The organism is Streptacidiphilus sp. MAP5-3, assembly GCF_041262505.1.
Lineage (GTDB): Bacteria > Actinomycetota > Actinomycetes > Streptomycetales > Streptomycetaceae > Streptacidiphilus.
Genome location: NZ_JBGCCL010000015.1, coordinates 1 through 55,414, shown reverse-complemented (window position 1 = coordinate 55,414; position 55,414 = coordinate 1). Strand labels below are relative to the sequence as shown.

General features: G+C 71.3%; 55 protein-coding genes (1 of these 55 cut by a window edge). 24 read left to right on the top strand and 31 right to left on the bottom strand.

What is annotated here, in order from left to right; genetic code table 11:
• The 3 genes from ABH928_RS22185 to ABH928_RS22175 all read left to right on the top strand — a co-directional run.
• Positions 1-504 carry the 3' portion of an RNA polymerase subunit sigma-70 gene (locus ABH928_RS22185; protein ID WP_370069136.1) on the top strand. The gene continues 471 nt to the left of window position 1, outside the view, so the window shows 504 of its 975 coding nt (coding positions 472-975); its start codon lies off the left edge, out of view; its stop codon occupies positions 502-504.
• Between the two features lie 72 nt (positions 505-576).
• On the top strand, positions 577-1,176 hold the full coding sequence (locus ABH928_RS22180; protein ID WP_370069134.1) for a maleylpyruvate isomerase family mycothiol-dependent enzyme: 600 nt from the start codon (positions 577-579) through the stop codon (positions 1,174-1,176).
• Between the two features lie 160 nt (positions 1,177-1,336).
• A complete protein-coding gene (locus ABH928_RS22175) occupies positions 1,337-2,584 on the top strand; it encodes a flavin-containing monooxygenase (RefSeq protein WP_370069132.1) in 1,248 nt (415 codons plus the stop codon).
• Between the two features lie 86 nt (positions 2,585-2,670).
• Here ABH928_RS22175 and ABH928_RS22170 read toward each other — a convergent pair whose 3' ends face one another.
• From ABH928_RS22170 to ABH928_RS22155, 4 genes are all read right to left on the bottom strand, one after another.
• Positions 2,671-3,036 (bottom strand): hypothetical protein, encoded by a 366-nt coding sequence (locus ABH928_RS22170; RefSeq protein WP_370069130.1) that lies wholly within the window; start codon positions 3,034-3,036, stop codon positions 2,671-2,673.
• 223 nt (positions 3,037-3,259) lie between these two features.
• The gene (locus tag ABH928_RS22165) at positions 3,260-4,801 is read right to left on the bottom strand and encodes an APC family permease (RefSeq protein ID WP_370069128.1); all 1,542 of its coding nucleotides are present in this window, start codon (positions 4,799-4,801) and stop codon (positions 3,260-3,262) included.
• Positions 4,802-4,919: 118 nt separating this feature from the next.
• Positions 4,920-6,275, bottom strand: a complete 1,356-nt coding sequence (locus ABH928_RS22160; RefSeq protein ID WP_370069126.1) for an aspartate aminotransferase family protein — start codon at positions 6,273-6,275, stop codon at positions 4,920-4,922.
• Positions 6,276-6,310: 35 nt separating this feature from the next.
• Positions 6,311-7,810, bottom strand: coding sequence for an aldehyde dehydrogenase (locus tag ABH928_RS22155; protein ID WP_370069124.1), 1,500 nt, complete (start codon positions 7,808-7,810; stop codon positions 6,311-6,313).
• Between the two features lie 128 nt (positions 7,811-7,938).
• Between ABH928_RS22155 and ABH928_RS22150 the strand changes: the two genes are divergently transcribed.
• Complete coding sequence (locus ABH928_RS22150) at positions 7,939-8,544, top strand: TetR/AcrR family transcriptional regulator (protein ID WP_370069122.1); 606 nt, start codon at positions 7,939-7,941, stop codon at positions 8,542-8,544.
• Here the strand turns inward: ABH928_RS22150 and ABH928_RS22145 are convergent.
• The 3 genes from ABH928_RS22145 to ABH928_RS22135 are packed head-to-tail and all read right to left on the bottom strand — an operon-like array spanning position 8,522 to position 10,856.
• Positions 8,522-9,709 carry a M20 family metallopeptidase gene (locus ABH928_RS22145; RefSeq protein ID WP_370069120.1) on the bottom strand — a complete coding sequence of 396 codons (1,188 nt, stop codon included), beginning with the start codon at positions 9,707-9,709 and terminating at the stop codon, positions 8,522-8,524. The two genes, ABH928_RS22150 and ABH928_RS22145, sit on opposite strands and share 23 nt — an antisense overlap.
• Positions 9,709-10,386, bottom strand: a complete 678-nt coding sequence (locus ABH928_RS22140) for a DUF1028 domain-containing protein (protein WP_370069118.1) — start codon at positions 10,384-10,386, stop codon at positions 9,709-9,711. Before ABH928_RS22140 ends, ABH928_RS22145 begins: the two co-directional genes overlap by 1 nt.
• Positions 10,383-10,856 carry a RidA family protein gene (locus ABH928_RS22135; RefSeq protein WP_370069115.1) on the bottom strand — a complete coding sequence of 158 codons (474 nt, stop codon included), beginning with the start codon at positions 10,854-10,856 and terminating at the stop codon, positions 10,383-10,385. The genes ABH928_RS22140 and ABH928_RS22135 overlap by 4 nt, the downstream gene beginning before the upstream one ends.
• A gap of 160 nt (positions 10,857-11,016) precedes the next feature.
• Between ABH928_RS22135 and ABH928_RS22130 the strand changes: the two genes are divergently transcribed.
• Positions 11,017-11,928 (top strand): LysR family transcriptional regulator, encoded by a 912-nt coding sequence (locus ABH928_RS22130; protein WP_370069113.1) that lies wholly within the window; start codon positions 11,017-11,019, stop codon positions 11,926-11,928.
• Between the two features lie 42 nt (positions 11,929-11,970).
• Here ABH928_RS22130 and ABH928_RS22125 read toward each other — a convergent pair whose 3' ends face one another.
• Complete coding sequence (locus ABH928_RS22125) at positions 11,971-12,915, bottom strand: cupin domain-containing protein (protein WP_370069111.1); 945 nt, start codon at positions 12,913-12,915, stop codon at positions 11,971-11,973.
• Between the two features lie 112 nt (positions 12,916-13,027).
• Here ABH928_RS22125 and ABH928_RS22120 point away from each other — a divergent pair, with 112 nt between their 5' ends.
• Positions 13,028-13,879: an NmrA family NAD(P)-binding protein gene (locus ABH928_RS22120; protein WP_370069109.1), complete on the top strand. Its 852-nt coding sequence runs from the start codon at positions 13,028-13,030 to the stop codon at positions 13,877-13,879.
• Positions 13,880-13,962: 83 nt separating this feature from the next.
• On the opposite strand, the gene ABH928_RS22115 is transcribed toward ABH928_RS22120, so the two are convergent.
• Positions 13,963-14,613 carry an FMN-dependent NADH-azoreductase gene (locus ABH928_RS22115; RefSeq protein ID WP_370069107.1) on the bottom strand — a complete coding sequence of 217 codons (651 nt, stop codon included), beginning with the start codon at positions 14,611-14,613 and terminating at the stop codon, positions 13,963-13,965.
• Positions 14,614-14,732: 119 nt separating this feature from the next.
• Here ABH928_RS22115 and ABH928_RS22110 point away from each other — a divergent pair, with 119 nt between their 5' ends.
• The gene (locus tag ABH928_RS22110; protein ID WP_370069105.1) at positions 14,733-15,119 is read left to right on the top strand and encodes a winged helix-turn-helix transcriptional regulator; all 387 of its coding nucleotides are present in this window, start codon (positions 14,733-14,735) and stop codon (positions 15,117-15,119) included.
• On the opposite strand, the gene ABH928_RS22105 is transcribed toward ABH928_RS22110, so the two are convergent.
• Positions 15,116-15,883: a pirin family protein gene (locus tag ABH928_RS22105; RefSeq protein WP_370069103.1), complete on the bottom strand. Its 768-nt coding sequence runs from the start codon at positions 15,881-15,883 to the stop codon at positions 15,116-15,118. The genes ABH928_RS22110 and ABH928_RS22105 overlap by 4 nt on opposite strands.
• A 140-nt stretch (positions 15,884-16,023) precedes the next feature.
• Between ABH928_RS22105 and ABH928_RS22100 the strand changes: the two genes are divergently transcribed.
• From ABH928_RS22100 to ABH928_RS22090, 3 genes are all read left to right on the top strand, one after another.
• Positions 16,024-16,527 carry a MarR family winged helix-turn-helix transcriptional regulator gene (locus tag ABH928_RS22100; protein ID WP_370069100.1) on the top strand — a complete coding sequence of 168 codons (504 nt, stop codon included), beginning with the start codon at positions 16,024-16,026 and terminating at the stop codon, positions 16,525-16,527.
• 153 nt (positions 16,528-16,680) lie between these two features.
• Complete coding sequence (locus ABH928_RS22095; protein WP_370069098.1) at positions 16,681-17,100, top strand: nuclear transport factor 2 family protein; 420 nt, start codon at positions 16,681-16,683, stop codon at positions 17,098-17,100.
• A 104-nt stretch (positions 17,101-17,204) separates the two neighbouring features.
• Entirely contained in the window at positions 17,205-17,738 is a 534-nt protein-coding gene (locus ABH928_RS22090) for a YceI family protein (protein WP_370069096.1), read from the top strand.
• Positions 17,739-17,754: 16 nt separating this feature from the next.
• Here the strand turns inward: ABH928_RS22090 and bla are convergent, their stop codons facing one another.
• On the bottom strand, positions 17,755-18,672 hold the full coding sequence (bla, locus tag ABH928_RS22085) for a class A beta-lactamase (RefSeq protein WP_370069094.1): 918 nt from the start codon (positions 18,670-18,672) through the stop codon (positions 17,755-17,757).
• 283 nt (positions 18,673-18,955) lie between these two features.
• On the opposite strand from bla, the gene ABH928_RS22080 reads away from it, so the two are divergent.
• On the top strand, positions 18,956-19,714 hold the full coding sequence (locus ABH928_RS22080) for a hypothetical protein (protein WP_370069092.1): 759 nt from the start codon (positions 18,956-18,958) through the stop codon (positions 19,712-19,714).
• 28 nt (positions 19,715-19,742) lie between these two features.
• Here ABH928_RS22080 and merB read toward each other — a convergent pair whose 3' ends face one another.
• Together merB and ABH928_RS22070 are read right to left on the bottom strand one after the other, a co-directional pair.
• Positions 19,743-20,447 (bottom strand): organomercurial lyase, encoded by a 705-nt coding sequence (merB, locus tag ABH928_RS22075; RefSeq protein WP_370069090.1) that lies wholly within the window; start codon positions 20,445-20,447, stop codon positions 19,743-19,745.
• 112 nt (positions 20,448-20,559) lie between these two features.
• Complete coding sequence (locus ABH928_RS22070) at positions 20,560-21,198, bottom strand: helix-turn-helix domain-containing protein (protein WP_370069088.1); 639 nt, start codon at positions 21,196-21,198, stop codon at positions 20,560-20,562.
• Positions 21,199-21,333: 135 nt separating this feature from the next.
• On the opposite strand from ABH928_RS22070, the gene ABH928_RS22065 reads away from it, so the two are divergent.
• The 3 genes from ABH928_RS22065 to ABH928_RS22055 are packed head-to-tail and all read left to right on the top strand — an operon-like array spanning position 21,334 to position 24,382.
• The gene (locus ABH928_RS22065) at positions 21,334-22,458 is read left to right on the top strand and encodes an aryl-sulfate sulfotransferase (RefSeq protein ID WP_370069086.1); all 1,125 of its coding nucleotides are present in this window, start codon (positions 21,334-21,336) and stop codon (positions 22,456-22,458) included.
• A 41-nt stretch (positions 22,459-22,499) separates the two neighbouring features.
• Positions 22,500-23,918 (top strand): solute carrier family 23 protein, encoded by a 1,419-nt coding sequence (locus ABH928_RS22060; RefSeq protein ID WP_370069084.1) that lies wholly within the window; start codon positions 22,500-22,502, stop codon positions 23,916-23,918.
• Positions 23,915-24,382, top strand: coding sequence for a hypothetical protein (locus ABH928_RS22055; protein WP_370069083.1), 468 nt, complete (start codon positions 23,915-23,917; stop codon positions 24,380-24,382). The genes ABH928_RS22060 and ABH928_RS22055 overlap by 4 nt, the downstream gene beginning before the upstream one ends.
• A gap of 76 nt (positions 24,383-24,458) precedes the next feature.
• On the opposite strand, the gene ABH928_RS22050 is transcribed toward ABH928_RS22055, so the two are convergent.
• From ABH928_RS22050 to ABH928_RS22040, 3 genes are read right to left on the bottom strand one after another with little or no spacing between them, the layout of a single operon-like run.
• Positions 24,459-25,925: a sodium:solute symporter gene (locus ABH928_RS22050; protein WP_370069081.1), complete on the bottom strand. Its 1,467-nt coding sequence runs from the start codon at positions 25,923-25,925 to the stop codon at positions 24,459-24,461.
• Positions 25,922-26,176: a hypothetical protein gene (locus ABH928_RS22045; protein WP_370069079.1), complete on the bottom strand. Its 255-nt coding sequence runs from the start codon at positions 26,174-26,176 to the stop codon at positions 25,922-25,924. Before ABH928_RS22045 ends, ABH928_RS22050 begins: the two co-directional genes overlap by 4 nt.
• 28 nt (positions 26,177-26,204) lie before the next feature.
• A complete protein-coding gene (locus ABH928_RS22040) occupies positions 26,205-27,635 on the bottom strand; it encodes an amidase (RefSeq protein WP_370069349.1) in 1,431 nt (476 codons plus the stop codon).
• Positions 27,636-27,813: 178 nt separating this feature from the next.
• On the opposite strand from ABH928_RS22040, the gene ABH928_RS22035 reads away from it, so the two are divergent.
• Both ABH928_RS22035 and ABH928_RS22030 read left to right on the top strand, forming a co-directional pair.
• Positions 27,814-29,037, top strand: a complete 1,224-nt coding sequence (locus tag ABH928_RS22035) for a CaiB/BaiF CoA transferase family protein (RefSeq protein ID WP_370069077.1) — start codon at positions 27,814-27,816, stop codon at positions 29,035-29,037.
• On the top strand, positions 29,034-30,587 hold the full coding sequence (locus tag ABH928_RS22030) for a carboxyl transferase domain-containing protein (protein WP_370069075.1): 1,554 nt from the start codon (positions 29,034-29,036) through the stop codon (positions 30,585-30,587). The genes ABH928_RS22035 and ABH928_RS22030 overlap by 4 nt, the downstream gene beginning before the upstream one ends.
• On the opposite strand, the gene ABH928_RS22025 is transcribed toward ABH928_RS22030, so the two are convergent.
• Positions 30,489-31,496 (bottom strand): Lrp/AsnC family transcriptional regulator, encoded by a 1,008-nt coding sequence (locus ABH928_RS22025; protein ID WP_370069073.1) that lies wholly within the window; start codon positions 31,494-31,496, stop codon positions 30,489-30,491. The two genes, ABH928_RS22030 and ABH928_RS22025, sit on opposite strands and share 99 nt — an antisense overlap.
• 159 nt (positions 31,497-31,655) lie before the next feature.
• Between ABH928_RS22025 and ABH928_RS22020 the strand changes: the two genes are divergently transcribed.
• Together ABH928_RS22020 and ABH928_RS22015 are read left to right on the top strand one after the other, a co-directional pair.
• A complete protein-coding gene (locus ABH928_RS22020) occupies positions 31,656-32,831 on the top strand; it encodes an FAD-dependent oxidoreductase (RefSeq protein WP_370069071.1) in 1,176 nt (391 codons plus the stop codon).
• Between the two features lie 303 nt (positions 32,832-33,134).
• Entirely contained in the window at positions 33,135-35,825 is a 2,691-nt protein-coding gene (locus ABH928_RS22015) for a bifunctional YncE family protein/alkaline phosphatase family protein (protein ID WP_370069069.1), read from the top strand.
• Positions 35,826-35,902: 77 nt separating this feature from the next.
• Here ABH928_RS22015 and ABH928_RS22010 read toward each other — a convergent pair whose 3' ends face one another.
• The 11 genes from ABH928_RS22010 to ABH928_RS21960 all read right to left on the bottom strand — a co-directional run bounded on the left by ABH928_RS22010 (position 35,903) and on the right by ABH928_RS21960 (position 48,112).
• Positions 35,903-37,774: a carbohydrate-binding module family 20 domain-containing protein gene (locus tag ABH928_RS22010; protein ID WP_370069067.1), complete on the bottom strand. Its 1,872-nt coding sequence runs from the start codon at positions 37,772-37,774 to the stop codon at positions 35,903-35,905.
• Between the two features lie 226 nt (positions 37,775-38,000).
• Positions 38,001-38,807, bottom strand: a complete 807-nt coding sequence (locus ABH928_RS22005; protein ID WP_370069065.1) for a hypothetical protein — start codon at positions 38,805-38,807, stop codon at positions 38,001-38,003.
• A gap of 156 nt (positions 38,808-38,963) precedes the next feature.
• Positions 38,964-40,688: a carbohydrate binding domain-containing protein gene (locus ABH928_RS22000; RefSeq protein WP_370069063.1), complete on the bottom strand. Its 1,725-nt coding sequence runs from the start codon at positions 40,686-40,688 to the stop codon at positions 38,964-38,966.
• A gap of 222 nt (positions 40,689-40,910) precedes the next feature.
• Entirely contained in the window at positions 40,911-41,528 is a 618-nt protein-coding gene (locus tag ABH928_RS21995; RefSeq protein WP_370069061.1) for a dihydrofolate reductase family protein, read from the bottom strand.
• A gap of 161 nt (positions 41,529-41,689) precedes the next feature.
• A complete protein-coding gene (locus tag ABH928_RS21990; RefSeq protein ID WP_370069059.1) occupies positions 41,690-42,625 on the bottom strand; it encodes an alpha/beta fold hydrolase in 936 nt (311 codons plus the stop codon).
• Between the two features lie 137 nt (positions 42,626-42,762).
• A complete protein-coding gene (locus ABH928_RS21985) occupies positions 42,763-43,398 on the bottom strand; it encodes a hypothetical protein (RefSeq protein ID WP_370069057.1) in 636 nt (211 codons plus the stop codon).
• Between the two features lie 102 nt (positions 43,399-43,500).
• Entirely contained in the window at positions 43,501-44,133 is a 633-nt protein-coding gene (locus ABH928_RS21980) for a lipid II flippase MurJ (RefSeq protein WP_370069055.1), read from the bottom strand.
• Between the two features lie 185 nt (positions 44,134-44,318).
• Positions 44,319-45,344, bottom strand: a complete 1,026-nt coding sequence (glnII, locus tag ABH928_RS21975; RefSeq protein WP_370069053.1) for a glutamine synthetase GlnII — start codon at positions 45,342-45,344, stop codon at positions 44,319-44,321.
• Positions 45,345-45,564: 220 nt separating this feature from the next.
• Entirely contained in the window at positions 45,565-46,812 is a 1,248-nt protein-coding gene (locus tag ABH928_RS21970) for a beta-ketoacyl synthase (RefSeq protein ID WP_370069051.1), read from the bottom strand.
• A gap of 226 nt (positions 46,813-47,038) precedes the next feature.
• Complete coding sequence (locus ABH928_RS21965; RefSeq protein WP_370069049.1) at positions 47,039-47,674, bottom strand: YigZ family protein; 636 nt, start codon at positions 47,672-47,674, stop codon at positions 47,039-47,041.
• Positions 47,675-47,770: 96 nt separating this feature from the next.
• Positions 47,771-48,112, bottom strand: a complete 342-nt coding sequence (locus ABH928_RS21960) for an antibiotic biosynthesis monooxygenase (RefSeq protein WP_370069047.1) — start codon at positions 48,110-48,112, stop codon at positions 47,771-47,773.
• Between the two features lie 157 nt (positions 48,113-48,269).
• On the opposite strand from ABH928_RS21960, the gene ABH928_RS21955 reads away from it, so the two are divergent.
• Positions 48,270-49,457, top strand: a complete 1,188-nt coding sequence (locus ABH928_RS21955) for a DUF5685 family protein (RefSeq protein ID WP_370069045.1) — start codon at positions 48,270-48,272, stop codon at positions 49,455-49,457.
• A gap of 31 nt (positions 49,458-49,488) precedes the next feature.
• On the opposite strand, the gene ABH928_RS21950 is transcribed toward ABH928_RS21955, so the two are convergent.
• Together ABH928_RS21950 and cynR are read right to left on the bottom strand one after the other, a co-directional pair.
• Entirely contained in the window at positions 49,489-50,394 is a 906-nt protein-coding gene (locus ABH928_RS21950; protein WP_370069043.1) for an alpha/beta hydrolase, read from the bottom strand.
• Positions 50,395-50,532: 138 nt separating this feature from the next.
• Positions 50,533-51,471, bottom strand: coding sequence for a transcriptional regulator CynR (gene cynR / locus ABH928_RS21945; RefSeq protein ID WP_370069041.1), 939 nt, complete (start codon positions 51,469-51,471; stop codon positions 50,533-50,535).
• Between the two features lie 125 nt (positions 51,472-51,596).
• On the opposite strand from cynR, the gene ABH928_RS21940 reads away from it, so the two are divergent.
• From ABH928_RS21940 to ABH928_RS21920, 5 genes are all read left to right on the top strand, one after another.
• The gene (locus ABH928_RS21940; RefSeq protein ID WP_370069039.1) at positions 51,597-52,184 is read left to right on the top strand and encodes a carbonic anhydrase; all 588 of its coding nucleotides are present in this window, start codon (positions 51,597-51,599) and stop codon (positions 52,182-52,184) included.
• A gap of 77 nt (positions 52,185-52,261) precedes the next feature.
• A complete protein-coding gene (cynS, locus tag ABH928_RS21935; protein ID WP_370069037.1) occupies positions 52,262-52,732 on the top strand; it encodes a cyanase in 471 nt (156 codons plus the stop codon).
• Between the two features lie 91 nt (positions 52,733-52,823).
• On the top strand, positions 52,824-53,321 hold the full coding sequence (locus tag ABH928_RS21930; protein WP_370069035.1) for a nucleoside deaminase: 498 nt from the start codon (positions 52,824-52,826) through the stop codon (positions 53,319-53,321).
• A 135-nt stretch (positions 53,322-53,456) separates the two neighbouring features.
• Positions 53,457-53,780, top strand: a complete 324-nt coding sequence (locus tag ABH928_RS21925) for a DUF6412 domain-containing protein (protein WP_370069033.1) — start codon at positions 53,457-53,459, stop codon at positions 53,778-53,780.
• Between the two features lie 163 nt (positions 53,781-53,943).
• Positions 53,944-54,609, top strand: a complete 666-nt coding sequence (locus ABH928_RS21920) for a YidC/Oxa1 family membrane protein insertase (RefSeq protein WP_370069031.1) — start codon at positions 53,944-53,946, stop codon at positions 54,607-54,609.
• Between the two features lie 24 nt (positions 54,610-54,633).
• Here ABH928_RS21920 and ABH928_RS21915 read toward each other — a convergent pair whose 3' ends face one another.
• On the bottom strand, positions 54,634-55,254 hold the full coding sequence (locus ABH928_RS21915) for a TetR/AcrR family transcriptional regulator (protein WP_370069029.1): 621 nt from the start codon (positions 55,252-55,254) through the stop codon (positions 54,634-54,636).
• Between the last annotated feature and the right edge of the window lie 160 nt (positions 55,255-55,414).

The following is a 55,414-nucleotide window of genomic DNA, read 5'->3' as shown; positions in this document are numbered from 1 at the left end:
CAGGTCCTCGACACCTCGCTCGCCGCCGCCAACAGCGCCCTGCAACGGGCCCGCGCCACCCTGGAGAAGCACCGCCCGGACCCGACCGACGCGCCCGACCCCGACGACCCGGCGCAGCGGGACCTGCTGCGCGGCTACGTGGACGCGTTCGAGGCCCACGACGTGGAGCGGCTGGTCGGACTGCTCGCCGACGACGTGCGCTCCGGCATGCCGCCGTTCCTGTGGTGGCTCGACGGACCGCAGAGCATCGGCACGGCCATGACCTTCGGGGCCGACGCCTGCGCCGCGGACCGCCTGGTGCCGGGCGCGCCCGCGAACGGCTCCCTGACGCTCGGTCAGTACCGGCCGGACGCGGACGGTGTCCTGCGTCCCTTCGCGCTGCTGGTGCTGGAGCTGCGCGGCAACCGGGTGGCGGAGTGCGTCACCTTTCTCGCCTTCTTCGGCGCGGGCGAGCGGTTCGCGGAGTTCGGCCTGCCGCAGCTGCTGGAGACTCCCGTCGTGTGAAGCGATGAGTTCCGGCCTCCCGCGACGTAGGAGCAGTGACCGACACTTCTTCCGCAACGGGAACGAGAGATCATGAATCCGGACGTGAACCGCAGCGACACCGACCCTCGCGCCGAGACCTGTGCCGAACGTGAACGGCTGGCGGACCTGCTGGGAGGCCTCACCCACGAGCAGTGGGACGCCCCGTCGCTGTGCGCCGGCTGGCGCGTCCGCGAGGTCGTCGCGCACATCACCATGCCGTTCCGCGTCAGCACGCCGCGCTTCCTGGCGGGGCTCGCGGCGCACCGCTTCGACTTCAACCGCTACGCGGACGCGGCGGCCCGCCGCGACGGCGACCGGATGGGCGACGCGGACCTGCTGCGCGCCTTGCGCGACAACGTCCGCCATCCCTGGCAACCCCCGGGCGGCGGCCCGGCCGGGGCGCTCAGCCATGACGTGATCCACGGCCTCGACATCACCGAACCCCTCGGCCTGCCGTCCGCCCCGCCGGAGCGGATCGCGACCGTCCTGGCCCAGGCCAAGCCCCATGCCTTGGCCTACTTCGGCGTCGACCTCAGCGGCGTCACGCTTCGGGCCACGGACGCGGACATCGCTCTGGGCACCGGCGACCCCGTGGACCTGCCGGTCAAGGACGTCCTGCTGACCGTGACCGGCCGACGCCCGCTGCGCTGACGGTGTGCCCGCTCTCTTCATCTCCAAATCAGATGTCCTACAACGAAAACCTCTATTGGACAGAACTTCGAAGGGCGACCGAGGATTTCTCGTGCGGTAGCACGGTCGGTCGACGCGACTCCGGACCACCGGAAGGTCTGCCGCATGAGCGGAGGTTGAGATGCCGAGTGAAGAGACCGAAGTAGTCGTCGTCGGGGCCGGCCAGGCAGGCGTGGCGATGAGTGAGCACCTGGGGGCCCACGGCATCCCGCACCTCGTCCTGGAGCGGCACCGGATCGCCGAGCGGTGGCGCTCGGAGCGGTGGGACTCCCTGGTCGCGAACGGGCCTGCCTGGCACGACCGGTTCCCGGGGCTGGAGTTCCACGACGTCGCCCCCGACGCCTTCGCATCGAAGGAGCGGGTGGCGGACTACTTCGCCGCGTACGCCGAGAAGATCGGAGCCCCCGTCAGGTGCGGGGTCGAGGTGACCTCCGTGCGCAGGCACGCCGGGCGGCCCGGCTTCCGCGTCGAGACGTCGGAGGGCGCCATCGACGCCCGCTACGTCGTGGCCGCGACCGGGCCGTTCCAGCGGCCGGTGATCCCGCCGATCGTCCCGGACGGCGCGGTCCCGGTGCAGATCCACTCCAACGGCTACCGCAATCCGGAGCAACTGCCCGAGGGCGCCGTGCTGGTGGTCGGCGCCGGATCGTCCGGGGTCCAGATCGCCGACGAGCTGCGCCGGTCCGGCCGCCGCGTCCTCCTCTCGGTCGGCCCCCACGACCGTCCGCCGCGCGAGTACCGCGGCCGGGACTTCTGCTGGTGGCTCGGCGTCCTCGGACTCTGGGACGCGGAGACGCCGCCGCAGGGCGCCGAACACGTCACCATCGCGGTCAGCGGCGCCCGTGGCGGCCACACGGTGGACTTCCGTGCCCTGGCCGCCGACGGCATCGAGCTCGTCGGTCTGACCGCGTCCTACGACGACGGTGTGCTGCGCTTCGCGGCGGACCTGGGCAGCAACATCGCGCGGGGCGACGCCACGTACCTCGCGCTGCTGCGCGCGGCCGACGCATACGTCGAGCGCAACGGTCTCGACCTGCCGGAGGAGCCGCAGGCCCACGTGCTCGGGCCGGATCCGGACCGCGTGACCAACCCCCTGCCGGAGCTCGACCTGGCCGAGGCCGGGGTCACCTCGATCGTCTGGGCGACCGGCTACGCCACCGACTACAGCTGGTTGGAGGTCGACGCCTTCGACGAGAAGGGCCGCCCGGAGCAGCGGCGCGGCGTATCCGCCGAGCCCGGCGTCTACTTCCTGGGCCTGCCCTGGCTCTCCCGCCGCGGGTCGAGCTTCATCTGGGGCGTCTGGCACGACGCCCGTTACGTCGCCGACCACATCGCGACCCAGCGGGGTTATCTCGCGCAGGAGAGTTGACGCACACCCGCACGGGCGCGTGTGCCCGGCGAGCGGTAGAGCCGCTCGCCGGGCACACGGTGGTCAAGCCCCCGGAACCGAGGGGATCAGGGGCACTTGGGGATGGCGCCGTTGTGGAACGCGGCGGCCCCGTCGAGGTAGGGCCCGAAGACCCACCCCTCGATGTAGGTCTCTCCGGTCGGGTAGACCTCCGCGTCCGCGTGGTACCAGACGTCGCCGGAGCTGCCCACGTTGCCGCCGGCGGTCCAGCAGTTGACCTGGACCGCGTCACCCGCGTGCAGGTCGGGCGCGACCTTGCTGGAGCTCGCGTTGGGCGCGGAGTAGACGCCGACGTTGGAGTTCACGCCGATGAAGTCGTCTGCCTGGGCGGTTCCGCCCGCGAAACCGACGGCGGCAGCCGCTGCGAGGAGCACCGCGCCGGACGCGGCGGTCCGCTTGAACCATGTACCCATGTTTCCCCCTTGCTTGAGTGGACTTCGGAATTCCGACCGAGGGCCTTGGTGATCGGCCGAGCGCAGCTCTGCGCACCAGCCCGCCGGACGTAGATCCACGATCGACTGTCGGTACCCCCGCTGCCAGGCCTTTGCACGAGCGTGCAAAAGCTCTGAGACCGGCTCGCCGGCCAGGGGCCGAAGTCCGTACCAGCGCGCTGCATCAACGAGATGGCGATGTACATCAACTGACGTGACTCCGCGTCGGGAGCGCCGCGTCGTCGGCGGCCAGGGCCTGCGGGGCGCGGCGGTCCAGGCGGGCGGCGGTGACGCGACCGAGGACGCCGAGGGCGAGCAGGACGGCCACCGTGCCGAGCGTGAACGCCTCGAAGACCGTGCGGGAGACGCCCCAGGTGCCGGTGAAGTCGTAGCCGACGCCCAGCACCTTCTCCAACACCCCCGGAAAGAGGGCGATCCACGAGCCGAGCACGATCCAGGCGTAGACCAGGCTGAGGCTGATCCGGAAGCCCCAGGTACCGAAGGGCACCCGGTACGGGCGCTGCACCTCGGGGTGGTTCCTGCGCAGGGCGCCCAGGGCCGGGATGACGGCGAGGTAGGAGAGCAGCAGGGTGGTGACCGCGACCGTGAGGACGACCTTGAAGTCGGCCGCGGCCGTGCCCTGGACCAGCAGGGTCGCGGCGAGCATGAAGACGGTCGCGGTGACGCCGGAGACCAGGTTCATCCGCACGGGAGTGCCCAGGCGCGGGTGGAAAGCGCCGAGCCCCCGGCTGAAGAAGCCGCCGTCGGCCGCTGCCATCGCCTGCATCCGGTCGCTGACGATCATCCAGGCGCTGCCCTGGGTCATCAGCACGAAGACGAACAGGACGGCGACCACCGTCAACAGGGCATGCCCGGCGCTGCCGTAGCTGCCGAAGACGAGCGAGGCCGCGTCGAGGAAGCCGGCCACGCCGGTGATCTGCTTGGCGGGCACCACGGCGAGGATCGCGAAGACGGGCAGCAGGTAGCAGCAGGCGGCGACGCCGCCGGAGACGCCGATGGAGACGGGGACGTCGCGCTTGGGGTTGCGCATCTCCTCACCGGCGGCATTGGGGGCCTCGAAGCCGACGTAGGCGAAGAGCAGGATGGGCACCAGGGCGAGGAACCCGCCGGTGGTGGGCGCGAACCCGGTGCCTGACAGGCCGTCGAAACCGTGCTGGACGCCGTAGACCATCGCGGTCACGGTGACGGTCAGCATCACACCGACCTTGGCGATCGCGCCGACGGTGGTGATCCACTTGCCGCGCCTGAGCGAGACCACGGCGGTGAGGATGGAGATCCAGATGAAGACCAGCTTGAAGGCGTAGTCGGCCACGGTGCCGGTGCCGAGGTGGGTGACGTGCCCGTCCCAGGCCGCCGCGGCGGCGAAGACCAGCGAACCTCCCAGCCAGACCGGGTTGGTGACCCAGTAGAACAGCGTGGTCAGCGCGGCGGCGGTACGGCCGTAGGCGAGTCTGACCCACACGTACGGGCCGCCCTCCTGCGGGAACGCGGCACCGGTCTCAGCGAAGAGCAGGGCGTAGGGGACCAGGAAGAGCAGGCCGAGCAAGGCGGTCCAGGTGACGGCCTCACCACCGCCGGTGGCGATCTGCCCGATCACGTCGGCGGAGATCACGGCGGCGACGCCGAGCGCCATGATGTCGAAACGGCCGAGGCTGCGGTGCAGGTTCGGCACGGAGTCGGCTCTGTCGTCCGGAAGCTGGCCGTCCGGCACGGGAGTTGTGGGCACGAGGACTCCTCGGGGGTGTGGGGAGAGGGAGTTGTGCAGCACGGGGTGAGCGGGCCGGGCCGTTCCGGAGCGCACGGTGGGGGTGCTGAAACGGCCCGGCCCGACAGTTGACTCTTCGTCAGTTGCGCAGTTCGCCGTTCGGCTGGACGCGCTCCAGGACCTGGCGCATGGCGGCGACGGTCTCCTTGGCCTCTCCCTCGGTCATGATGAGCGCCGGGGAGAGGACCAGGCTGTGCGCGCAGTCGCGGACGATGACGCCGGTCTCGCGGCGGATCACGTCCGGCAGCAGTGGCTGGAGCATCGGCAGCGGCTCGCGGGTCTGCCGGTCGGCGACCAGCTCGACGGCGAGCATCATCCCGACGGAGCGGATCTCGCCGACCACCGGCAGGTCGCCCAACTGGGCTGTAAGCTCCCGGTGCAGGAAGCCGCCGATCTCGACGGCGCGGACGAGCAGGCCCTCGCGCTCGATGATGTCCAGGTTCGCGAGGGCGACGGCGGCGGCCACCGGGTGGCCGTTGTAGGTGTAGCCCATCGGGAAGCCGTGGTCGGCCAGCAGCTCCTCCGCAACGTGGTCGCCGACCAGCAGCGCGCCCAGCGGGATGTAGCCGGAGGTGATGCCCTTGGCGGTGACGATGATGTCCGGGCGGACGCCGAAGTGCAGCGCGGCGAACCACTTTCCCACTCGGCCGTAGGCGGTGACCACCTCGTCCAGGATCAGCAGGATGCCGTGACGGTCCAGCACTTCGCGCACCCGCGGCCAGTAGTCGGCCGGCGGAACGAGCATGCCGCCGACGCCCATGATCGGCTCACCGATCATCGCGGCGATGTTGCCGGGGCCGATCTCGGCGATCCGCTGCTCCAGCTCGGCGATCAGGAAGTCCGTCGGGTCCTGGCGCTCGAACAGCTCGCTGCGGTACGGCCACGGCGGGGTCAGGTGGGAGACGTGCGGCATCATCGGGGCGAAGCCCTCGTGGTAGACCGGGAAGCCGGTCGCCGAGCCGCCGCCGTAACCGATGCCGTGGTACGCCTTGTCGCGGGCCAGGATCCAGGTACGGGAGGACTCGCCGCGGCGGTGGTGGTAGTAGCGGGCCATCTTGATCGCGGCCTCGTTGCCCTCCGAGCCGCCGGAGGTGAAGTAGACGTGGTTCAGGCCCTCGGGCGCGATCGAGGTGAGCTTGGTGGCCAGCTCGATCGCCGGGTCGTTGGAGAACTCCCAGAAGCTGGTGAAGTACTCCAGCTTGGCCATCTGCTCGTAGGCGGCGCGGGCCACCTCCTCACGGCCGTGGCCGATCTGGGCGAGCCAGAGGCCGCCGGTCGCGTCGAGGTAGGAGCGGCCGTCCACGTCGGTGAGGCGGCAGCCGGAGCCCTCGGTCATCACGACGCGCTCGGTGACCGAGCCGGGCAGGTAGGGGTGGATGATCCGGGCCCGGTCGGCGTCGCGCAGCTGGTCCGGGGTCATCGGGGTGCGGCTCATGGCGGTGCTGCCTTTCTGTGGAAGCTGGGTGGTGCTCAGCCGAAGGAGATCCAGGTCGTCTTCAGGCCGGTGTACTTGTCGAAGGAGTGGAGCGAGAGGTCGCGTCCGAAGCCGGACTGCTTGAAGCCGCCGAACGGGGTCGCCGGACTCAGTGCGTCGACGGTGTTGACCGAGACGGTCCCGGCGTGGAGCGCCTCGGCGACGCGGTGGGCGCGCGCGAGGTCGCTGGTCCAGAGCGACGCGGCCAGCCCGTAGTCGGAGTCGTTGGCGATCCGCACGGCCTCCGCTTCGTCCCGGAACGGAAGGACCGTCAGCACCGGGCCGAACAGCTCCTCGCGGGCCAGCGGTGCCTCGGCCGGGAGGCCGGTGACGACGGTCGGGTCGACGAACGCGCCGATGCGGTCGGGGCGGGTACCGCCGTGGACCACCCGGCCGCCCTGGGCGCGGGCCGCGTCGACGGCCGCGAGCAGGCGCCGCGCCTGGGCCTCGTCGACCACCGGGCCGAGCCGGGTGGCCGGGTCGAGCGGATCGCCCGGCACGTAGGCGGCGGCGTGCTCGACGACGCGGGCGGTGAACGCCTCGGCGATGTCGGCGTGGACCAGCAGCCGGGTGTTGGCCGAGCAGACCTGGCCCGCGTTGAAGCAGAAGCCGAAGGCCGCGCGCTCGGCGGCGGCATCCAGGTCGGCGTCGGGGAAGACCAGGTTGGGGCTCTTGCCGCCCGCCTCCAGCCAGACCTGCTTGCCGTTGGACTGCGCGGCGTAGGAGAGGAAGAGCCGGCCGACGGCCGTCGAGCCGGTGAACGCCAGCACGTCCACGTCCGGATGCAGGCCGAGCGCGCGTCCGGCGGTCTCGCCGAGGCCGGGCACGACGTTGAGGACGCCCTCCGGGATACCCGCCTCGACCGCGAGCCGGGCCAGCAGCAGTACGGACTGCGGCGACTGCTCGGCGGGCTTGAGGACGACGCTGTTGCCTGCGGCGAGGGCCGGGGCCAGCTTCCAGGAGGCCAGGTCCAGCGGGAAGTTCCACGGCACGACCGCGCCGACCACGCCGAGCGGGACGCGGCGCACCAGCGCCAGATTGCCTGGCGCGGTGGGTGCGACCTCGTCGTAGAGCTTGTCGACGGCCTCGGCGTGCCAGGCGAAGCAGCCTGCCGCGCCGGGGACGTCGACAGCGAGCGCCTCGGCGACGGGCTTGCCCATGTCCAGCGAGTCGTACAGGGCCAGCTCGGGGCCGTGCTGCTCGATCAGTTCGGCGAGCCGCAGCAGCCGCCTCTTGCGCGCCTCGGGCGCCAGACCGGACCAGCGGCCGTCGGCGAAGGCAGCACGGGCCGAGCGGACGGCGGCGTCGACGTCCGCGGCGTCGCAGGCGGCGATCTCGGCGAGTGCCTTGCCCGTCGCCGGGTCGACATCGGTGAAGGTCGCGCCCGAGACCGCGTCGCGTTGCTCGCCGTCGACGAAGGCGCGGGTCTGCGGGGTGAGCGCGGCGGCTCGGCGCTGCCAGTCGGCGTGAGTAGGAGAGGGGGATGCGTCACTCATGGGAGGGGGTCCTCAGGTGTGCTCGCCAGTTCTTTGATGCGAGATTCAAACAATGGGCGAAGTCCGCGTCAATGATTACGGCGGATGATCGTTGAATTTTTTGATGCGAGTGTCAGAGAATGTCTGGCATGGCGCGACCGAAGAACCAGGAAGCCCGCCGCGGCGCACTGATCGATGCCGCCGGACGGGCCATCGCGGACCGGGGCATGGCCGGACTGCGGATCAAGGACATCGCCGCCGAGGCAGGCGTCTCGGCGGGGTCGGTCCTCTACTACTACCCGGAGCTCGACGACCTCGTCCTCGCCGTCCACCAGGACGCCGTGGAGACGTATCTGACGCAGCGACAGCAACACAGCGACAAGCCGGAGGGCCCGGTCGGGCGGATGCGCGCCGCGCTGGCCTCCGGGCTGCCGGAGGGACCCGACGACCCCGTGCACCGGCTGCTCTTCGAGCTGCACGGCGTCGCCGACCGCAGCGCCGCACACGCGGCGCTGATGGCTTCGCTGTTCGCCCGCGAGGTGGCCCTCTACTCGACGTTGCTGCAGGTCGGCGTGGCAGCGGGCGCCTTCGTGCTCGCCGCCGCGCCGGTGTCCGACCTGGCCCGCAACCTGGTCGCGATGGAGGACGGCTACGGGCTCCACATCGTCGCCCGCAACCCCGCCGTCGACCGCGCCACGGCGCTGACGCTGCTGACCGCCTACGCCCGGGCGATCACGGGTTGTCCCGACCTGTAGTCCCGTTCGCTACGCCCGCCGCGGCGAGATCGGCCGCCGTCAGCGCGAGCGCCTGCGCGCCCGCGAGCAGGGCCGCATCCGCGGCCGGGGTCGCGCAGGCGGCGGCGAACTCGCGCTGGTGGTTGACGGCCGGGAGCGAGTCGATGCCGATGTACGGGTGCAGCGCACGGACGACCCGGGAGACGTTGCCCATGTCGGTCGAGGCCCGGTTCATCCGCGCCGCCGGATCACCCGGCGCGGCGAAACGGCGGCCGAGCGACTCGGCGTTGCGGCGGTAGAGCGCGACCAGCTCCGCGTCGTTGCGGAACTCCGAGTAGGGCGGCGACTCCGGCTCGATCTCCAGCGCACAGCCGGACGCGAGCGCGCCGGCCCGGAAGCAGGCCTCGACCCGGCCCTGGACCTGCTCCAGCTCCGTAAGGCTTCCGGCCCGCACGTACCAACGCCCTTCCGTCCGTTCCGGGATGGCATTGGGTGCCTCACCCCCGCGCGTCACCAGCCCGTGCACCCGGGCGGTCTGCGGCAGTTGCTGACGCAGCAGCCCGATGCCGACCTGGGCGACAGTGAACGCGTCGGCGGCGTTGCGCCCCTGCTCCGGGTAGGCGGCGGCGTGCGCGGCCCGCCCGGTGTACTGGACGTTCAGGTGGGCCACGGCGAAGGGCTCGGCCTCGGCGACGTCGACGGGGCCGGGGTGGACCATCATCGCCACGTCGACGCCCGCGAACGCGCCGCGCTCCATCATCAGGATCTTGCCGCCACCGCCCTCCTCGGCGGGCGTGCCGAGGACGGTGACGGTCAGTCCGAGGTCGTCCGCGACCCGGGCGAGCCCGGCCGCCGCGCCCACCGCCGAGGCCGCGATGATGTTGTGTCCGCAGGCGTGCCCGAGACCGGGCAGTGCGTCGTACTCGGCGCAGAGCGCGACATGCAGCGGCCCGCTGCCGAGGGTGGCGGCGAAGGCGGTCGGCAGGTCGCAGACGCCGGGCGTGACGGTGTAGCCGAGGTCGTCGAGGAGCGAGGCGGTCCAGCGGGCCGCCTTCTCCTCCTCCCAGGCCGTCTCCGGGTTGGCGTGCAGCCGGTGGGAGAGGGCGGTCAGCTCGGGTTCCAGCGTTCCGACAGCGGCGCCGACGGCTGCGCGGACCGCCGGTCGGGCCAGCGCGCGGGCCGTCATCACAGGTCTCCGGGGACGCCGTAGCCGGGCGCCGACTCGGGTGCGAGGGCCCGCTGGACGTAGGCGTCCTGCTGCGGCTGCCACAGCCGCCACAGAGCGCCGAGTTCGGCGATCGGGTCGCCCTCGGTCCAGTCGACGCGTAGGTCGACCACCGGCCAGGGCACGGTGTCAGCGACCAGCAGCCCGGCCGAGTGCACCGGGCCCTCCTCGCCGCCGGCCGCGAGTCCGGCCGTCAGTGCGTCCAACAGCCGCTGGGCGAGCGGGAGTTCGGGCCGCGCGGCGAAGGCGTCGACCATGGCCCGCGTGACGCCGTCGGACGCCAGCATGTTGCCCGCGGCCACGCAGTCCGCACCGAGGGCCTGCGCACGGTTCCCGAGCGCGTGCTCGCCCGTGAAGGCAGCCGGGCTGCCGTCGGTGCCGACGGCGGTCAACTGGCGCCAGGCGACCAGGCTTTCGGTCTCGGCGGTGTGACGGACGGCGTCCTCGGCGCTGGAACCGGCCGCGATCAGGTCGAGCAGCCACGGGCCGAGCCGGGGGTCGGTGACGTTCTGCGTGCACACCGCCCCGACGCCCGCACGCACATGGGCGCAGCGGGAGGCGACGGCCGGGCTGGAGGAGGCGATCCCCACCCCGACCTGCCCGGTGCGGGCGCATCGGGCCGCGAGGGAGAAGGTCACAGCAGCTCACCCCGCTCGGCGGCCTTGGCGTGCCGGATCCCGGCGGCCTCGGCCCGGCGCGAGGCCGGGATGACGGCGGTGGCGTCGATCTCCACCAGCCACTCCGGGCGGGCCAGGGCGGCGACCACCAGGCCGGTGGAGACGTAGTGCACGCCCTTGAGCCAGCGGCCCATCACCTTGTAGACCGGCTCGCGGAAGCGGATGTCGGTCAGGTAGACGGTGATCTTGGTGATCTCGTCCAGCGCGCTGCCGGACTCCTCCAGCAACATGGCGATGTTGGCCATCGCCTTCTCCGCCTGCGCCTCGACGTCCCCGACGCCGACGTTCTCGCGGGTGTCCAGGTCCTGGCCGATCTGACCGCGCAGGTAGACCGTTCCCTCGACGACGACGGCCTGGGCCAGGTCGTTGGCGAGGCTCTGCTCGGGGTAGGTGGCGGCCGTGTTGAAGCGCCGCAGCCGGTGATGGACCATCAGTGACCGCTCCCGGGGCTGAGGTGGGGGTTTCGGCCGAAAGGGGCCGCAGCACCACTATGGAAGCGGCACTTCCTTTGGTAAAGCAGATCTTTTAGTGTTAGGTCATCTCCAATTCAGATGACCGAGCGGCCGGGAGGTCCGGAAAGTGGCAGCAGGCATGCCGGAACCGGCCCGGTTCACGCTGACGCAGTTGCGGTACTTCGTCGTGGCGGCCGAGGCGGGCAGCATGACCGCAGCCGCCGAGCGACTGCTGATCGCGCAGTCCGCCGTCTCCACCGCGGTCTCGAACCTGGAACACGAACTCGGCGTGCAGCTGTTCATCCGCCGCAAGGGCAAGGGCCTGGTGGCCACGGCCGCGGGCGAGCGCCTGCTGCTGCAGGCGCGGGAGCTGCTCACCCACGCGTCCGACGTGGCCGCCGAGGCGCGCGGCGGCGAGGGCGGGCTGACCGGGCCGGTGCGGCTGGGCTGCTTCGTCACCCTCTCCCCCTTCGTCCTCCCCGGCCTGCTGGCCGCGGCGGCGGAGCGCCATCCCCACCTGCGCGTCGAGGTCGTCGAAGGCGAGGCGGACGAGCTCGACCGGGCGCTGCGCACCGGACGGATCGACTTCGCGATCACCTACGACCTCGGCCTCGGGCTCGGCATCGTCCGCGAGACCGTCGCCTCGCTCCCGGCACACGCGCTCGTCGCTGCCGACCACCCGCTGGCCCGGCGCGGCAGCATCGACCTGGCGGAGCTGGCCCACGAGCCGTTCGTCCTGCTCGACCTGCCGCACAGCCGCGACTACTTCTGGTCGCTGGTCACCGCCACCGGCATCATCCCCGCGATCCGCCACCGCTCCCACAACTACGAGGCGGTCCGCTCCCTGGTCGCCCTGGGCCACGGCTTCTCCGTCCTGCACCAGCGCCCCGCGACCGACGACACCTACAGCGGCGCCCGCGTGTCCGTCCTCGCCCTGACCAACGAGCACCCGCCGCTCGACCTGGTCCTCGCCCGCATGGACGGCGTCCGCCAGACCGCCCGCGCCACCGCCGTCATGGACCTCGCCCACGAACTCCTGGCCCCGGCCTGACCGTTGGGGCCCGTCCTGGATGTGGAACCGGTTCTGCGCGCGTCAGTGGATCCGGTTGCCGCCCGGCTGGAGTTCCTGGGCGCGCACCGACTCCCGCTGCCGCCAGGCGCCGGGCGGTTCGCCGTGGTGGCGGCGGAAGGCGGCGGCAAAGGCGTAGGGCGAGCTGTAGCCGACGCTCCGGGCGATGCCCGCCATACCGAGCTCGCCGGTGCGGAGGTGCTCGCGGGCGAGGGCCATGCGCCAGTCGGTCAGGTACTGCATCGGGGTCTGGCCGAGCGCCTCGTGGAAGGTGCGGGCGAAGGCGGCCCGGGACAGGCCGCTGACCGCCGCGAGTTCGGGCACGGACCAGGGACGGCCGGCGTCCCCGTGCATGGCCTGGAGGGCGGGGCCGAGCCGGGGGTCGGCCGAAGCCCGGTACCAGCGCGGCGCGTTGGGGTTGCGGCGGAAGTCGTTACGCAGGGCGAGCACCAGCAGGACGTCGAGCAGCCGGTCGAGGACGGTGGCCTGGCCCGGTTCCGGGGTGGCGAGTTCGTACGAGAGCAGCGCGATCACCTCCCGCAGCGGATCGCCGACGGCCGCCTGCAGCGTCAGCACCTGGGGCAGCGCTTCGAGCAGCCCGTTGCCGATGTCGCCCGAGAAGCGGTAGGCGCCGCAGAGGAACACCGTCACCCCGGGGGCGTCCGACTCGGCGTCAGCGGCGTGCCGGGCGCGGAACTCCTCCGGTTCGAGGCAGTCGGCGCCCAGCTCGTGGCCGATCCGGTGGTCCGCGCCGCCACGGACGAGGGTCACCTCCCCGGGTACCAGCTCCACCGCGTGTCCCGGGTCGTCGGCGTCGAACCAGAGCCAGGCCCGGCCCCGGACGACGGTGTGCACGGAGAGCTGGATCGAGCCGGCCAGACGCAGCCCCCACGGGGGCTCGGCGACCGTCCGGGCGAACACCGCGCCGCCGGCGCGTGCCCGCGCAAGGTGATCACGCAGAAGGTCCATGCGACCAGTGTCGGCAGAACGATCGCCACCGGCAATCATCCGAGCGTTTGACGTAAAGAAGTAAGCGATTCACGCATTGATCCGCTCCTATGCGCTCTCTCACGATGGAGTCATGAACGGATCCTCACCGACCACCCTCGTCCTCGGCGGCACCGGGCGCACCGGCTCACTGCTGGCGGAGCGGCTCACCGAGCGGGGCCGGAACGCCCGCACCGCAGCGCGCAACGGCGCCGACGTTCGCTTCGACTGGGACGACCCGGCGACCCACGCCGACGCCCTGCGCGGTGTCGACAGCCTCTACCTCGTCACGCCCGTCCTACGGGTCGCCTACGCCGACCAGGTCGCGGCCTTTCTCGACCTCGCCGAGGCCGCCGGGGTGCGCCACGTCACCTACCTGGGCACCTACGGGGCCGACGACGTCCCGGCGCAGATCGACATCACGGCCGTCGAGGCCGACCTCGCCGCCCGATCGACCTTCACCCACTCCGTCGTGCGTCCCGCCTGGGTGATGCAGAACTTCAGTGACGCCCACCTGCCCGTCGTCGACGGCGCGATCACGGTCCCCACCGGCGACGGCTCCGAGGCGTTCGTCGACGCCGCCGACATCTCGGCCGTCGCGGCCGAGACGCTGCTCGCCCCCGAGCTCCACGCCGGGGCCCGGTACGCGCCCACCGGCCCGCGGGCGCTGACGGTCGGCGAGGTCACCGACATCATCACCGAGGTGACCGGACGGCCTGTCCGGCACCAGGACCTCGACGTCGAGACCTGGATCGGCGGCGCGGTCGCCGCCGGATTCGTGCCCGCCGAGTACGCGGTGATGCTCCGTTGGCTGACCGGCACCATCCGCACCGGCCACGGCTCCACGCCCAACGACGACGTCGCGCGGGTCACCGGCCAAAAGCCGACCACCTTCCGGGAGTTCGCGCAGCGCAACGCCCAGGTGTGGGCGACGACGGATCGCTAGCGCGCCCGCTGTCCCTGCGAACGAAGAGATGCGCGGCTGCCGGGCAGCCGCGCATCTCTCAGCGATCTCGAGCGAGGACGACGTCAGGCGGCGACCAGCACGGCCAGCTCCTTGGCCTTGTCCGCGGCCTCGGCCAGGGCCTGCTCGCGCGACGCCTCGGCCAGCGGGATCAGCTCGGACATGGCCGGGTTGACCTTGGCCAGCGTCAGCTCGGGGATGATCACGTGCACGTCCAGCTGCATCAGCGCGCCGAGCACGCCCTGCAGGAAGGGCGCGGCGAAGTCCAGGCCCTCACGCGGGGTGCCGGAGCCGTAGGCGCCGCCTCGGGAGGCGACCACGACGACCTTCTTGCCGGCGACCGAGGAGTTCTCGCCGGCCGTGCGGCCCATGATGATCACCTGGTCCAGCCAGGCCTTCAGCGTGGACGGGATGCTCAGGTTGTACATCGGGGCGCCGATCAGGACCACGTCGGCGGCCTCCAGCTCGGCGGCCAGCTCGTTGCGCAGGGCCATCGCGGCGCGCTGGGCGTCGTCGTGGGTGGACGGGTCGGCGAAGGCGGCCCCGATGCCGACCGCGTCCAGGTGCGGCAGCGGCTCGGCGGCGAGGTCGCGGTAGACGACCGTGCCCTCCGGGTGCTGGGCGAGCCAGTTCTCCTGGAACGCCTGGGTCACCTCGCGGGAGGCGGAGCCGCCGGCCGGCAGAGCTGCGGAGTCGATGTGAAGCAGGGTGGCCATGGCCGTTCTCCTCGTCCGAAGACATTCAAAGTAAGTGAGTTGCAAACCCTTAGGGGCTTGTCTTCTCGCACTAGCTTACTTTTTCTCAGCAGCTTGGCAAGCGGCGGTAAGCTGGTGCCATGGCGGAGACAGCAGCGGCGACGGCAGCCGCCCAGGGGGAAGAGGCGTGCCTCAGCGCGGACGCCGCGGTCGAGCGCGTCTTCAAGCTGCTCGGCAAGCGCTGGACCGGGATCGTCATCGCCTCGCTGATGGACGGCCCCGTCCACTTCTCGCACCTGCGGCGCACGGTGCCCGGCATCAGCGAGCGCATGCTCTCCGACCGGCTCACCGAGCTCCAGGCGGCCGGGCTGGTCATCCGCGAGGTCCACGAGGGCCCGCCGCTCCGCGTCGCCTACCACCTCACCGCCCCCGGCCGCGCGCTGCGCCCCGCAATGGAGGAGCTGCGCCGCTGGGCCGAGACCCACCTCCCCGCCGACGGGGGCCCCTGCGGCGGCGGATGCGGTTAGAGCACCGCTGTCGCGTGCATCTCCCAGACGAGAATCTCGGACGGCTCGACCGCGACGACGCGCTGCCCGCCGGTGGCGGTGAATCGTGCCGCGTCGCTCTGGCCGAGGAGGCCCACTCCTTCGACCTCGACCGCGCCGGACGTGACGAAGAGGTGCAGGAACGGTGCCTCGGGCAGCGTGACCTGCTGCCCCGGGCGCAGTCGCGCCACGTGCAGGGCGGCGTGCCGGTTGCGGATCCGAATCGCGGTGGCGTCCCGATGCCGGTCCATGCCCGAGGCCACCGTGACCAGTGAGCCGCTCAGCAGCTCGGCGTCGATCTCCAACTGCTCGTAGCCCGGCGTGACGCCGGCCTCGTCGGGCAGCACCCACATCTGGACGAAGTGCACCGTGGCGGTGGGGAGTTCGCCGGTCAGTCGGCAGCTGTCGTTCTTCTCCGAGTGCAGGATGCCGGTGCCGGCGCTCATCCGCTGGGCCAGACCGGGGTAGATCACGCCCGAGTGGCCGCCGGAGTCCTGGTGGACGAGCGACCCCTGGAGCACCCAGGTGACGATCTCCATGTCCTGGTGGGGGTGTGTCTCGAAGCCCGCGCCTGGCTGCACCAGGTCCTCGTTGTTGACCAGCAGCAGGCCGTGGTGGCTGTTGGCCGGATCCGGCCGACCAGTGCCGAACGAGAACGAGTGCTTGGAGTCGAGCCAGGACAGCCGGCTCGACTGCCGTGCGTCGGCGCGGCGCACCTCGATCGCTGGTATCAGTAGTCCGGGCATGGGCGCCTCGCCTTGCTAGATATTCAACATTCAACTTCAGACTATGCCGCCATGACATGAATGTTCAAGTGACAGCATGCGGAATCGATGCCTTCCCATCGCCCATGTCGTACGCAGCATGCGGCTGATACGCTGCCAGGATGAGCATTCAGGACGAGGCGCCGACCACCCAGTCAGACGAGCATGCGGCCCCGTGGCTCAGCTCCGGCGAGCTGGACTCCTGGATGGCGGTGGTCCGCCTGATGACCCGCCTCCCCTGGGCCATCGACACCCAGCTGCAGCGCGACGCCGATCTGAGCATGGTCGAGTACATGGCGCTCGCCATGCTCTCCGAGGCCCCGGAGTGGACCCTGCGCATGAGTGCGCTCGCCGAGCACACCAGCACCTCGCTGTCGCGGCTCTCGCACATGGTCAAGCGGCTGGAGAGCCGTGGCTACGTGCGCCGCGAGCCGGATCCGACCGACGGCCGGTTCACCAACGCGATCCTGCTGCCCGCCGGCATGGCGAAGCTCGAATCCGCCGCCCCGGCGCACGTGGCCTACGTCCGCCATCTCGTCGTGGACAACCTCTCCGGCGAACGCCTGCGCCGCCTCGGCCAGGACGCCGAGCGCATCCTGCAGCGCATCGACTCGCCGGCGCGGTGACCTGACGCGTCAAGCCATCGTCGATCAACTTGCTTGAAAATTCTGCAGTGCATCTCCTTGCGTTCTGGGATGACTTGAATGTTAAAGTTAATCCGTACGCGGAAGCCACCCGGCGACCACTCATCCGGCCGTCGACGGACCAGGAGAGTCGAGATGTCCCACGACAACGAGAAGATCATCCGCGCCGCATACCAGGCCGCCGAGGAGCAGGACGTCGCGGGCTGGATCGGGTCGTTCACCGAGGACGGCACCTTCACCGACATGTCCCTCCCGCTCACCTACAAGGGCCCGGACGAGCTGGGCAAGACCGTCGAGGTCTACGCCGAGGCCTTCCCGGACATGCACCGCTCGCTGGAGCGGTTCTACGTCACGGGCGACATCGTGGTCGTGCAGCTGCGCCTGCAGGGCACCCAGAACGGCCCGCTCCAGCTGCCCACCGGCACCGTCCCGCCGACCGGCAGGCGCATGGACGCCCCGTGCTGCGACGTGTTCGAGCTGGTCGACGGCAAGATCAAGCGCTTCGACTGCTACCCCTCCGGCACGGTCATCGCCGCCCAGCTCGGCCTCGCCTGAGCCATCCGGGGAATGCGACCCCGCTCCGACACGCTGCAACTTGAGCCTTCAATTCGGCGGGGCTAGGGTTTTAGTTGAAGGCTCAAGTCAAAGAGGAGGTCATCATGACCACCGCAACGCCGAAGCCGGGACGCTACGCCATCGACGTCCCCCGCTCAGAGATCACCTTCACCACCAAGCACCTTTTCGGGCTGGGCACGGTCCGTGGCAGCTTCCGGCTGCGCGGCGGCACCGTCTCCCTGGCAGAGCCGCTCACCGAGACCCGGGTGGACGCCGTCGCCGACGCGGCCAGCTTCGACACCGGCAACAAGAACCGGGACCGCCAGGTCCTGTCCAAGGCGCTGCTGCACACCGAGGTCTACCCCGACATCGTCTTCGCCTCGACCGGGGCCGAGCTGGACGGGTCCGGCGTCTGGACCCTCCAGGGACACCTGACCGCCCACGGCGTCCGCGCGCCCGTCACCTTCACCGTGGCCAAGGCCGAGGTCGACGGCGAGGAGATCACCGTCGAGGCGACCGGAACCGTCGACCGCTACGCCCACGGCGTCACCAAGCTCAAGGGCATGGCTGGACGCCACCTCGTACTGGTCGCCACCGTCCGCGCCCGCCGCACCGACGAAAGCACCGCCCAGTCCTGACAGTGAGCGGTGAATATCAGGCGAACGCGGTCGCCAGCAGCGCGGCCGTCTCGGCGAGCAGCGGCTCGTCGGTCGGCGCGGTGGCGTCGTGTTTGGTGGACAGGACGGCCATGACGATCGGGCGCCGGGCGGGCGGCCACACGATGGCGACGTCGTTGGTGGTGCCGTAGCTGCCGCTGCCGGTCTTGTCCGCGACGGTCCAGCCGGTGGGCAGTCCCGCCCGAAGACGCTTGCCACCGGTCGTGTTCGCCAGCAGCCAGTCGGTCAGGCGCTCCCGGTCCGCCCGGTCGAGGGCGTCGCCGAGGGTGAGCCGGGCGAAGGTCCGGCCCAGGGCGCGCGGGCTGGAGGTGTCGGTCACCCGGCCCGGCTCCGCCGAGTTCAGCTCGGGCTCCCAGCGGTCGAGCCGGGTGACCTCGTCGCCCAGGGAGCGGCAGTAACGGGTGATCGCAGTCGGGCCACCGAGCAGGCGCAGCAGCAGATTCGCCGCCGTGTTGTCGCTGTAGTCGAGCGCGGCGGCGCACAACTGACTGACCGTCATCCCGTCGGCCAGGTTCTCCGGCAGGCCGGTGATCGGCGCGTAGCCCGAGCGCGTGACGTCCGCCTGCGTGTAGTGGATCCGCTCGGCGAGGAACGTACCGTCACGGTCGAGGTCCCGGAGCACCGCCGCGACCTCGACCGCCTTGTACGTCGAGCACATCGGGAACAGCTCGTCGGCCCGGTGGAGCACCGCCCGGCCGGTGTGCAGGTCGCGTGCGAAGACGCCAAGCCGGGCGGAGTGCGCCCGTTCGAGCGCGCGGAACCGCCCAGCGATCCCCGCCTGGGCGGCGTCGTCCGCGTCCTGGGCGAAGGCCGGCCCCGCGCCGGGAAGAGCCACGGTGAGCGCCGTCAGGGCAGCACCGGCAAGAAGGCCGCGTCGGCTCGGGTGCAACTCCATGAATGTCTTCCTCCACCTGTGCGTACGCGACATATCCCCAGTTACTGACGCAACACGCTGCAGGCCAGTTCCTTGACGTGACGGCGACGGAGCTGACGGTCCATCAACTCAGACGGGTGCCCGCCATGCCGCCATCCGGTGCAGCTTGCGCGCCGTCATGGCGCGTTGACGGCTGAGCCACCGGGTCGTCTGTCACGGTGAATCACCCCGATCGGGGGCAACGACGCAGCTCACCGACCGACGTACTGGTTCGCCCGCAGGGGCGGGACATCACGGAGTCCTCATGCAGCAGAGTCCGCACCTCGACCGTCAAGCCCGCCTGGCCCGGAAGGTCCTCGGGCTGGCGCTCGCCCTCGGCGCCGTGGTGGGCGCCGGCGCCCCGGCCATGGCCGCGCAGAGCAGTGCAGAGAGCAGTGCGCAGAGCGGTACGCAGAGTGGCGCGCACGCGGTTCCGGCGCGGCCGGACGGCATCGGCCCGCGTACCTGGAGCCAGGTGCCCGGCTCCGCCCGGCAGATCGTCCTGGTTCAGGGCGCGGGCTGGAACTCCTCGCACAACACCGTGTCGCTCTGGCAGTTCAGCAACGGCAGCTGGCAACGCGTGGCCCAGTGGAGCGGCCACAACGGCGAGCGCGGCTGGACCTCGGACCACTATGCGGGCGACATGCACACCCCCACCGGCGTCTACACCCTGCACAACGCCGGCGGCCGACTCCCCAACCCCGGGACCCGGCTCAGCTACCAGTACTCCCGCGGCCTCTACGCCCTCGGCGGCCACTCCGCCAACGGGGCCTCCCGGTCCCGCCTCTTCGACTACGTCGTCGCCATCGACTACAACCGGGTGGTCGGCGCCCCGCCGACCGACCAGCGCCGCCCGATGGGCTACTACCGCGGCGGCGGCATCTGGTTCCATGTCAGCGACGGGAACTACACCGCGGGCTGCGTCTCCAATCCGGAGAACGACATGCGGCTCACCGAGCGCTGGCTCGACCCCGCCGCCCATCCGGTGATCGTCATGGGACCGTCGTCCCTGGACGCGCAGTGACGATCGGGGCCGCCGTTGCCGTTCCGGCTCAGTCGGGCAGGCCCCAGAACGGGCCGTGCAGTCCCACCTCGGCGAAGTAGGCCGCGGCGGAGGCGGGATCGCGGCGCTGGTAACCCCGGTCCATCCGGCCCGCGTACCAGTGGCGGGCAAGACGCCACAGGGTGGGCAGGTCCATCACGTAGCCGCGTGGCCGGCCGGTGCGCTCCAGCCAGGCGTCGACGCAGTCGGCCGAGCAGAACAGGCGCTGGTGCGCGCAGGTGTGCACGACGTCGTCCCAGACGCGGTCCGCCGGGGTGAGGAAGTGGGCCATCTGCGCCCCCGGCGGCGGGGCCTGACGACCGACCACCCACGCGTGCGGGGTGTCGCACGCCGGGCAGCGGGTGGCGACGAGGACGTCCGGCTCGTCCTGCAGCAGGTGGGGAACGGCGAAGGAGTCCCAGGCGCAGCCGCCCCACCACAGGGTGCTTCGACCCATGACCGAGAAGCCGAGCGGGATCGACGCGAACGGATGCGCCATGACGATCCGGTCCGGATCCTCCGCGTCCAACACCACGTCGCGATGCCCGTGCAGGGCCTGCAGCACGCGCCGGACGACGGCCTGCGGCAGGCCGGTCCCGGCGGCGAGGTCCGCCGGGGACGGCGCGTCCCCGGTGCGGGCGAAGTGGGCGTAGACGGCCAGGCGGACCTGCTCGGTGTCCGCCGCGTGCAGCGGTGCGCCGGTGGCGTCGTTCACGGCGGCACTCCCTTGCGCTGCTACGGGCTTGCTGTGCTGCGGGCTTGCACCGCTCCAGGCTTGCTCTGCTGTGGGCTTGCGGTGCTACGGGACGGGGTCCGGACCGGCCGGGTCAGCGAGCGGGTGGCGGTCCTCCGGCGGCGTGGTCGGAGACCGCGACCACCAGCACGCGGGTGTCGGGACTGAGGCTGCGCCAGCGGTGGCGGACGCCGCCGGAGAGGTAGAGAGTGTCGCCGCGGCGGAGGTGGTGGATCCGGCCTTCGGCCTCGACCTCCGCCGCGCCGTCGGCGACGTACATCAACTCGTCGCCCAGGTGCAGGAATTCGCGGTCGGCCTGCTGGTCGCCGGTGAACTCCAGGGCGTGCAGCTGACGGCGTCCACGGACCAGCGGGCGGACTCCCGCGTCCGGGGACAGACCCGCGTCGGCCCCGGCCAGGACGACGTCGACCGGGCGGTCGGCGGCATCGGCGGTGGCGAGCAGGTCGACCGCGGTGGTCTCCAGCCCGTCGGCGATCCGTTGCAGCGAGCGCATGCTGGGGCGGGCCCGGTCGTTCTCGATCTGGCTGAGGAAGGGGACGGACAGGCCGGTCCGCCGCGCCACCTCGGCGAGGGTCAGGTCGAGGGCGCGGCGTCGGCGGCGGACCGCGCCGCCGAGGCGCTGCTCGGCGCGCTCGCCGTCACCGCCACCGGTCGTCCCCGCCTCTGCGTCCGCGCCCGTGCCCATGCCCGCGCCCGAGGCCGATTCACCCATGATCGCCACACCTCCCTGCGGCCACCTTACGCACCCGCACGGCACGTTTCGTACGGCTGCAACACAGCCGACACACCACGCTCCTATCGTCGAAGCACTTTGACGTCATCAAACAAACTTTGATGGGAGCGTTTCGTGGCACGAGTCGACCAGAACCAACGACGCCGTCGCGGCACCGGGCTGATCGCCCTCGATCCGGACGCCGCCTTCCCCGGCTTCACCCTCTTCGCCCCGTTGACCGGCGGTGGCGAGGTGCACCTGGTGGACCTGCACGGGCGGCCCGCGCACCGCTGGCGGTTCCCGTACCGGCCGGGGCGGCACGCCCGGATCGTGCGCGGCGGCGAGCTCGCCTACAACGGCGTGCTGCCCGGCGTGGCGGCACTCTTCCCGATGTCGCACAAGTACCGGGGCGGGGTGATGCTCCGCGCCGCACCGGACGGCGAAGTGCTGTGGGAGCACCGGGACCCGCGCCAGCACCACGACGCCCACCACCTCGACGACGGCGGAGTCCTCTACACCGGTGTCGAACCCCTGCGGGGCGCGGAGGCGTCGACGGTCCTCGGCGGGGTGTCCGGCTCGGAGGCCGACAGTGCGACGGTGTGGGCCGACACCATCACCGAGGTCGGACCGGACGGGTCGATGCGCTGGAGCTGGCGTGCCGCCGAGCATCTGGACCGTGCCGCGTTCCCGCTCCACCCGGACTACGCCCGTGAGCACTGGCCGCTGATCAACAGCGTCACCCCGCTCGCCGACGGCAACGTGCTGGCCAGCCTGCGCAGCGTCTCCGCGGTGGTGGTGATCAGCCGCAGCACCGGCGAGATCCTGTGGCGGACCCCGCCCGGCACGGTCTCCCAGCAGCACTGCCCGACCGAGCTGGACGGTGGCCGCCTGCTCGTCTTCGACAACGGCGTCTTCCGACCCGGCCACGACGTGCCGTACTCGCGGGTCGTCGAGATCGACCGGACCGACGGCAGTGTCGCCTGGGAGTACCACGACCCGGCCAAGGAGGCGTTCTTCGCGCCCTTCATGGGTGCGGCCCAACGGCTGCCGGGCGGCAACACCCTCGTCACCGACTCGCCCGCGGGGCGCCTCTTCGAGGTGACGGCGGACGGCTACCTGTGCTGGGAGTACGTGGTGCCCCACTTCGGCGCATACGCCGAGACGGAGGTCCGGTCGCTGTTCCCCGCCGAGCCCAACGCCGTCTTCCGCGCCTACCGCTACGCCCCCGAGGAGATCCCGTGGCTGAACACGCGCCCGTGACGGCCCCAGACATGAGAGCCGCGGACATGAGAGCCCCGGACATGGGAGCCGCGGACGCGCGGCAGCCGCTCCGACGTCTGGTCCCGCTCGCGTGCCAGCACGTCCTCGCCATGGCGGCCACGCCGGTCTCCGCCGTCTTCCTCGTAGGGACCTCGCTCCGGCTGACGCCTGGTCAGACCGCGTCCCTGCTGGCCACGGTGCTGGTGCTGTCGGGAGCGGGCTCGGTACTGCAGTCGCTCGGAGTGTGGTCCTTCGGGGCCCGCCTGCCCTTCGTCATGCTGCCGGGCGGGGCCGCCACCGCGCTCTTCCTGCAGATCGCCCATGTCCACGGACCAGCCGTTGCGTCCGGCTCCGTCCTACTCGCGGCGGCGCTGCTGCTCGCGGTCACCCCCGTGTACGGACGGGTGGTCAGGCTCTTTCCACCGCTGGTCATGGGGGTGACCGTGCTGCTGGTTGGGGTGTCGATGGTCCGGGTCACCACGCAGCTGCTCGTGGGCGCGAGCGGCAGCGCTTCGTCTCACACCCTGGCCGCCGCAGGGCTGACCGTCGCGCTCACCCTCCTCGCCCACCTGCTGCTGCGGGGTGCCTGGCGCCAGTCGGCGGTGCTGGTCGGCATGCTCGGCGGCACCGTCCTGGTGGTCGTCACCGGACTCGGCTCGTTCACCCCGGCAGCCGGGCCCGCGTTCTCGCTGCCGCACCTGCTGCCCTACGGCACACCGGAGTTCGACCTCCCGGCGGCGCTGCCCCTGTTGCTGTTCAGCCTCACCTCGCTGGCCGAAGCCACCGGCCAGACCGCCCTCAACAGCGAGAAACCCGATCTCGGCCGGGACGTCCCGCGTCTGGCGCGCGCCGACGCGCTGGTGTCGCTGCTCGGCGGATTCCTGGGCGCGCCACCGATGGTGACCAGCTCGGAGAATGTCGGCCTGACCCGGCTGACCGGCGTCCGCAGCCGCTCCGTGACGGCGACGGCCGGTGTCCTGCTGGTCGCAGCCGGCCTGTTCTCCCCGCTGTCACGGCTGGTCGCCGGGCTGCCGACGGCGGTCGTCGCGGGTTCGGCGCTGGTGGTCTACGCGATGATCACGGCGATGGGCGTGGAGATGCTCGGCCAGGCGCTGAGCCGGATACGGCCGGGCGGCAGCTCCCCCGACGCGCTGGTCGTCGGCCTGGCCCTGACGGTAGGTCTGCTGCCGGTGGTCGCACCCGACCTGTACGCCGACCTCCCCGACTGGGCCCGGACGGTCCTCGGCAGCGGCGTGGTGGCCGGGACCCTGACGGCCGTCCTGCTGCACGCGGTGAGCTCGCTTCGCTCCCTGACGCGCCGAGGGGAGGCGCCAATCGGGAAATTTCGTGCACGAGCCTTGCTGTCTCTTGTCGTGGATGCGTCAATGGGCGCGATCCGGAAGCCGACTGACTTCGTTCCGGAGGCTTCCTCGCGCACCACGGAAGGAGACTCTTCATGAAGCACGCAAGACTCGGCGCCGGCACGGCACTTGCCGTCTCGGTCCTCCTCGGTGCGGGCGTGGCTCAGGCGCCCCTGGCCGGCGCGGTCTCGCCCGACTCCGCCACCGTCGCGTTCGACTGCGGCTCCTACGGCTCGGGCACGGCCACGCTGACGGCCTCCCAGAACGGCACCGCCGCGACGATCACGCTGTCGACCTCGGCCATCACGGCCCCGCTCGACATCGGCGCCGACTCCGTCAGCTCCAACCTCACCATGACCAACACCGACGGCAGCACGGTGTCCTTCACCGGCGACGCCAACCCCGACATCCCGGCCGGCAGCGCCGTCTCGACGGGCCCGCTGACCGGGACGGTGGCGGCTGGTGACAACCTGTCCGCCACCTCGCTCACGGTCACCGTGTTCGGGATCACGGCCACCTGCACGGCGACCTCCGCGCAGACGCCCGGTCCGTTCTCGTTCTGACCACCCGCGCCATCGCGGGCGCGAAACCGGCCGACCGGACGTCAAAGCCCGGTCGGCCGCCACGCGTTCAGCGGATTCAGCCCAGTTCGGACGCAGGGACGGCGGCCTCGGGCGCAGCGGTCTCCGCCCGCGCCCCGGTGCTGTCGCGGCGCGTGCCGAGCACCAGGGTCGCGATGCCCGTGACGGCCAGGTTCGGGGCCAACGAGACCAGACCGGGGTCCCAGGTGCCGATGTCCACGCTGCCGAAGGTCAGCCAGGTGAGGCAGGCGACGCCGGTGACGATGCCCAGCAGCGCCGGGGTCGCGCCGAGGCGGTTGCGCCGGGCCAGCGCGGCCACCGTGGCGGGGGCGAGCTGGGCCAGGCCGCCGTAGGTGAGCAGCAGCAGGTTGGTGAGCAGGTCGGGCCGGGTGAGGCCGAGCACCAGAGCCGCTCCGGAGGCTGCGACGACGGTGAGGTGATTGGCCGTCAGACGGGCCCGCTCGCTCCGGGCAGGGACGAGATTGTGCGAGACCAGGGTGGAGATGCCCATGACGATCGCCGCCGAGGGCACCATCGCCGCGCCCGCCGCCGCCACGGCGATCAGGCCCACGACCCAGCCGGGCAGGCTGTGTGCGGCCATGGTCAGCAGCACCGACTTGCTCGACGTGCCGGGTGCCAGCGCCAGCACTCCGGCCAGGCCGACGATGACCGGGATGCCCAGGGCCACCTGGTAGAGCGGCAGCCAGATGTAGTTGCTGCGCAGCGCCTTGCCACTGCGGGCGGACAGGACCGGCGGCCACAGGTGCGGCATGGTGTTGAGGCCCGAGCCGAGCGCGCTGATCAGCATCGACGTGGTGAACCAGGTCGCGTCGTAGCCCGGCGGGTGCAGGGTGAGCAGTTGCGGGTGCGTGTGCTGGAGGGTGTGGAAGAGGTGGCCGAGGCTTCCGCTGACGGAGATCGGCACCGCGACCAGCAGCACCAGCAGGGCGAGCACCATCAACGCGTCCTTGAGGTACGCGACCCGGGCGATGCCGCGGATGCCGGACCAGAGCACGAAGCCGACCGTCAGCACGGTGGCCAGCACCATGCTCAGGTTCGCGCCCGCGTGGCTGCCCGTGGCCAGTTGGACGATCAACCCCAGGCCGGTGATCTGCAGTTGCAGGTACGGCAACAGGAACACCGCGCCGACGACGGCGACGACCTTGCCGAGCAGCGGGCTGCCGAAGCGGTGGGCGAAGAAGTCGGCCTGGGTGAGGTAGCCGTGGTCGCGGCCCAGACGCCAGGTGCGCGGGCCGATCCAGTACATCGTCACCAGACTGATCGCCAGATAGCCGATGGCATAGGTGGCGGAGACACCTCCGCCGAAGGCGAGACCGGCCAGACCCAGGAAGCTGAAGGTGGTGAAGAACTCGCCCGCCTGCAGGAACCAGGAGGTGGCGGCGGAGAAGTTGCGGTGCCCGACGGTCCACTCCCCCAGCTGCTTGCTGGGACGCCGACGCCCTGAGATGCCGAGGGCGGCGATCGCCACCATGCCCAGGACGGTGATGACCATGCTCGTGTTCATCTCGCGGCCTCCTCGGCCCGGGTGGCGGTCTTCGGGTCGGCGTCGTCGGCGTGCTCGGCGTCGTCGGCGTGGTCGGCCGAGCGTTCGACCGCGTAGAGCGCGACGGTCGTGCCGACCGTCCAGAGCACGGCCCAGACCAGGACGGACGGCAGACCGAACCACAGATGTGGGCCGTTGACGAAGGGCAGGAAGGGCGCTGCGAAGAATCCGAGGACCGGAACGCAGGCCCAGACGACGTGCTTCGGCTTCATGGAGTTCCTGTCGGTCGCAGGGTGGGGGTCAGGGTGAGGTCGGCGTGCCGAAGGTCGGACGCCGCAGGTGGTGCCGGGTGGCGGACTCGAAGGCGTGGCCCGCGCGCAGCACCGCCAGGTCGGCGCGGGGCGGACCGACGATCTGCAGGCCGACGGGCAGCCCCTCGGCGGAGAACCCGGCGGGCACGGAGAGCGCGGGCGTGCCGAGGACGCTGATCAGGTAGGCCGAGCGCATCCAGTCCAGATAGGTGTGCTGCGGACGCCCGGCGACGACGGCCGGGTACTCCCACTCCACCGGGAACGGCAGCACCTGACTGACCGGGGCGAGCAGCAGGTCGTAACGCTGGAAGAAGGCGGTCGCCTCCAGGTGCAGCCGGGTACGGTCAGCCGTCGCACGAGCGATGTCGGTGCCGGTCAGGCCCCGGCCCTCCTCGATGTTCCAGACCACGCTGGGCTTGAGCGCGTCGCGGTGACGGTCCAGCAGATCGCCGAGAGCGAGGTCGAACTCGTGGGCGCGCAGCGTCCGGAAGACGCCGTGGGCGGCACGCAGGTCCGGGCAGGCGGGTTCGACGCGCACGCCGAGCTCCTCGAAGACCTTCAGCTGCGCCTCGAGGACGGCGAGTACCTCCGGCTCGACGTCGACGGTGCCGCCGAGGTCGGGCGCCCAGGCGATCCGCAGACCGGACACGTCAACCTCCCCCAGCGTTCGGAAAGCCTCCCCCGGCGTCTCCAGGCTGGTCGGACAGCGCGGATCGGGCCCGGCCATGACCGAGAGCAGCAAGGCGACGTCGGCGACGGTTCTCGCTATCGGGCCCGGCACGGCGAGCGTCTCCCACACGTGCGCCGACGGGTACGCCGGTACCCGCCCCGGCGTCGGACGGAAGCCGACGACGTTGCAGAAGGACGCGGGGTTGCGCAGCGAGCCGCCCATGTCACTGCCGTCCGCGAGCGGCTGCAGCCCGGCGGCGAGCGCGGCAGCCGCACCGCCGCTGCTGCCGCCCGCGGAGCGGGTGGGGTCGTAGGGGTTGCGGGTGGCGCCGAAGACGGTGTTGAAGGTGTGCGAGCCGGCCGCCAACTCCGGCACGTTCGTCTTGCCGATCCGGATCGCGCCGACCGCCCCGATCCGCTCCACCAGCAGCTCGTCCTCGTCGGGGACGTGGTCGGCGAAGAGCGGCGAGCCGTGGGTCGTCCGCATCCCGCGGGTGAGGTGGGTGTCCTTGAACGCGATCGGCAACCCGTGCAGCGGACCGACCGGAAGCCCGCGGGCGAGCCGGTCGTCGGCGGCGCGGGCGGCGGTGAGCGCGCCCTCCGGGTCGAGCGTGACGATCGCGTTGATCCGGGGGTTGACCTGGTCGATGCGGTCGAGATGGGCCTGGACCACCTCCCGGCTGGAGAGCTCGCGACGCCGGATCAGGGCGGCGAGTGCGGTCGCGTCGGCGTAGTGGAGGGGCTCATTCATGGGGTCCTCGGTGCGGCGGGTGACGTGGGTCACGGTTGTTCCTCGGGTCGCCCATCCTGTGGGCCGAGACGAATCTCGTCAATAGATTGCTCAAAATGACGTTTCTAGTCATTCTTATGAGCGATCCCCTGCTTCTGGCCAAGAGGACCCCCATGCCGCACCACACCTGGAGCAATCCATGACGCAGAAACCACGCCCGCGGGGCCCGCTCGCCGGACGGCTCGTGCTCGACCTGTCCCGTGCCCTGGCCGGGCCGCACGCTGCGATGATGCTCGGCGACCTCGGCGCCCGCGTGATCAAGATCGAGGCCCCGGGCCGGGGCGACGACACCCGCGGCTGGGGTCCCCCCTTCGTCGGCCCCGAGCACGCCCGGGAGTCGACGTACTTCCTCTCCTGCAACCGCAACAAGGAGTCGGTGACCGCCGACCTCAAGTCCGAGGCCGGGCGGGATCTGATCACCCGTCTGGTACGGCGCGCCGACGTGCTGGTGGAGAACTTCCGGCCCGGCGTGCTGGACCGGCTCGGCTTCCCGGTCGAGCGGCTGCACGAGCTCAACCCGGCCCTGGTGGTGCTCTCGATCAGCGGCTTCGGCCACGACGGACCCGAGGGCGGCCGGGCCGGTTACGACCAGATCGCCCAGGGCGAGGCCGGGTTGATGAGCCTCACCGGAGAGCCGGGTGCGCCCGCCAAGGTCGGCACCCCCATCGCCGACCTGCTGGCCGGGATCTTCGGCGCGACGGCGGTGCTGGCCGCGCTGCTGGAACGCGAGTCCACCGGACGCGGCCGGGTCGTGCGGACCTCACTGCTCTCCTCCCTGGTCGGGATCCACAGCTTCCAGGGCACGCGCTGGACCGTGGCGGGCGAGGTCCCGCGCGCGACCGGCAACCAGCACCCGTCGATCGCGCCCTACGGGCTCTTCCACTGCGCGGACGGCGAGATCCAGCTGGCGGCGGCCAGCGAGTCGCTCTGGCGCGCGGTCGCGCAGGTCACCGGCCTGGACCCGGACGACGACCGGTTCGCCACCAACGCCGATCGGGTGACGCACCGTCAGGAACTCGCCGCGCTGCTGGAGGGCGCCTTCGCGACCGACAGCGCCGCCCACTGGCTCGAACGGCTCGACGCGGCCGGGATACCCGCCGGGCGGGTGCGCAGCATCGACGAGGTCTACCGGTGGGAGCAGACCCGACAGCAGGGACTGGTGATCGACGTCGAGCACAGCACGCTCGGTACGATCAGCCTGCCCGGTACGCCGTGGTCCTTCGACGAGGAGGCCGCCGACACTGCGGTCCACCAGGCGCCGCCCACCCTCGGCGAGCACGACGCCTCCGTCCGCGCCTGGCTCGCGGCCACGGAGGCGACGGAGGTCGCCGCACTCGCGTCGACCCCGGGGAGCTCGAAGTGACGACCGCCCGCACCACGCCCGCGTCGTTGCAGTTCGCGCACCAGCTTCTCGACGAGGGCAGCTGGACGTGCTGGGACACCCCACCACGCGGCAACCCGGTCCACGGCCCCTACGCCGACGACCTCACCCGCGCCCGCGAGCGCAGTGGCGGTGCGGACGAAGCCGTTCTCACCGGCGAGGGCCGCATCCACGGCCGACGGATCGCCGTGATCGTCGGCGAGTTCGGCTTCCTCGCCGGGTCCGTCGGCGTCGCCGCGGCCGACCGGCTCCTGCTCGCCGTCCACCGCGCCACCGCCGAGGGCCTGCCCCTGCTCGCCTGCCCCGCCACCGGCGGCACCCGCATGCAGGAGGGCACCCCCGCCTTCGTCGGCATGGTCCCCATCGTCGCCGCCCTCGCCGCCCACAAGGCCGCAGGGCTCGCCTATCTCGTCCATCTCCGCCACCCGACCACCGGCGGCGTGCTCGCGTCCTGGGGCTCCCTCGGCCACACCACGACCGCAGAGCCGCACGCCCTCGTCGGCTTCCTCGGCCCCCGCGTCTATCAGGCCCTCTACGGCCGCGAGTTCCCGGGCGGCGTCCAGACCGCCGAGAACCTCGACCACCACGGCATCGTCGACGCCGTCCTCACCACCGACCAACTCCGCGCGCGGACCGGGGACATCCTGCGCATCCTCACCCCGGGCGCGGCCGAGACGCGCGCCGACAAGCCCGCCGCCGCACCCGAGGCACACCTCAGTCAACCCACCGACGACGTCTGGCAGTCCGTCACCCTCACCCGGGCCCCCGACCGCCCCGGCCTTGCCGACCTCCTCGCCACCGCCGACTCCCTCGTCCCCCTCCACGGCACCGGCGCGGGCGAACGCGACGACGCCCTCACTCTCGCGCTGGCCCGCTTCGACGCCACCCCCTGCGTCGTCATCGGCCACGACCGCGCGGCGGCCCGCACACAGGGCACCGACATCACCCCCGCCGGACTGCGCACCGCCCGGCGTGGCATGCAGCTCGCCGCAGAGCTCGGCCTGCCCGTGGTCACCGTGATCGACACCGCAGGCGCCCAGCTCGGCCCGGCCCAGGAAGAAGCGGCGCTCGCCGGCGAGATCGCCCGCTGTCTCCAGCAGCTGATCACGCTGCCGGCCCCCACCCTCAGTCTCCTTCTCGGGCAGGGAACCGGAGGCGCGGCCCTCGCCCTGCTCCCGGCCGACCGCGTCCTCGCCACGCAGCACGCCTGGCTCGCACCCCTGCCCCCCGAAGGTGCTTCCGCCATCCTGCACCGCACCACTGACAGAGCCGCCGACCTCGCCCGCGCCCAGCACATCGGTGCCCACGACCTCCTCCGGGCGGGCACCGTCGACCGGATCATCGCCGAGCCCGACACGCCGTCAGCCCTGATCCGCGCCGTCAGCGCCGCCGTGAGCGGCGAACTCGCCGAACTCGCCGCGCTCAGCGCCCGATCAAGCCCGGTTGCCGGCTCGGTGGCCGACCCCGTGCGCCGCGCGGAGCAGCGGGGTCGCCGCAGCGCTGCGCTTGTACGCCTCGACGACCAGGTGTGACTGGATCGCCTCGACGCGGTGGACCCAGGGCGAGGCGGTGAGGAACTCCTGCAGGGCCTGCTTGGACGGCTGCGTGACGTCCACCAGCAGTTGGTGCTCGCCCATCACGGTCGCGCAGTAGCGGACCAGCGGCGACTCGACGAGCATCGCGCCGACCGCCTCGACCTGGTCCGGTCTGGTCCGGATCCACAGCATCGCCTCGACCGGCAGGCCGAGCAGGGCCGGCTCGACGGAGGCCCGCACGCTCACCAGCCCGCGCCGGGTGAAGGTCTCCAGGCGGCGTCGGACCGTGGCCTCGGACATCCCCGTGACAGCCGCCAACTCCTCGTGGGTACGGCGGCCGTCCTCGGCCAGGGCCTGGAGGAGTCGCCACTCGTCCGGGCCGACCTCGACGTCCGGCGGGTCGACGCGGTCCGGGATCTGACTGCCGCCGTCCAGCTCGGCCTCCTCTGCCGGGGTCAGCACGGCGGGACGCCACTCGTGCACGGTCCGGAAGTAGCGCAGCACCGGCGAGACGTGCTGGGAGACCACGCCGGGGAGTGCCGGGATCCGGTCCAGCATCAGGTTGCCGAGCCGGCCGGGCGGGCACTGTACCTCGGCGACGCAGTCGACCGGTCCGGCCAGGGCGTAGCTGAAGATCGTGTCGTCCCAGTCCGCGGTGGCGACGGCGACATCCCGGACCGCTCCCGGGCGGCAGTTCAGCCGCACGATGGCCGTCTCGCCCTGGGTGATCAGCCCGGTCACCACGACCTGGCCGCTGTCGAGCAGCCGCAGTCCGCGCCGGGCGACCGTCCGTTCGCCCTCGCCGAGCACGGCGGCGATCCGCCGCCACGAGGCCCGTCCGTCGACCTGCAGCGCGGCGACGATGCGCCGGTCCAGCGCATCCAGGCCCTCTTCCGTCGCTGTCACCCTCACACACTAACCAGTGGCCGCTCCCCGGTCGCGCCCCCGGCCGTACCCCGGCCGCGGCCGGACGACGGTGCACCCGTGGACGAACCGTCTAGACTCGCCCGTCAGGGACCGTCAGGGACCGTCAGGGACCGTCAAGCCGGTGAAACGGGGGCACAGTTGAGCGGGATCATCGTGATCGGCGGGGGCATCGCGGGTTCGGCGGCGGCGTTGGCGCTGCACAAAGCCGGGTTCGAGGTGACGGTCCACGAGGCGCACCCGGTGAGCGGCGCGGACATCGGGGCGTTCCTGACCCTGGCGAGCAACGGCATGCGGGCGCTGGCCCAGTTCGACGCGGCCGAGGCGGTTGCCGCCGAGGGTTTCGAGCTGACCTGGATGAACGTGCTGGACGCGGAGGGCGCCGAGCTCGCCTCGGTGCCGCTGGGGGACGTGGAGCACCCGCTGACCCGGTTCCGCTGCCTGCGCCGCGCCGAGCTGGCCGCCGCACTGCAGCGCGAGCTGTCGCGGCGCGGGATCGCGATCCGCCACGGCGCGCGGCTCGTCGGCGTCGACGACACGGACGACGGCGTCACCGCACGGTTCACGGACGGCACGTCGGCGCAAGGCGAGCTGCTGGTCGCCGCGGACGGGCTCCGCTCCGTCGTCCGCTCGTCACTGACGCCCGACACGCAGCCGGACTACGCGGGGCAGGCGGTCTTCTACGGCTACACGACCGAGGCCCGGCCCCCGCACGCCGACGGACGGATCACCATGGTCCGGGGCAGCGGCACCGCGTTCGGCTACGCGGTGTCACCCGCCGGGGAGACGTACTGGTTCGCTCGTGTTCCCGGACCGGCGCTGACGGCGGAGGAGATCGGGGGCACGAAGCCCGCCGAGTGGCGCGAGCGCCTGCTGCCTCTGCTGCGCCCGGACCGGACGCCCACCGCCGACATCGTGGCCGCCACCACCGAGAGCCTGATGGCGACCAACGCCATGCACCTCACTCCCGGCCTGCCCTGGCGCGGCCGGCGCACGGTCCTCATCGGCGACGCCGCGCACGCGGCCTCGCCCGCGACCGGCCAGGGCGCGTCGATGGCGCTGGAGGACGCCGTGGTGCTGGCGAAGGCGCTGCGGGACAGTGCCTCAGCCGATGCCGCGCTGGACGCCTACGAGGCGCACCGCAGGCCGCGCGCCGAGCAGAACGTGACGAACAGCGCCCGGCTGACCGCCTCCCGCACCACCGCCGTGTCGCCGGACACCACCCGCCGCCAGGGTCCCTCGACGCGGGTGGACGAGGACGTGCAGCGCACCCTGGACTGGAACACCACGCTCCCGGCGGCCCCGTCCGAGAACTGACGTTCCGTCAACAGCCCAACCGCGGACCGGACGAACAGTCGGCGAACCTGACGCCACGCCAGTTCGCCGCCCCGTCATGTCCAATCCATTCAGACCCCCGGGCCGCCGAGCGGCTCCTGGGCAGAACCTCGTGCTCACCGGCATGGTGATGACCCCTCACCATCGGCTCCCCATACGTCCCATACCTTCGTGCCCGATCCTCCTGGTGTTCTGATCCTCTTCTCATGGGCCGTACACAGTCACGGGTTGGCCACCGGTGTCGCCAAGGGTGGTGGCCACTTCCCGTGCACGAGGAGCGAGTTCATGCGGACACGCACGATGGGCAGGCGAGCGGTGGTCCTGACGTCCACTGCGGCGGCGCTCGCGCTGGGCGTCGGGGTGACCTTCGCCGAGGGCGGCTTCGGCACCACCTCGCTGGGCAACAAGAAGGTCGGCCTCCAGGCCGACGGGTCCTACCTGACGCAGACCAACCAGTTCGTCACCCCGGTGGGCGACGTCATCAAGGAGACCGGCCGCCCTTTCGGCCTGGCCCTCAACCCGGACGGCAGGACCGCCGCGGCGCTCAACACCGGCGGCGCGACGACGGGCGTCGTGACGGTCTTCGACCTGGTCCACCACACCGTGCTGCAGCAGGTCGGCAACGGTGACATCTCCGACGGCGGCATCCTCTACTCCCCCGACGGGAAGTACCTCTGGGCCGCGCAGTCGGCCAACCTGTTGCGGTTCAGCGTCGCGGTGGACGGGACCCTCTCCGCGCCCGTCACGGTCGCCCTGCCCGGCGTCTCCGGCCGCCAGGCCGTCCCGGCCGGGCTCGCCTGGGCGCCCGACGGCAGCCTGCTGGTCACCCTCAGCGCGAACAACACGCTCGCCGTGGTCGACCCGGTCACCAACACGGTGGTCAAGCAGATCGCCGTCGGCAACGTGCCCAACACCGTGGTGGTCGTCGGCGGCAAGGCCTACGTGTCCAACCAGGGCGGCCGTCCCGCCAAGCCCGGCGACCGCACCGACGACTCCTACGGCACCCCCGTCGTCACCAACGACGACAACGCCGTCCCGACCTCCGGCACGGTCTCCGAGGTCGACCTCACCGCCGGGAAGCAGGTGCGGACCTTCGACGTCGGTCTGGAGCCGAGCGCGCTGCTGGCCGTCGGCGGCAACGTCCTGGTCGCCAACACGGACGACGACAGCGTTACCACCATCGACACCGCCAAGCAGCGGCTCGGCCGCACCTTCAGCGCCAACCCGGCACCCGGCGCGCCCTACGGCGCTCAGCCCAACGGCCTGGCGATGCTGGACAGTTCGCATCTCGCGGTCAGCCTGGGCCGGGACAACGCGGTCGCCGTCTACTCCTACCAGGGGGCCTACGCGCAGCCGAGCTTCGAGGGCCTGATCCCGACCGGCTCCTTCCCCACCGGTATCGCCAAGGACACGCAGCTGAACCGGCTGGTCGTGGCGAGCGAGCAGGGCGTGGGCTCGGTCGGGCCGAACGGCACCATCAACGAGGGCACCGGCACCAACTCCGCCACGTCCCACCTGGGTTACAACTTCATCGGCACCGTGCAGACCGTTGCCGAGCCGAACGCCCGTCAGATGGCCCAGTACACCGAGCAGGTGTTCAAGAACAACCAGTGGAACGGCCTGCAACAGCGCAACCAGACCGGTAACGGCGCGGCCAAGCCGGTCGCGGTCCCGCTGCGGGTCGGCGACCCGTCGACGATCAAGCACGTCTTCTTCATCGTCAAGGAGAACCGCACCTACGACCAGGTGCTCGGCGACGATCCGCGCGGCAACGGCGACCCGAGCCTGGCGCAGTTCGGCAAGCAGGTCACGCCGAACATCCACTCGATCGTCAGCCAGTTCCCGCTGATCGACAACCTCTACTCCGACGGCACCAACTCCGCCGAGGGCCACCACTGGCTGGACCAGGCGTTCGTCAACAACTACCTGCAGCAGATGTACGGGAACTACGCCCGCTCCTACCAGACCGGCGACCCGCTCAGCGACGTGAAGTCCGGCTGGATCTGGGACAACGCCCAGAGCCACGGCAAGTCGGTGGTCAACTGGGGCGAGCAGATCGGCAGTTACGTCGACGCGCAGGGCAACGGGACACAGGCCGGCAGCTGGACCAAGTGGCTCCACGACGCCGAGGTGATGCAGGGCCAGGCGTCGGGTCCGCTCAACTACCCGCTGGGCAGCTACACCGCGAAGACGGACATCCCCTCGCTGGCGAAGATCACCAAGCCGGACTTCCCCAACTTCGACCTCAACATCCCCGACCAGTACCGGGCCGACCTGTTCCAGAGCGACTTCGCCCAGTACGTCAAGAGCGGCAACCTGCCCGCGCTCAACATGATGTGGCTGATGAACGACCACACCGAGGGCACCAACCCGGGCGGGATCACGCCGCAGGCGCACGTCGCCGACAACGACCTGGCACTCGGCCGGATCGTCGACACCATCTCGCACAGCCCGTACTGGAAGGACTCCGCGATCTTCGTGATCGAGGACGACTCGCAGAACGGCGTCGACCACGTCGACGGTCACCGCAACATCGCCATGGTCATCAGCCCGTACGCGAAGCGCGGCGCGGTGGTCGACTCGTACTACAGCCAGCTGAACTTCATGCGGACCATCGAGCAGATCCTCGGCCTGCCGCCGATGAACCAGGAGGACCTGGCCGCGGAGCCGATGTACGACGTCTTCACCGACGAGCCGGACTTCACGCCGTACAGCTTCGTGCCGAACAACATCCCGCTGACGCAGACCAACCCGCAGCCCGCACAGGCACCCAACGCGGCGGCGAAGGCGTGGGCGCAGTGGTCGGCCAAGCAGGACTACGCGCACGAGGACATGATCAACATGCAGCAGGAGAACCGGGACATCTGGTACGCCTCCAACGGCTTCGCCAAGGCCTATCCGGGTGACTCCACGGTGCTGCTGCCGAACCAGGTCCCGGGCGCCGACATCGCGCCGACCGGCGACAGCGACGGCTGACCACACCGGAGCAAGTGCCCGAGGGCCGACCCACGCTGCCTGGTGGGTCGGCCCTCGGAGTTCTCAGAACTGACGTGTCACCAGCTGTCGTTCAGGGTCCCGCTGCCCGAACCACCCGTCGTGAAGGAGTGGTTGTTGCCCGGCTCCCACGTGATCGAGCCGTCGGGATTCTTGATGATGTACTTGTACTGGACGGAGGTGTTGGCGGGCAGGCTGACCGTGCCGCTCCACACCGGGTAGCCCGACGAGGAGAGCGGGATCGCCTGCGAGGTGTCCCAGCTGCCCAGCGCCGGGATCGAGCCGACCAGGAAGACGTTCTGGCCGTACGTCGTGGTCTCGTTGACGTTGAAGCTCTCACCGACCGTACCGGAGGCGGCCGTCGGCAGGTAGAGCGCGACCGCGTCGTCCGCCGGGACCGTGACGGTGGCGGTCCCGTTGGCGGCGACCGCGACGGTCGAGCCCGTGCACGCGCCGGTCGAGGGCGTCAGGTCGCCGTGGACGACGTCGCAGTAGTTGCCCGCCGGAAGGCCGGTGGCGACGGTGATGGTCTTGGCCGCCGACTCGTTGTTGATCGCGATCCAGCCGCGGTCGCCCCGGCTGAAGGCGATCAGGTTGGTGCCGTCGTCGTACCAGTTGGCGACCGGCTGCCCGGCGACCGCGTTGTGCCAGCCGACCATGTTGGCGACGCCCTGGTTGCGGTCGGTGCAGAACCAGCCGTTGGAGCAGTCGGTGTCCGTGACGTAGCCGTTGGCGTCGGCGGGCGGCGAGTCGTCGCTGTTGGTCCAGTCGAAGCTGGCGTAGACCTGCGGGACGTCGTAGCCCCAGGCCAGTTCGAAGAGGTTGGCCAGGATGTAGCTCGCACCGGACTTGTAGTTGAGCGTGCTGCCGTTGCGCTCGGTGTCGTGGTTGGTCACCATCGAGGTCGACGCGCTCGGCGGCTCAAGGCCCCAACTCTGGCCGAACGTCTTGAGGTTGGCTATGTCGCCGGTGAACTGCGTCTTGAGGTCCTGGGCGTAGGTGAACTCGATGACGCTGCCGTTGGACTCGAAGGCGGCCGGCTGCAGCGAGCTGTTGGTGCTGCCCGGGATCACCTCCTGGTAGACGTAAGGGCGCTGGCTGGTCCAGGTGGTGTTGTTCACCTGGGCCAGGATCGCGGCCATGTCGGCCTGGTTGATGTGCTTGGCGGCGTCCATCCGGAAGCCGTCCACGCCGTCGGCGACCAGGCTGTTGAGGTACCCCGCCTCGGTCTGCCGGACGTGGGTTGTCTCGGTGGCCAGGTCCTCCAGGTTGGACAGGTCGCACTCCTGGACCTGGGTCTGGTTGTTCCAGTCCTGGATCGACAGGTCCGAGTTGGGGCAGTTGCCCGGGTAGGCGTGGAAGTCCGCGGAGGTGTAGCCGGGCTGGGAGTAGCTCTCCGTCGACGAGTTGAAGGTGTCGCCGCCGTAGGAGTCGGTGCTGGTGTTGTTGTTCCCGGCCATGTGGTTGAGCACGGCGTCCGCGTAGACCTTGACGCCCGCGTTGTGGCAGGTGGTCACCATGGCAGCGAACTGCGCGGCGTCGCCCATCCGGCTGTTGAGGTCGTAGCCGATCGGCTGGTAGACCTCCCACCACGGGTGGGTGCCGGAGAGCCGGATCGAGTCCTGGGGCGGGGCGACCTCGACCGCGCCGTAGCCCTTCGGGCCGAGCTCGGTGGTGCACTCGTTGGCGACGGAGTTCCAGTTCCACTCGAAGAGGTTCGCGATGACGTCGCCGCCGTCGGGCCCGGTCGCCGCCCGCGCGGGCTCCGCCTGCGTGGTCAGCGGCACCACCGCGGCGGCGGCGACCAGCACGCCGACGGCGATCCAGCGGGCCGTGCTCCGGGCGGCGTGCCCGTTCGCCTTCCCGTTTGCGTGCTTCGACGTGCTGCCGGGCGTGGGGGTGCTGCGTCCGGTGTGAATGCGCTTCCTCATGGGCCCTCTCTCCAGAGCCAGGGGGGTGGGGGCGCGACTCTGGGCCGTGGCGGGCCGCCTGCCGCGTACCAGACCCTCTCGCGGCCCTGATGACCCCGTCAATAACTCTGTGCAAACAATTTCGGCAACTTTCTGCAAGTAGATGCGATCACCGACGGCCCACGAAACGCGTCGGGCCACCCCGGCATGCGGGGTGGCCCGACGGTTGAGAGCTACTGACGTTGGATCAGAGCGTGGCGCACTGCCCGAGCTTGAGACCCTTGACGTCGTTCGGCCCGGTGGAGGTGCCGAACTGCGGTGCGGGCGTGTTGTGGTAGCAGCCGAGGTCGCCGTTCACGGTGTTGGAACCCACCGCGTTGCTGTTCGGCACGAGCGTCCGGTCGTCCTGGATCAGGATGTTGGTGCCGACGTGGTTACGACTGGTGGCCATGTAGCACGAGCGCAGGTGGCTGCTGGTGATGTACCCGTGGACGGTGTTGTCCTCGAAGTCGTCGTAGGCCGGGGTGGGAGTGTTGCCCTGCGCCAGCGTGGTGAAGATCGCCAGACCGGGCTGCGGGTCGCAGTTGACGCCCGCTCCGTCGCCGATCGTGGTGACGTCACCCTTGACGGTGTCGGAGTGCAGGATCACCGCGAGCGCGTGGTCACTGTTGATGTTGCCGCCGACGACGTCGTCGGTCGTGGTGTCGCAGTTGGCGTGCGGGGAACAGCCGAGTCCCAGCGCCGCGCCGCGGCCCACCTGGATGTTGCCCTTGACGTGGACGGTGGCGCCGGTGATCGCGTCGAGCACGGAGTGCGGCGTGACGTAGAGCTGGGTCTCCACGGTGACCTTGCCACTCGGGATGGAGCAGGTGCCGTCGACCACCAGCTCGTAGTAGTAGCCGGGGGAGATGTCGCCGCCATGGCAGACCACCGTGGTGGCACCGTTCGGGACGGCGTGGTTCGGGACGGCGTGGGCGGTGGGCGCGCTGGTGAGAGCAAGCGCCGACAGGGCGGTCAGGGCCACCGGGACGGACCGGAGCACGGAACGGAACAACGTACGATCTCCTCGACTCTGCCCCCCATCTGACGTTCTGGCAGGAGTCACGCTATGCGCACCGCATCCGCCCCGCCACGCAGCGGGACCGAGCAGGTGACGCCCCGTCGGCGGGTACGTCACCTGCTCGGTCGCCCCGATGTCGCCGCTGACCGCTCAGCTGAGGTTGAAGTCGTCCGCGAAGACGTTGCCTTCTCCGTACCAGCCGTGGACGAAGACGGTGACCGTCCCGCTGCTCCCGGTGGTGAACGGCACCGTCAGCTGGTTCCAGCCGGAGTTGCTGGACCAGGTCGACGCGGTCGCCCCGCCGCTGACGCCGACGTAGGCGTAGCTGCCCTGCACCCAACCACTCAGCGTGTAGCTGGTGTTGGGCTGCAGGGTCACCGTCTGGTCGCACTCGCCGGTGGCGGAGGACGTCGGGGTGACCTGGAGGGCGTAACTCCCGGAGTGGACCGGGCTGGTGACCACGCCACTGCCGGACTGGCAGGTCCACGGGCTCAGAGCGCCCGACTCGAAGCCCGCGTTGACCAGCGATCCCCCGCCGGTCCCGCCGCCACCACCGCCGCTGCCCGTCACCGTCAGGTTGTAGATCGCGCTGTGACTGCCGCTGGACGCGGTCCCGGTGACCGTGATCGGGTACGTGCCCGCCGCGACCGAGGACCCGACCGTGGCCGTCAGCGCCGCGCTGCCGCCGGAGGTGACCGAGCTCGGGCTGAACGACACGCTGACACCGGAGGGCGCACCGCTCGCGGTCAGGCCGACCGACTCCGCGCTGCCCGCGGTGACCGCCGTGCTGACGGTCGCCGTGCCGCTGCTGCCGTCCGCGACCGACGCGGACGAGGGCGAGAGCGCCAACGAGAAGTCGCTGCTGGTCCCCCCACCGCCACCGCCACCGCCGCCCGAGGTGCCCTCATAGGGCACGAACGCGTCCGTGAAGGCCAGCGGGTTCTGGCTGATCTCACTGCACGTCGGCAGCGAGTTGGCGCTGCCGCTGCACGCCTGGTCCCGGTCCACCGACCAGTAGGCCAGCCGGCCCACGCCGTTCTGCGCGGCGAAGTTCTCCACCGTCTGCGCGTCGCCGAGCGTGAAGGTGGAGCCGTCGTCGTTCTTGCCGATCATGGGCGTGATGCCGAGGTTGGCATAGGTGTAGGACGAGTCGACCGCCTTCATCTGCGCCAGCGTCGCCTGCGCGGCGGAAACGGCCGCCTGGCCCATCTCCTCGCCGGTGCCCGCGTAGTAGTCCATGGCCATGATGTTGACCACGTCGATCTTGATGCCCACGTTCTTGGCGGCCTGCAGGATGTTGACGCCGTCCTGGGTCAGGCCGGTGGGCAGGACCGGCAGGGTCATCGAGAACTGCAGGTTGGGGTTGGTCGCCTTGAGGTCCTTCATCGCCTGCATCTGCCGCGCGGCGGAGGCGGTGTCGGCGACGGCGGCGCCCTCGACGTCGAAGTCGAGCTGGTTGACGCCGTAGTCGTTGATGATCGCCTGGTAGCCGGCGTCGATGCTGCTCTGTGTCGTACAGGTCCAGGCGAGCGGCTCACCGCTGGCGCCGCCGGAGGAGATGATCACCGACGCGCCCTCGGACTTGGCCTTGGCGATCTCGGGGTCGGTGTAGGAGTCGGCGCCGATCGGGAGCGTGTCGCCCCAGATCTGGTTGCACCCTTCGCCGAGCACGAATGCCGCGGTGTAGGCCTTCAACCCGTGCCCGGTGATGGCCGTGTCGAGCATGCCTTCCTGACCGTTCGACATGTCGGCATAGGGAGCGACCGAGTACACGCTCGTCGCCGCGGTACTGGCCGTAGGCGCGAAGGCCCCGACCATCCCGGCGACGGCGAGCGCCAGCGCGCCTGCCGAGGCGGTGAATCTTGCCAAGTGCATGACACAAGTCCCTTCGGGGGTGCCCGACGCGACGGCGCCGACGGTGTGGGGCGTCGGCGCCGCTGGACTCGGCGTGCGTCGGGAACGGAGGTGTGGGGTGTGAAGGAGTTGCCACGCAGGCCTGGCGTGAGCACTACCAAACAACCTCCGTGAGGCTGCGTCAATAGGACTAGACCAAATTGCCTTGGCTGCAACAGGACTAGTCCACTCGCCCGCTCGGGGCTACTCGCCCGGCTTCTGCGCCAGGTGCTGCTTCGCGTCCTCGTAGCCCGCCGCGCCGGGAGCCTCGGACGGACCGTAGACGAGGTTGAGCACGCCGGTGCTGAAGGCCGCGGAGGAGAGCAGTCGCAGCGGGATCGGCTCCTCGCTCTCACCGAACAGCCGCATGCCCTTGCCCAGCGCGATCGGGTGCACCAGCAGGTGCAGCTCGTCCAGCAGGCCCGCCGCCAGCAACTGCCGCACCACGGAGACCGAACCGCTCAGCCCGATGTCCCCGCCGGGCCCGGCCTTCAGCGCGGTCACGGTGGCGACCAGGTCGCCTTCGAGCTGCTCGGAGTTGCGCCATGCGAACGTCAACCGCTGCTTCGAGACCACGATCTTCCGCATGTCCCCCAACGCCTTGGCGAACCCGGCGTCCTCCCCACCCGCCTGCTCCCGCTCCGGCCACGCCCCGGCGAAGCTGTCGTACGTCCTGCGCCCGAACAGGACGGTGTCCGCCCCCGCCAGCTGGGCCCCGACGGCCGCACCCATCTCGTCGTTGTAGTAGGGGAAGTGCCACTCGTTCGGAGCCTCCACCACGCCGTCGAGCGAGATGAACAGACCTGCCGTGATCTTTCGCATCGGTAGCCTCCGTGGGAGCGGTTCGTCTGCCGCGGACTCTACCGAAATGTCCGTTCCTCACCGCAGCTTTGCCGCCCTCCGACGACACCCGGTTTTGCGCGACCGCAAGCACAGCGCTGTCAGCGGTGTCACCGCTGTCACGGCTGTCACCTGAACCGTGCCTAGGAGGCGAACGCGTCGACCGTCGCCGCGAACTGTCCCGCGTCCTGGAACAGGAAGGCGTGCCCGGCATCCGGGTACAGCAGGACATGGGCGCAGCGCAGGCTGTCGGCCAGGATCGCGGCGTTGGCCGCCGGGTCCAGGGCGTCCGAGGCGCCGTCAGCGACGAGGACCGGCACGTGTATCCGCCCCAGCTCCTGGCCCTCGCGGTCCGCGCCGGCCATCCACTGCTGGACAGCGGTGGTCTGCTCAGCCTTCACCGCGTCGGAGGCGCCGTAGAAGCCCGGGTACCGGCCGATCCCCTCGGCGTAGGCACGCGCGGCCGCGAGCTGGTCGGGCGGGAAGAGGACGGACAGCACGACCGCAGGGTTCGGGCTGTCGAGCGCCGCCGCAGCGGCGGGCGGGATCGGCAGGGACTGCCCCGTCCCGGCCTGGGTGGAGGCCAGCCCCAGCCGCCCGACCTGGCCCGGGTGCCGCACCGCCAGCGCCTGTGCCACCATCCCGCCCAGCGACCACCCGAGCACGGTGGGCCGGTGCAGCCGCAGCGCGGAGATCAACGCACTGGTCTGCTCGGCCATCGCGGGCACGGTCAACGGACCGGGCAGCGCGCTGGTCTCCCCCACGCCCGCATTGTCGAAGACGACCACGGTGTGGTGCGCGGCCAGCGCGTCCACGAACGCGGGCGCCCAGGCATCCATCGAGCCGCCGTGCCCCATCACCAGCAGGATCGGGCTCCCCGCGCCGACCTCGCGGTAGGCGACGTCGCCCTCCTTCGTGTGCGCGATCAAGGTCGGCGCGCCCACGATCCCGCTCGCGGGCGCTGCCGGTGCAACCGGTGCTGCTGCGGCAACCCCCGTGCCGCACAGAGCCGTCACCACCACCGTCGCCGCCGCGACCGCAGCCCCGACCCGTGCGCGCATGCTGCCGTTGTGCTGCATCCGGCTCCCCCCTTCGCTCCCCCACCGACGACCGTCAGTCGGGAGCGTAGCCACGAGCCGCCCGGAGCGCCTCAGGGTTTTGCCCGGGTCGTCCCCTGATCCACCGCACGCAGCACCCCTAAGGGCTCCGGGAACCGTCACACCCCCTTGGGACAACTGCCGCGCCAGACGGCAGTGCAGAACGTGGGAGGCATCAGTTTCATCAGGTCGAGGCCGGCCCACGAGGTGCCCACCCAGCCGTCGCGGAAGCCGTTCGTGACCATCTGGCACCCGGTCATGCCCTGGAGCAGCTCGACCTCGTGGCTGCCGTCAGTGAAGATCTCCAGCGCCGCCGACCCGGTGTCGTCGGGGCACTCGTAGGTCCCTCCCGACGGTGTCGGAAGCGCGTTGAGGGCACTGCGGAAGCCACTGATCGTCGCCTGGTCCGTGATCACCCGCGACGTCACGCGGATCCTCCGCACCCCGTTCGACGACAGGTTCGCATACCCGCAGAGCAACAGCCGGTTCGCCGCCAGGGGCTCGAGAACGTCACGCGTCCCGGTCACGTCGGTCGCCTGGTCCTGCGGCTCCTGCGGCTCCTGCGACGGGCAGTGCCCAGTCCGGACCGCTGTGAGGGCCGCCGCGACCGCCGTCGGGTCCTGCGTCTGCGAGTGCGCGTCCGCGCTGAACCAGCCGGTCGCATCGAGCGCCCACAGCACGGCCACCAGCGCCACCGCGACCGCCAGCGCCTCGGGCCACAGCTTCAGCCGACGTCTGCCGCCAGGTCTTCGCACCGTCCTCGCCTCCTCGCGTCGTGCCCGTAGGACGAAGCGGGAGGGGCATCAGTTCCTGACGCTGTATCAGGCTCCTTGCCAGGCCCTGCGTCAGGCGCTGCGTCAGGCTCCCCGCAGCGCCCGCAGACCGGCGAACTCCCGTATCCGCAGCGCTTTGCCGAGCACGACGAACGCCAGCGCCATCGCCGCACCGCCGGCCACCAACCCCAGCAGCACCGACCCCTGGAGCACGTGCGCCGCGCTCCACCCGACCGCACCGGCCGCGCCCGCCGCCGCGACGAGCTTGCCGTAGGTGCGCACCAGGCGCCTCCCGTCGAGGCGGCGGTCCAGCCGACGCCGCAGCCGGACGGCCGTGACCACCATGCCGAACAGGTACGACACCGCATACGCGGCGGCCATGCCGGTGACCGCCCAGCGCGGCGGCAGCCACAGGTGGCAGGCGGTCGCCAGGACGATGTCGGCGACGGAGATCCACAGCGCCATCCAGAACGGCGTGCGGGTGTCGTCGAAGGCGTAGAAGCCGCGCAGCAGCAAGTACTGGGCGGAGAACGGGATCAGGCCGAGCGCGAAGGCGCGCAGCATCTCGCCCAGTGGGGCCGCGGTGCCCTCCGTACTGCTGCCGTGGGCGACCATGACGACCGCGATCTCCGGCCCGAAGACCAGGAAGAAGAAGGCCGCCGGCACCCCCCGCGCCCCACCGCGCGTCTTCACCTGCGTCGCATCAAGATCACGCATGCGGCACACCCTAGTACCGGAACGACAACGACAGCCTCGGAACGACGACAACCGCGCGCCCTCCGGTACGGGAAACCGGAGGGCGCGCGGAAGGGTGTCACCGGGCCGCGTCGACGAGCGACAGCCGAGCACGACCCGGAGATCAGGACATCAGGCCGGTCAAATCCCCAGGCCTGCAAGCAAACTCAGACCTGCCCGGCCTTCTCCAGTGCGGCGCAGCAGGTGTTGACCATCAGACGGGTCACCACGTACGGGTCGACGTTGGCGTTCGGGCGGCGGTCCTCGATGTAGCCCTTCTTGTCCACCTCGACCTGCCACGGGATGCGCACCGACGCGCCACGGTCGGAGACGCCGTAGGTGTAGACGTTCCACGGGGCCGTCTCGTGCTTGCCGGTGAGGCGCTGCTCGACACCCGAGCCGTACTGGGTGACGTGCTCCATCACGATGTCCTGGCTGGCGCCGAGCGCCTCGCAGGCGGTGATGATGGCGTCGTAGCCCTCACGCATGGCCTTGGTGGAGAAGTTGGTGTGCGCGCCCGCGCCGTTCCAGTCGCCCTTGGCCGGCTTGGCGTCCAGGGAGACGACGACGCCGTAGTCCTCGGCGATGCGGTGCAGCAGCCAACGGGCGACCCACATGTGGTCGGAGACCACGAGCGGGCTCAGCGGGCCGATCTGGAACTCCCACTGACCCGGCATGACCTCGGCGTTGATGCCGCAGATGCCCAGGCCCGCCTCGATGCAGGCGTCCAGGTGCTTCTCGACGATCTCGCGGCCGACGACCTTGCCCGCGCCGACGCCGCAGTAGTACGGGCCCTGCGGGGCCGGGAAGCCGCCCTCGGGGAAGCCCAGCGGGCGGCCGTCCTCGGTCAGGAAGGTGTACTCCTGCTCGATGCCGAAGATCGACTCCTGCGCGGCGAACTGCTCGTCAACGGCCGAGAGGCGGGCGCGGTGGTTGGTCTCGTGCGGGGTGCCGTCGGTGTTCCACACCTCGCACAGGACCAGCACGTTGTCGCCGCCACGGATCGGGTCCGGGCAGGAGAAGACCGGCTTGAGCACGCGGTCGGAGGCGTGACCCTCGGCCTGGTTGGTGCTGGAACCGTCGAAGCCCCAGACCGAGAGCTCGGCGCCGTCGGCCAGAACCTTGGTCTTCGAGCGCAGTTCGGCGGTCGGCTCGGTGCCGTCGATCCAGATGTACTCGGCCTTGTAAGTCACGGGCGCTGACCTCGCAGGTGAACGTGCACGGGTGGGGGAACGATGCTGTGGCGCTCGGCGTCGCTCCTCTGCGCTGGGGAGTTACGGCCTTGGCTGTTGGACCAGGAGCCTCACAGCACGCAATTTCCCACTCGTTGCCCGTTTGTGAACTGCATGTTAACCAGGCCAGGAGTGGTGCAGTTCACACCCTCCGCAGTACACAGCGCGCCAACCCCGCAGGTCACACGCGCGTGAACACCAACGACACGTTGTGGCCGCCGAAGCCGTAGGAGTTGGCCAGCCCCGCCTGCCACTCGCCGTGCCGCACCCCGCCCGCGACCAGGTCGAGCTTGATCTCGGGGTCCGGGTGGTCGAGGTTCCGGATCGCCGGGAGCCGGCCCTCGCGGAGCGCCAACGCGGTGACCATCGCGCCGAGCGCCCCGGACGCGCCCAGCAGGTGACCGGTCATCGACTTGGTCGCGGTCACCACCGGGTGGCGGCCCAGCACGTCCGCGATGACCTGCGCCTCGACCGCGTCCCCGGCCGGGGTGGAGGTGGCGTGGGCGTGTACGAACCCGATGTCCTGCGGCGCGACCCCGGACTCGGTCAGCGCCTGCCGGATCGCCCGCGACTGCCCGTCGGCGTCGGAGGCGGTGATGTGGTCGGCACTGGAGGTGATTCCGGCGCCCGCGACCCGCGCGTACGCCCGCGCACCGCGCGCCCTGGCGCGGTCCGCGCGCTCCAGCACCAGCAGCGCGGCGCCCTCGCCGAGCACGAAACCGTCGCGCTCGGTGTCGAACGGCCGTGAGGCCAGGGCGGGTTCGTCGTTCCGCTTGGACAGGGCGGTCATCTGCGCGAAGCCCGCCATCGGCAGCGCCGCGACGCACGCCTCCGTCCCTCCGGCGACCACGACGTCCGCGCGGCCGAGGCGGATCAGGTCCAGGGCCATGGCGATCGCCTCCGCGCCCGAGCTGCAGGCGCTCACCGGCGTCCGCGCGCCCCCGCGTGCGCCGAGGTCCATGCTGACCCACGCCGCCGGGCCGTTGGCCATCAGCATCGGCACCACGTACGGGGACACCTTGCGGGCCCCGTACTGCTCCAGCACGTCGTCCTGCGCGAGGAGCGATCCGGCCCCACCGGTCCCGGTCCCGATCACCACGGCCAGCCGCTCACCGTCGACCTCCGGCCGCCCCGCGTCCGCCCAGGCCTCCCGCGCGGCCACCAGCGCGAGTTGCTCGCAGCGGTCGAGCTTGCGCGCCTCGACACGCGGCAGCACCTCGGCCGGGTCGACGGCCAGCTGCGCGGCGATCCGCACCGGCAGGTCCTTCGCCCACTCCTGCTCCAGCGCGCTCGCGCCCGACTCGCCCGCGAGCATCGCGGCCCACGTCGACGCCGCGTCCCCGCCGAGCGGTGTGCTGGCACCCATGCCGGTGACGACGACCTCGATGTCGGCGTGGGCCTGGGCCTTGTCAACGCTGTGCTGTCCCATCGGCGCTCTCCCCTTGTGTTCGTAGGCTGCCTTTTCGTAAGAAAGGCACGAGAGGGCGAGTTCGGTGGGCGGCCCGCCCTCTGGCGTTGATGCCCAGCCTGGCACGATCACCGGACCGGACCGGGGCACGGCAATGCCGCGAGTCTGCCTACGAATCTTTGTGGGGTATCGACAACCTGGGTAGCGACAGCCTGGGCAGCGACAGCCCGGGGTAGCGACAGTCGCGCTACCGGACGACCGGCACGTCGACGCGGGTCGTCCCGGTCCGCTCCGCCAGCGCCTCGCCGCCGGTGGCCTCGGCCAGCCAGGCGTCGAAGCTCAACACCGACTCCTCCGGCACCCCGACCTCGATCACCACGCCGACGGCGTCGTACGCGACGTCACGCACCCCGTACCCGGCCGACCGCAGGTCGTTCTCCAGCCGCCCGGCGCGGACGTGGTCGGTGGTCACCTCGATCAGGGCGACCGGCCGTCGCTCGACCGCGCCGACCTCGTCCAGCGCGGCCGACACGGCGCCGCCGTAGGCGCGGACCAGGCCGCCCGCGCCGAGCAGGACGCCGCCGAAGTACCGGGTCACCACGGCGACGGTGTCGGTCAGCCCGCGCCGGCGCAGCACCTCCAGCATCGGCGCGCCCGCCGTCCCGGCCGGTTCGGCGTCGTCGTTGGACCGCTCCCGGCGCGGGTCGTCGCCGACCACGAAGGCGGTGCAGTTGTGCCGGGCGTCCCAGTACTCCTTGCGGATCCGGGCGATGAACGCCTGCGCCGCGGCCTCGTCCTCGGCCCGGGCGAGATGGCAGATGAAGCGGGACTTCTTCACCTCGATCTCGTGGACCCCCGGCCCGGCCACGGTCAGGTACACCACGGACGGGCCTCCCGGTTCTGCTGCACTTGCGCTGTTCGCGTGCTGCACTTGCGCTCGTGTGCTGCTCTAGCGCTTCGTTCCTGGTCGCCTGCCAGGTTACTCGGGCCGCTCCCAGCTGTAGGCGCGCTCGACCTTGGCGACGTGCACGGCGTAGGACGAGTACCACTTCTCCCGGCCCAGGTTCCGCGCCATGGTGTGCTCGGCGTTGGCGCGCCAGGCCTTGACGTTCTCCTCGGTGTCGAAGTAGGCGACGGTGATACCGAGGCCGTCCGCACCACGGCACGCGTCCGAGCCGAGGAACCCCGGCTGCCGGGTCACCAACTCGGCCATCTGCTTCGCCATCTCGCTGTAACCGTGGTCGCCCTCCGCCCGGACGGAGGTGAAGACCACGCTGTAGTAGGGCGGTTCGGGCGTGCGGGCGGGGCGCCTGGCTTCCATCGGGGTCTCCTCCGGCTGCTGGTGCGGGCGTTGTTCTCGCCGCACTCGTCGTGACGATCATTGTGTCAGTCGGCTGTATGTCCGGACAGCCGCACCCACGGACGTCAGCTCGCACCGCTAAGGTGATCGGTCGAAGCGTCCGGGGGAGGACTTCCACATGTTCGGGATCATTCGTCCGTGCCGTCACCGGCTCGGCGAGAAGCTCCAGCGCAGCTGGATGGCGCATCTGTGCGGGCTCTGCCTCGCACTGCGCGACGGCCACGGCCAACTGGCCCGGACCGCGACCAACTACGACGGCCTGATCGTCTCCGTCCTGGTCGAGGCGCAGCGCCCGTCCACCCCGGACGACCGCCGTACCGCCGGTCCGTGCCCGCTGCGCGGGATGCGCTCGGCATCCGTCGCACGCGGTGAGGGCGCGCAGCTCGCCGCCGCCGTCTCCCTCGCGTTGGCGTCGGCGAAGGTCCGCGACCATGTCGACGACCGCGACGGCGCGTTCGCCCGGCGTCCGGTCGCCACGGCAGCGGGTGGCATGGCGGACCGTTGGCGACGCCAGAGCCTGCGCGGCGGCGCGGAGTTGGGCTTCGACACCGGCGTCCTCTTCGACACGCTGGCCCGCCAGACCGCGTTGGAGCGGTCCACGGGCCTCGGTTCCTCGGTGCTGCTGGTGACGGCCCCGACCGAGGATGCCACGGCCCTCGCACTGGAGCACACCGCCGCCCTCGCGGGACGCCCAGGCAACGCCGCAGCGCTGCGCGAGGCCGGCCGCTACTTCGGCCGCCTCGCCCATCTCCTGGACGCGGTCGAGGATCTGACGGAGGATCAGTCCACCGGCGCATGGAACCCGTTGGCCGCCACCGGTACGTCACTGGAGGAGGCCGAGCGCCTCTGCCGCGACGCCGTCCACGGCATCAAGCTCGCACTGGCCGAGGTCGAGATGGACGACCGGGTGTTGGCCCACCGCCTCCTGGTCCACGAGACAGACGCGGCGGTGCGCCGCACCTTCGGCCACGCCCGGGGCAGTTACCCACCGCCGCAGCCGCCGCCCGGCATGCCGCTACCGCCCATGGGCCCGAACCCCTTCGGCAACAGCCCCTTCGGGCCGCCGATCCCGCCCGTCCCGCCGGGCCGACGCCGCAACCCGTTGGCCGCGTGCGGGATCTGGGCGCTGCTCTGCTGCACCTGCCAGGCCTGCTGCCGCGAGGACTACGTCAACCCCTGCAACGGCCGTCACGTGCAGGGCCCGTGCAGCGACATGGACTGCGGCGACTGCTGCGACGGCCTCGAATGTTGCGAGTGCTGCGAATGCTGTGAGTGTCTGGAATGCTGCGACTGCGGCGGCTGCTGAGCACGCGTCAGGACGTGTCAGCACGGTCGGCTCATCGGCGGCCCAGATGCCGTTCCAGAAAGCCCAGTTCCTCCTGGACCGCCTGCTCGTGCGCGTCCAGGAACGGGGCGTAGTGCCCGCCAGGAAGGCTGACGACCTCGCCACGCAGGGCCCGTTCCGCCGCCGCGATCGCCGGTCCCGGCGGCGCCGTCAGGTCCTGGTCGCAGGCCACGACCAGCAGCGGGCAGCGCACCCGCGACGCCGCACGTCCGGGCCGGTGCAGCGGCATCGTCAGCGCGGAGCGCGCCGCGACCGCCTGCCGCCACTCCGGGTAGAGGCCGTCCGGATCGAGCGGATGCGGAACCACCCACCCGTCCGGCGTGGTCACCAGCGCCACCGTCCCCGGGGCCCCGGCCAGCGCGACGAGCAGTGGCTCACGCCCGAACACCCCACCGAGCGCGTCCCGCACGCCCCGCCCGACCAGTCGCAGCATCGCTCCGGGCGTCTGGTACCGCGCCGGCGCCCGTGTCGCGGCCACTCCGCCGACGTTGGCGCACTGCGCGACCACCGCCGCCACCTCCGGGGCCCGGGCCGCTGCCTCCATCACCAGCCCACCGGACGCCGAGAACCCCCACAGGGCGATCCGGCCCGGGTCCACGCCGGGCAACGAGCGCGCATACGCGATCGCCGCCAGCCAGTCGGCCACATGGTCCCGCAACCCCAGGACCAGCCGCGGACTGCCGCCGTTCTCCCCCAACCGCCGGTAGTCGAAGGCCAGCGCGCCGAACCCCGCCTGCTGGAACCGCCGCGCGAACCGGTCGGTCCCCGGCTCCTTCGGCACGGCGAATCCGCCCGCCATCACCACGCACGCCCCGTTGGTCCCGGGGTAGTACCACGCGACGCACTCCTCGCCGCCGCTGCTGAACCGGACCTTCTCCCGCTGCACGGACTCGAGCATGCCGACCTCCGGAACTCCGACGCCTGACGCCTGCGACGACTGCGACACCTATGGAACCTGTGGGAGCTGCGCTCCTGTGGCACCGACCGCCTGCTTCAAGTGAACCATCCGGTTCACATCACGTCCACCGGTTCTCCCTCACGCGGGTGGGGCATAGCCCCGCACCCGGACCAGATCGTCGATCAGCCGGACAAACGCCCTGGCGGCGGCGCTCTCGTAGGCGCCCTCCCGGCGCAGGAGGGCGACGGTTCGGGTCGGCAGCGGCGGATCGAGGGCGACGGGCACGAGGTGGGGGTGGTCGTGGGTGATGGCGTCGGGCAGGACGGTGGCCAGCTGGGTGCGCCGGACGATCTCGGTGAGTGCCTGGATGGAGTTGGCCTCGACCGCGATACGGGGCGCGATGCGGTGGCCCGCGAGATAGCCGTCGATATGGCCACGCGTGGCGAAGTCACCACTGAGGAGCGCCAGTTGTTCGTCCCTCAGGGCGCGGACGGGCAGCGGCTCCGACATCTCCCGGGTCCGCGCGGTGCCCGTGACCGGGCTGCCGGTGACCGGGCTGCTGGTGACCAGGCTCAGCGTCTCCGTGAACAGCGGGGTCGCGGCAATGCCGGGCAGGTGCGGGCCCGCGAAGGCGATACCGAGGTCCAGGTCGTCGGCGAGCAGGGCGGCCTCGACGCTGTCCTGGGTCGTCTCGGTGAGGGTCAGATCGACGCCGGGGTGGCGAGTCTGGAGCTCTGCGGTGAGCGGACCGACCAGGTAGGCGGTGAAGGTGGGGGTGACCCCCAGGCGCAGCCGGCCACGGGACAGGTCCTGGACGTCGTGGACGGCACGCTCGGCGGCGGCCAGGTCGCGCAGCGCACGACGGGCGTGGTCGGCGTAGACGGCACCGGCGTCGGTCAGCCGCACCGTCCGCCCGGTGCGGTCCAGCAGCTGCACCCCGAGGGTGCGTTCCAGTTGCCTGATCTGCTGGGAGAGCGTGGGCTGGGAGATGTGCAGGTCGTCGGCGGCGCGGGTGAAGTTGCCATGGTCGGCGACGGCGAGCAGGTAGCGCAGATGACGGAGTTCCGTAGCAGCCATGCGTACAACCATAGATGAGACCAATGGCTTCGATGTCCAGCAGCTCTTGGACACTATAGGAACAGGTCATGCATGGTGGATCTCACCAGCCCCCAGGGCCGGTCGCACCGAAGGGAGTGACCCACATGCAGGACCTCACCGAGGGTGTCGCGCGTTTCCAGCGGGACGTCTTCCCGGCCAGGACGGAGCTCTTCGCCCACCTGGCCACGCATCACTCGCCGCACACGCTGTTCATCGGCTGCTCCGACGCCCGCGTCGTCCCCGAGCTGATCACCGGCACCGAGCCGGGTGACCTCTTCGTCATCCGCACCGCAGGCAACCTGGTTCCCGCCTACAGCCCCGGCGGCGACGGGGTGACCGCGAGCATCGAGTACGCCGTCGCCGTGCTGGGCGTGCAGGACATCGTCGTCTGCGGCCACTCCGCGTGCGGCGCGATGACCGCGCTCGCCCAGGACCACGACCTCAGTGGCGCCCCGGCCGTCGCCGCCTGGCTGCGGCACGCGGACGCCTCCCGGGCCCGTGCCGCCGCCAACGCCGACGTTCCCGCCCTGGTCCGGCAGAACGTGCTGGCCCAGCTGGCGAACCTGGCCACCCACCCCTCCGTCGCCCGCGCCCTGGCGGAGAGTCAGGTCACCCTGCACGGCTGGGTCTTCGACATCGCCACCGGAGGCGTCGAGGAGCTGACCGCCACCGGCCCCGGCCTCGCGGCCTGACCCGCAACGGCCTCCCTGCTCTGATTTCGCCCGCCTCGCTCCGATCTCCCCACCGCAGAAAGAAGGACGTACCGATCATGGTGCACGCCCAGTTCGACCCGACCGCCCGCCAGGCCCTGGCCGTCGCCGCCGTCGACGCCAAGACCCGCAAGGACCTCTCCTGGCAGCAGATCGCCGACGTGTCCGGCCTGTCGGTGGCCTTCACCACCGCCGCCGTCCTCGGCCAGCACCCCCTGCCGGAGGCCTCCGCGAAGGCGGTCGCCGAGCTCCTCGGCCTGGACGAGGACGCGGCGCTGCTGCTCCAGACCATCCCGACCCGCGGCTCGATCACCGATCGGATCCCCACCGACCCGACCATCTACCGCTTCTACGAGATGCTCCAGGTCTACGGCACCACCCTCAAGGCCCTGGTCCACGAGCAGTTCGGCGACGGCATCATCTCCGCGATCAACTTCAAGCTCGACGTGAAGAAGGTCGCCGACCCCGAGGGCGGCGAGCGCGCCGTCATCACCCTGGACGGCAAGTACCTGCCGACCAAGCCGTTCTGACGACGTCCCCGCATCGGACGCCAATCGGCACCGGGGCGGGCCACCCTACGGGCCCGCCCCGACCCCCGCTCGTCACACTCCGGAGATCCCCATGGACTTCGTCCAACGCACCATCGACATCGCCCGCCAGAACGTCGCCGAAGGCGGCCGACCGTTCGCGACCGTCATCGCCAAGGACAGCCAGATCCTCGCCGAGAGCCCGAACCGGGTCGCCCAGACCAACGATCCCACCGCCCACGCGGAGATCCTCGCCATCCGCGAGGCCTGCACCAAGCTGGGCACCGAGCACCTGACCGGCACCACCATCTACGTCCTCGCCCACCCCTGCCCGATGTGCCTGGGCTCGCTGTACTACTGCTCGCCGGACGAGGTCGTCTTCCTCACCAGCCGCGACGCCTACGAGCCCCACTACGTGGACGACCGCAAGTACTTCGAACTCGCCACCTTCTACGACGAGTTCGCCAAGCCCTACCAGGACCGCCGACTGCCCATGCGCTACGAGCCGCGTGAGGACGCCGTCAGCGTCTACCGGCTGTGGCAGGAGCGCAACGGCGGCGAGCGCCGCGTCACCGGAGCCCCGACCGCGTGACGGCCGTGACGGCCGACCGTCCGATGCCCGACCGTCGGATGGATCCTTCGCGTTCCTCCCTCCCGTCCGTCCCGACTGGGGCATGATGCGGGAAGCTGCCGCACACAGCGGCACCAGTTCGGAGGGGAGGACAACGTGCAGCGCGCAACCGTTCTGCTCGGCGTCCTCGCCCTTCTCGGCAGGGTGCTGGACGCCCTGCTCCCGCACCCCGGCGCGCTGGGCTTCGCCGCCGTCGCGACGGCCACGCTCGCCCTGATGGTCTGCCTGGTCGCCGGCCAGATCCCCGTGCTCCACCTGCTCGGCCCGACGGCATCCGGTGGTCCGGAGCCGGCCGCCCGACGCGAGTACGCGTGGCTGACCGCCTTCATGCCGCAGCGCGACCCTGACGGACGCGGTCGCAGCCGCCCACGAGCACCGTCCGCCGCCTCCCGGGCGGCTGGTTCAGCATCCCGGGCCTGAGAGCTCGTTCTTCTCTCACGCCCGCATCTTGCGCGTCTCTTGCGCGAACCCTTCCGTGTTTCCCCACGGCCGTTGCTGACGGTCGCCCCCCGTGCCAGGACCTGTCACACGCCGCGCCGCGCCGACAACGCCGCGCGCCGAAAGGCCGGAGGGCCCACTCGTCATGTCAGCTTCCCTGTCGCCGTTCACCGTCCTCGACCCCGCGGTCGGCCTCGCCCGCGAGGCCGTCGGCCAGTTGTCCCACCTCATGCCCGTGGCCGTGGGCATCGTGGTGTTCACCCTCGCGGTGCGCCTGCTGCTGCACCCGCTCGCCCGCGCCGCCGCACGCGGCGAGAAGACGCGCAACCGCCTCGCTCCCCGCATCACCGCGCTGCGCGAACGGCACCGCAAGGACCCCGCCCGCATGCAACGCGAACTCACCACGCTCTACCAGGAGGAGGGCGTCTCGCCGCTCTCGGGCTGCCTGCCCTTCCTGCTGCAGGTGCCGTTCACCTCCGTGATGTACCGCCTCTTCACCAGCACCAGCACCAGCGACCCAGCCTCGCAGGCCCTGCTGGGGCACACGCTGCTCGGTGTCCCCCTCAGCGCCCACCTGACCGCCCTCGCCGGAGCGGCACATGTCGCCGTCTTCGGCACCGTACTCGTCGGCCTGCTCGCGCTCGGCTACCTCGCCTACCGACGCACCCGCCGTGCGGCCGTGAAGTCCGGGCCACTGGCTTACCTCTCGTTCACCACGGCGGTCTTCGCGGCCTTCCTCCCGCTCGCGGCAGGCCTCTACCTGCTCACCACCACAGCCTGGACGCTCGGAGAGAAGGCCCTGCTGTCCTGATTCCTGTTCCCCTGCGCGGCCTCCTCACGGAGTCCGCTGCTCGCGTTCCAGCGAGCGCATCAGCGCTTCGAAGCCGACCCCTACGCCGGCTTCGTCGCCGCTGATCAGGCGCTCCAGCAGGAAGCCGCGCAGGCAGGCCAGGATCATCTCGGCCACCCCGAGCTTTCGCTCCTCGCTCCACTCGGGCGGACAGAGCGACACCAGGATCGGCAGGTACTGCGCCGACGCGTGCTGGCCCAACTGCCGGTGACGGTCAGGGTCGTACATGGCCAGCCCCATCGCCTGGTCCAACACCCGTGCAAGCCCGGGCTCCTCACCCATCAGCATCGGCCAGACCACGCGTACCCGCTCCGCCAGCGTCGACGCTCCGCCTTCCTCGCCCTCCTCACCCAGGGATGCGATCGCATGGTCGATCCGACGCTGCCGCAGTCGCCCGACAGCCTGACGGAGAAGGTCGTCGGCGCCGTCGAAGTGATAGAGCAGCACCTTGTGCGTGGTCCCGGCCGCGCGGGCGGCGCGGCGCAGCGAGAAGTCGACCAGCCCGTTGACGGCCAGGTCGTCGGTCACCCGGTCCAACAATTCCTGCCGCCGGGCCTCACCCCGCGGAGAGCCGGTTGAACGCCGGTAGCCTGCATTCGCTTCCACCTGCGGAGCGTACAACGCACGCGGCAGGGAAACACCCGTAAACGCAGTGAAGCCCCCTGACGCGAGGTCAGGGGGCTTCACTGGAAAGATTGTTCGGCGGCGTCCTACTCTCCCACAGGGTCCCCCCTGCAGTACCATCGGCGCTGTGAGGCTTAGCTTC

Coding starts and splice junctions, on each gene's coding strand:
- ABH928_RS22080 (WP_370069092.1), top strand. CDS start 18,956: ATGCAGCAGAGTCCGCACCTCGACCGTCAAGCCCGCCTGGCCCGGAAG.
- ABH928_RS22155 (WP_370069124.1), bottom strand. CDS start 7,810: ATGAGTGACGCATCCCCCTCTCCTACTCACGCCGACTGGCAGCGCCGA.
- ABH928_RS22090 (WP_370069096.1), top strand. CDS start 17,205: ATGACCACCGCAACGCCGAAGCCGGGACGCTACGCCATCGACGTCCCC.
- ABH928_RS21995 (WP_370069061.1), bottom strand. CDS start 41,528: ATGCGAAAGATCACGGCAGGTCTGTTCATCTCGCTCGACGGCGTGGTG.
- ABH928_RS21960 (WP_370069047.1), bottom strand. CDS start 48,112: ATGGAAGCCAGGCGCCCCGCCCGCACGCCCGAACCGCCCTACTACAGC.
- cynS (WP_370069037.1), top strand. CDS start 52,262: ATGGTGCACGCCCAGTTCGACCCGACCGCCCGCCAGGCCCTGGCCGTC.
- ABH928_RS22015 (WP_370069069.1), top strand. CDS start 33,135: ATGCGGACACGCACGATGGGCAGGCGAGCGGTGGTCCTGACGTCCACT.
- ABH928_RS21955 (WP_370069045.1), top strand. CDS start 48,270: ATGTTCGGGATCATTCGTCCGTGCCGTCACCGGCTCGGCGAGAAGCTC.
- ABH928_RS22050 (WP_370069081.1), bottom strand. CDS start 25,925: ATGAACACGAGCATGGTCATCACCGTCCTGGGCATGGTGGCGATCGCC.
- ABH928_RS22000 (WP_370069063.1), bottom strand. CDS start 40,688: ATGCACTTGGCAAGATTCACCGCCTCGGCAGGCGCGCTGGCGCTCGCC.
- ABH928_RS22125 (WP_370069111.1), bottom strand. CDS start 12,915: ATGGACCTTCTGCGTGATCACCTTGCGCGGGCACGCGCCGGCGGCGCG.
- ABH928_RS22135 (WP_370069115.1), bottom strand. CDS start 10,856: ATGGTCCATCACCGGCTGCGGCGCTTCAACACGGCCGCCACCTACCCC.
- ABH928_RS22095 (WP_370069098.1), top strand. CDS start 16,681: ATGTCCCACGACAACGAGAAGATCATCCGCGCCGCATACCAGGCCGCC.
- ABH928_RS22040 (WP_370069349.1), bottom strand. CDS start 27,635: ATGAATGAGCCCCTCCACTACGCCGACGCGACCGCACTCGCCGCCCTG.
- ABH928_RS22180 (WP_370069134.1), top strand. CDS start 577: ATGAATCCGGACGTGAACCGCAGCGACACCGACCCTCGCGCCGAGACC.
- ABH928_RS21930 (WP_370069035.1), top strand. CDS start 52,824: ATGGACTTCGTCCAACGCACCATCGACATCGCCCGCCAGAACGTCGCC.
- ABH928_RS22115 (WP_370069107.1), bottom strand. CDS start 14,613: ATGGCCACCCTGCTTCACATCGACTCCGCAGCTCTGCCGGCCGGCGGC.
- ABH928_RS21920 (WP_370069031.1), top strand. CDS start 53,944: ATGTCAGCTTCCCTGTCGCCGTTCACCGTCCTCGACCCCGCGGTCGGC.
- ABH928_RS22070 (WP_370069088.1), bottom strand. CDS start 21,198: ATGGGTGAATCGGCCTCGGGCGCGGGCATGGGCACGGGCGCGGACGCA.
- cynR (WP_370069041.1), bottom strand. CDS start 51,471: ATGGCTGCTACGGAACTCCGTCATCTGCGCTACCTGCTCGCCGTCGCC.
- ABH928_RS22145 (WP_370069120.1), bottom strand. CDS start 9,709: ATGACGGCCCGCGCGCTGGCCCGACCGGCGGTCCGCGCAGCCGTCGGC.
- ABH928_RS22170 (WP_370069130.1), bottom strand. CDS start 3,036: ATGGGTACATGGTTCAAGCGGACCGCCGCGTCCGGCGCGGTGCTCCTC.
- ABH928_RS21990 (WP_370069059.1), bottom strand. CDS start 42,625: ATGCAGCACAACGGCAGCATGCGCGCACGGGTCGGGGCTGCGGTCGCG.
- ABH928_RS22175 (WP_370069132.1), top strand. CDS start 1,337: ATGCCGAGTGAAGAGACCGAAGTAGTCGTCGTCGGGGCCGGCCAGGCA.
- ABH928_RS22055 (WP_370069083.1), top strand. CDS start 23,915: ATGAAGCACGCAAGACTCGGCGCCGGCACGGCACTTGCCGTCTCGGTC.
- ABH928_RS21970 (WP_370069051.1), bottom strand. CDS start 46,812: ATGGGACAGCACAGCGTTGACAAGGCCCAGGCCCACGCCGACATCGAG.
- ABH928_RS22120 (WP_370069109.1), top strand. CDS start 13,028: ATGAACGGATCCTCACCGACCACCCTCGTCCTCGGCGGCACCGGGCGC.
- ABH928_RS22035 (WP_370069077.1), top strand. CDS start 27,814: ATGACGCAGAAACCACGCCCGCGGGGCCCGCTCGCCGGACGGCTCGTG.
- ABH928_RS22150 (WP_370069122.1), top strand. CDS start 7,939: ATGGCGCGACCGAAGAACCAGGAAGCCCGCCGCGGCGCACTGATCGAT.
- ABH928_RS22100 (WP_370069100.1), top strand. CDS start 16,024: ATGAGCATTCAGGACGAGGCGCCGACCACCCAGTCAGACGAGCATGCG.
- ABH928_RS22160 (WP_370069126.1), bottom strand. CDS start 6,275: ATGAGCCGCACCCCGATGACCCCGGACCAGCTGCGCGACGCCGACCGG.
- ABH928_RS21980 (WP_370069055.1), bottom strand. CDS start 44,133: ATGCGTGATCTTGATGCGACGCAGGTGAAGACGCGCGGTGGGGCGCGG.
- ABH928_RS22045 (WP_370069079.1), bottom strand. CDS start 26,176: ATGAAGCCGAAGCACGTCGTCTGGGCCTGCGTTCCGGTCCTCGGATTC.
- ABH928_RS22010 (WP_370069067.1), bottom strand. CDS start 37,774: ATGAGGAAGCGCATTCACACCGGACGCAGCACCCCCACGCCCGGCAGC.
- ABH928_RS21940 (WP_370069039.1), top strand. CDS start 51,597: ATGCAGGACCTCACCGAGGGTGTCGCGCGTTTCCAGCGGGACGTCTTC.
- ABH928_RS22130 (WP_370069113.1), top strand. CDS start 11,017: ATGCCGGAACCGGCCCGGTTCACGCTGACGCAGTTGCGGTACTTCGTC.
- ABH928_RS22060 (WP_370069084.1), top strand. CDS start 22,500: ATGGGAGCCGCGGACGCGCGGCAGCCGCTCCGACGTCTGGTCCCGCTC.
- bla (WP_370069094.1), bottom strand. CDS start 18,672: ATGGAGTTGCACCCGAGCCGACGCGGCCTTCTTGCCGGTGCTGCCCTG.
- ABH928_RS22105 (WP_370069103.1), bottom strand. CDS start 15,883: ATGCCCGGACTACTGATACCAGCGATCGAGGTGCGCCGCGCCGACGCA.
- ABH928_RS22110 (WP_370069105.1), top strand. CDS start 14,733: ATGGCGGAGACAGCAGCGGCGACGGCAGCCGCCCAGGGGGAAGAGGCG.
- ABH928_RS21950 (WP_370069043.1), bottom strand. CDS start 50,394: ATGCTCGAGTCCGTGCAGCGGGAGAAGGTCCGGTTCAGCAGCGGCGGC.